The sequence below is a fragment of the Phenylobacterium sp. genome (assembly GCF_046291545.1).
Taxonomy (GTDB): Bacteria; Pseudomonadota; Alphaproteobacteria; order Caulobacterales; family Caulobacteraceae; genus Phenylobacterium.
The window spans coordinates 329,699-385,244 of sequence record NZ_JBKBSM010000001.1; the positions used below are offsets into that span (position 1 = coordinate 329,699).

Consider the following 55,546-nt stretch of genomic DNA (forward strand, 5'->3'; position numbering starts at 1 on the left):
GCGCGGCCTCCGCGTCGGCCTCCGTCCAGCCGGGGTTGCGGTTGGGATTGAGGAGGCACTGGCGGGTGGTCAGCACCGTGCCCGCGCCGTCGTGGTCCAGGGCGCCGCCCTCCAGCACGAAGTCCGCCCCGGTCAGCGGGGCGCCGGAGGCGCCGGCGATCTGCGCGGCGACCTCGTCGTCGTGGGGCAGGACGTACTTGCCCCCCCATCCGTTGAAGCGGAAGCCCTGGGCCCTCGCCGCGCCGGCGTCGGTCTGGACGAAGATCGGGCCGGTGTCGCGCAGCCAGATGTCGCCGAACAGGCCGCGCACGATGTCGACGCCCTCGACGTCCCCGAGCAGCGCCTGGGCGGCCTCATGCCCCTCGGCCGAGCCGGTCAGCAGGCGCACGCGCTCGCCGCCCGGTCCGGCCAGGGCGCGGGCCACGGCCGCGACCTCGGCCTGGGCCGGCTCCAGATCCTCCTCCCACAGGTCCGCATGGCTGGGAAAGCCCAGCCACATGGCGCGGTGGGGGGCCCATTCTGCCGGTACGATGAGGCTCATGGCGTCGTGATCCCTCTAGCGCGCGCCGCACGGCGGCGGCGGCCCGTGAACGCGCGCAGATGGGCGGCCCGGCCCCCCACGTCAAGCGCCCAAAAAGAAGAGGGCGGCCCGTCGCCGGACCGCCCTCCCGATGTCCGTTCCGGACGTGCGTCCTAGAACTTGTACTTGATGCCCAGCTTGACCTGCCAGAACGAGCTCTCCGTCCGGACATAGGGCTTCTGGACGTTCAGCGAGCCGCCGACGCCGGTGCCGGAGTATTCATAGATCGCGCCCGGCGTGGCGCAGCTCGTGGCCGAGCCGCCCGAGGTGATGCAGCGTACGTTCACCACGGGAACCGAGCGGTGGAAGTCGTACTGTTCGAGCACGCCCCACTCGTCGTTCAGCAGGTTGCCGAGGTTCTCGATGTCCATGTAGCCGATGAGCTTGGCCCCGTTGGGGAAGAACGCCGGCAGTTCCTGGCTCAGGTGGACGTCGATGGTGAAGACGTCCGGGGTCTTGAAGGCGTTACGCGGCGCGATGGAGCCCGCGTACTTGGCCAGGCCGCTGTTCTGCACGAACTCGTTGAACTGCGCGACGAAGGCGGAACCGCCGACATAGCGCACATTGGCGTCGCTGGTGGCCGTGATGGCGCCGTTGTCCATCGTCGGCACGTAGATCAGAGCGTTCGACGACGCCTGACGGCCCGAGTAGCTCGAGACGTTGTAGCCGAAGTCGTTGTCGAAGCTGCCGCTGCGGCTGTTGGCGAAGGTGTAGCTGAACGGCAGGCCCGAACGGTTCTGCATGAACACGTGCACCAGCGTCTCGTTGTCGCCGAAGAACTTGCGGGCATACGAGAAGTCGGCCGAGAACCGGTTGCGGATCTCGTAGTCCGAGGTCGCCGCTTGCGGGTTCTGCGGGTCGGAGACGCCGTAGCGCGTATAGCTCGACTGGGCGATCGAGCTGGTCATGGGGTTGGCGTCCGTGGCGCGGGTGTTCGTGTAGATCAGCCGCATGCCGAGGCCGTCCCACAGACCTTCGCGCCAGTTCTTGGCCACGGTGATCGAGTGCGAGCGGGATTCGCCCTCGTCGGTGTTGGCCAGCATGAAGTCGTAGTTGTTGCCGGTCGAGGTCACCGTGCTCTGGGCGTAGACCGGTCGGCCATCCGGCGCCGTGCCAACCTGGACGGAGCGCAGATTGTACCAGTAGAGGGCGTTCTGGTTGACGGACTTCAGGTAATCGACCTGAACCAGCCAGTCGTCCCCGAAGCGCCCGAGGTCGAAGGTGTAGCCGACCGAGATGTTGCCCTTCCAGACGGTGGGGATCTTCAGCGCCGGGTCGATCACGTTGGTGTCGCCGTTGCCGGGCGTGAAGGTGCAGCCCGCCGGCGCCCGGGTCAGGTCGACGTTGGTGTACGGCCCCGCCGGGCAGACCGCGTTGGTCTGGCTGACGCCGGTGTTGGAGTAGGCGTTGGACACCCACACGTTCAGGCCTTGCGACGAGAACTTGCCGATGCCGCCGGAGACGCGCAGCCGGTCAACCGGCTCCCAGTTGAAGGAGACGCGCGGCAGCAGGACGTGCTTGCCGTCCAGGTTCTGCTGGTTCGAGAACTTGTTCCGCTCGAAGAAGCTCGCGTTGTAGAGCGGCTTGTCGTCCATCGAATACCAGTCGAAGCGGAAGCCGGCCGAAACGTCGAGGTTCGGCAGGATCTGCAGCCGGTCTTCGGCGTACAGGCTCGACAGGCGGTAGCTGAAGGTCGCCGCGCCCAGTCGCGCCGTGCCGAGCGTCGCCGGGACGGTCCCGGCGGTGGGGTCGACGCCGCCGCTCAGGGAGAAGCTGCTGGCCCGCCGCGCCAGGAAATCGGCGTAGCTGGCGAAATTGTAGCTGCCCAGCGAGTTCGACACGAAGACGTTGAAGACGTCGTCCTTCTCGGTCCGGAAACCGGCCAGGATGTCATGCTCGCCCCAATGGTAGCGGGCGATCGCCTCGTAGGTCTCGACCTTGGTGTTGAGATAGTTGTCGTGCCGGAAGGTGTCGGCGCCGAACTGAATCTGCGGCGTCCCGGCGCCGGCCTCCACGCCCGTCAGGTCGGATACGTTGACGATCACCTGACCGACCGAGAGGCCGCTCAGCGGGTTCTGCTGGGTGTCCTGCTCCTTGGACGAATAGCGCAGCTCGGTGGAGAAGGCGTCGGTCCAGTTGGAGTTCAGCTGCGCGGAGTAGGCCGTGAGCTCTTCGATCTTGTTGTACTGGTTGGACGCGAGCCCGACGCGCGGCTGAGTAGTCGAGTTGCCGTTGGCGAAGGTCGAGGACGTCGAACCGTTGAGCGAATTGCCCAGGGTGTTCTGATAGCCGATGCTCAGACGATGCTTGTCGGAGATGTTCCAGTCGATCTTGGCCAGCCACTTCTCGTCTTCGACCGGGAAGGCGCCGCTGAGATACGAGCCGGGATCATAGCCATAGATGCTGTTGACGGCGTCGACGAAGGTGTCGATGGCCTGGGTCGTGATGCGCGGGATCACCGTGCCCGCGCCCGAACCGACCGGGCCGGTGTCGAAGCCCAGTTCCCCTTCGTACTTCTCGTAGGCGACGAAGAAGAAGAGGTTGTCCTTGATGATCGGGCCGCCGAGGGTGGCGCCCCAGACCTTCTCGGAGAACTCGTTGGTGTACTTCACGCCGTCCAGCGTGTGGCCCTGCAGGTCGTCGCCCGTCTTCTCGTAGAAGACCGTGCCGTGGAACTCGTTGGTCCCCGACTTGGTGACGGCGTTGATCTGGCCGCCCAGGAAGCCGTTGTTGATGACGCTGTAGGGCGCCGACGAGACGTTCAGCGCTTCGACCGCGTCGATCGAGATCGGCGAGCGCTGGGTCGGATAGCCGTTGTTGTTGAGGCCGAAGTCGTCGTTCTGACGGATGCCGTCGACGGTCAGCTGGTTGAACCGGGTGTTCGCGCCGGCGAAGGACAGCGCGTCCTGGTTCGTCGGATCGATGGTCGCGAACGGGTCGATCCGGGCGATGTCCTTCAGGTCGCGGCTGATCGACGGCAGCGCCTGGATCTGAGCCACGGAGAAGTTCGTGCTGGGGCCGCCCTGGCTGGGCGCCGCCTTCGCGGCCGTGACCACGAGTTCGGAGACCGCGCCGCCCGCTCCGGCGAGCACGACATTGACGTTGGCCGCGTCGCCGACGCCGATCGCCTGGATCGTGACCTGCCCGCTCTCGTGGTCCGCCGCCGAGGCGCTGACGCGGTAGGGGCCGCCGACGCGCAGGCCGCGGGCCGAGAAGTTGCCGTCAGGACCCGTCACGGACGTGGACGTGGAGCCAGTCGGCACGTGGGTGATCGTCACCGTCGCGCTGGCGACCGGAGCGCCCGCATCGTCCGTGACCTGGCCGCGAACCGAGCCGGTCGTCTCCTGGGCGTAGACCGCCGTGGACACGGCGCATGCGAGCGCCGTCAGAGCCACGCCGCCGGCGAGCCTCTTCATCAACATCATTGCAGTAGTCCCCTCTCAGCTATCGGGATCGTCAGCCGACAGCCCCGAACGTAACCGGCCGTATACTCCCGATTTCAGGGACGTAGGTGACGGTTTTATAACGGTTGCGCCGTCACGCCCGGACTGTGACCTGAAAGGCGCGCCTGCTGCTTTACAGGGCGGCAGGATCAGTCGAGCGTCGGTCCCGCAAGGAGAGTGATTTGTCCGGCGACCGCCGATCCGTACACGGTGTGGACTCCGCCTGGCGCGGCGTGCTGCTGGTGACCGCAGCCCTGACGTTCGCGCGTCTGGCGGCTCTGTTCGCCACGCCGCTGCAGCTCTATCCGGACGAGGCGCAGTACTGGCTGTGGTCGCGCACGCTCGACTGGGGATACTATTCCAAGCCGCCGATGATCGCCTGGGCGATCTGGGCCACCACCGCCCTCGGGGGCGACGGCGAGGCGTGGGTGCGGCTGGCCGCGCCCCTGTTCCACGCCGGCGCGGCCCTGGCCGTCTTTGCGATCGGCCGGCGGCTATACGGCGCCTCGGCCGGCTTCGCCGCCTTCGCCCTCTACATGCTGATGCCGGGGGTGCAGCTGTCCTCGGCCGTGATCGCCACCGACGCGCCGCTCCTCCTGTTCCTGGCGCTGGCGCTGCTCGCCTACGTCGAGCTTCCGCATGCGGACGGCAGGCGCCGGGTCTGGACGGCGGCCGCCTTCGGGGCGGCCCTCGGGCTCGCCTTCCTGTCGAAGTACGCGGCGATCTACGGCCTCATCGGCGCCGGCCTGCACGCGGCGGCGTCGCGCCAGGCAAGGGCCGTGTGGCGGCCGGCGACGATAGCCGCGGCCATCGCCGCCTTCGCCGCGGTCCTGGCGCCGAACCTGATCTGGAACGCGGCGCACGGCTTCGCCACGGTTCAGCACACGGCCTCGAATGCGGACTGGGGCGCCGAGCGCCTGTTCAACCCGGCCGAGCTCGGCGACTTCGTGGCCTCGCAGTTCGGCGTCTTCGGCCCGATTCCCTTCGCGGTCCTGATCGGCGGGGCGGCGGTGACGGCCTGGCGGCGCCGGCTCAGCGCGGCGGACGCCATGCTGCTGTGCTTCGCCCTCCCGGCCCTCGTGATCGTCGCCGGCCAGGCCTTCGTCAGCCGCGCCAACGCCAACTGGGCCGGTGCGGGCTTCGTGGCGGGCTCGATCCTGGCCGGCGCCTGGCTCGTCCGCTGGCGCGCCCGCGGCTGGCTGGTCGCCGCGATCGCCACCCAGGCGCTGATGGCCGTCCTGTTCCTGACCTGGGCGATCTCGCCCTCGACCGCCGAAGCGATGGGCGCATCCAACAGCTTCAAGCGCGCCAAGGGCTGGTCGGAAATGACCGAGCTGGTGGTGGACCGGGCCCGCCGCGAGCCGAACCTGACCGCCATCGCGGTCAACGACCGCTTCCTGTTCAACGCCATGGCCTACTACGCCCGCGACGAGATCGCCGCGGGCGAGTTGCCGCCCCTGACCATGTGGGTGCGCGCGGCCCACCCCCAGACCCAGGCGGAAATGACCGATCCCCTGACGCCGCAGGCCGGGGCACGTGTGCTGGGCGTCATTCTGGAGCAGGCCCACGGCGAGGAGATGCGGGCCGACTTCGCCCGCGTCTCGGGCCGGGAGTTCGTCAGCGTGCGCCTCGACCGCAAACGCACGCGCCGCGCCGAACTCTTCATCGGCGAGGGCTACGCTCCTCGCCCCCGCGATCCCGTCAGCGGCCTGCCCACACCGCCTTGAGCCGGGCGTCGCGGCCGCAGCCGACGCGATAGGCGTTGTAGCGGACCGGATTCTTCCGGGCGAAGTCCTGGTGGTAGCCCTCGGCGAGCCAGAACCGCGAGGCGGGCAGCACCATGGTGGCCACAGGCTTCTTCAGCTCGCGGGCGGCCTTGGCCTTGGCGGCCTCGGCGGCCTGCCGCTCCTGGGGCGAGGCGACGAACACGGCGGTGCGGTACGAGGGGCCGCGGTCGCAGATCTGGCCGCCGCCGTCGGTGGGATCGATGTGGTGCAGGAAGCCGTCCACCAGCTCGGGATAGCTGATGGCCGCCGGGTCGTAGGTGACCTTCACCGCCTCGAGGTGGCCGGCGTGGTCGCGATAGGTGGGATTGGCCCGCTTTCCGCCGGCGTACCCGACCACCACGTCCTTCACCCCCGGCAGGTGCTCCAGGTCGTGCTCGACCGACCAGAAGCAGCCGCCGGCGAACACCGCCGTGCGGTGGGCGGGCGCCGCGCCCATGAGGCCCAGGGCGCCGACGGCGGCGGCGGCGGCGGCGAGGCGGGCGGATCTGGGCGATTTCATCGGCGGTCTCCGGACTGACGCGGGGGGCACAGCAGGTAGTACGGCCGCAAGCCCCCGGCGGTTACATCCGCGCGCGCTTCAGGCCGCCAGCCGCGCCCGCACGCGATCGCGCGCGGCGGCGTCCACCCCGATCTCGTCCAGATACGGGTCGATCCCGCCACACCGTTCCTCGATGGCGGCGAAGGCGGCGTCCAGATACTCCGGCTGCACCCCCAGGAACGCGCGGACGGCGGTCTCCGAGGGGCGGCGCCCCAGGGACGCCTCGAGCGCCTCGGTCACCATCGGCAGCCGCTCCTCCAGCCGGGCGGCCTGGTTGGTCAAGAGGTAGTCGGCGCGCATGTCGTCGGGGTGCACGCCCATGACGTGGTGGGTCAGCGCGGCCAGCAGCCCCGTGCGGTCCTTGCCGGCGGTGCAGTGAATCAGCACGGCCCCCGGCGCCTGGGCTAGGGCCTCGAAATAGCGGCGGAACAGGATGCCGTGGCGCGCCTCGAAGGGGGCGTTGGCGTAGTAGTCGAGGAAGAAGCGGCGGGCGCTCTCCGGCGTCAGGTCGGTCTCCCGCAGGAAGGCGACGTGCGGCGCCTCGGCCTGGTCGCCCAGGTCGCACTCGATGACCTGGCCGGCGAAGCCGGGCGGCCGCGGGGAAGGCTCGCGGTCACGCTCGAGGGGACGACGCAGGTCGACGATCACCGCCACGTCGAGGTCCGCCAGGGTCTGCAGGTCCGCGGCGGTGGCGCGGGCATGGTGGGCGGAGCGGAACAGCTTTCGTCGCGGCAGCCGCCCATGCGCGCCGGCCAGGTAGTCGCCGTAGTCGCGGAAGTTGTCGATGGCCTCGAGCGGCAGGATGCGGTCGGTGATGCTCATGTCGAAAACCCTCTCGACCGCAGACTGTCGGTGGTCTGTGACAGTCGTGGGACAGCGCGCCCCCTCAGGCCAGCGCCGCCTCGAAGGTGGCCTCGGTCTTGGCCCTGATCTCGTCGAGGCTGACGCCGGGGGCGAGCTCGACCAGCTTGAGCGGGGTCTTGCCGCGGCCGACGTCGAAGACCCCCAGGTCGGTGACCACCAGGTCCACGACTCCCTGGCCGGTGAGCGGCAGCGAGCAGGCCTTCACCAGTTTCGGCGCGCCCGACTTCTCGGTGTGCTCCATGACCACGACCACGCGCTTGACGCCGGCCACCAGGTCCATGGCGCCGCCCATGCCCTTGACCATCTTGCCGGGCACCATCCAGTTGGCGAGGTCCCCGTTCGCCGCCACCTGCATGGCCCCCAGGATCGACAGGTCGATGTGGCCGCCGCGGATCATGGCGAAGCTGTCGGCGCTGGAGAAATAGGACGAACTGGCCAGCTCGGTGATCGTCTGCTTGCCGGCGTTGATCAGGTCCGGATCGGCCTCGCCCTCGTAGGGGAACGGCCCCATGCCGAGCATGCCGTTCTCGCTCTGCAGCGTCACCGACACCCCCTCGGGGATGTAGTTCGCCACTAGGGTCGGGATGCCGATCCCCAGGTTGACGTAGTAGCCGTCCTTCAGCTCACGGGCCGCGCGGGCGGCCATGTCGTTGCGCGTCCAGGCCATCTCAGACCTCCTCGCCGGCGGCTGCGCCCTCGGCGGACCGCGTCCGCGTGGTCAGCTGCTCGATGCGCTTCTCATAGGCCGCGCCCTTCAGGACGCGATCGACGTAGATGCCGGGGGTGTGGATGTGGTCCTTGTCCAGGGTCCCGATCTCCACCAGGTGCTCCACCTCGGCCACGCACACCTTGCCGGCGGTGGCCATCATCGGATTGAAGTTCCGGGCGGTCTTCCGATAGACGAGGTTGCCCTCGGCGTCGCCCTTGTGCGCCTTGACGATGGACAGGTCGGCGGTCAGGCCCCGCTCCATCACATAAAGCTCGCCGTCGAACTCGCGCACTTCCTTGCCCTCGGCCACCAGGGTGCCGACGCCGGTCTTGGTGAAGAAGGCCGGAATGCCCGCCCCGCCGGCGCGGATCCGCTCGGCCAGGGTGCCCTGGGGATTGAACTCCAGCTCCAGCTTTCCGGAGAGGTAGAGCTCGGCGAACAGCTTGTTCTCACCCACATAGGAGCTGATCATCTTGCGGATTTGACCGCCGGCCAGCAGTACGCCCAGGCCGAAGTCGTCGACTCCGCAATTGTTGGAGACGACCGTCAGGTCCTTGACCCCAGAGGCGCGGATCGCCGCGATGAGGTTTTCCGGAATGCCGCAGAGGCCAAAGCCTCCCGCCATGATCGTCATGCCGTCGAAGAGCAGCCCGTCCAGGGCTTCGGCGGCGTCGGTGCGCAGCTTTCTGACCATGGAGTCGTGTTACGCCGCGGTGCAGCATTTGCAAGCGCGGCGCGAAAAGAATCTCGTGTCCGACCGCCCGCGCCTCGCCCATAGTCCGCCGATGACTCGCCGACATCGCCAGCGCCGCCCGGACCGGCCGCGCTGATGGACACCCAATCCCTCCTGACCCAGGCGCTGGTCTATCTGGCGGCCGGGGTGATCTCGGTGCCGATCGCCAAGCGCCTCGGCCTCGGCTCGGTGCTGGGCTACCTCTTCGCCGGCATGGCGGTTGGGCCCTTCGCCCTCAACCTCGTCGGCGAGGCGGCCGACGTCATGCGCTTCGCCGAGTTCGGCGTCGTGATCCTGCTGTTCCTCATCGGCCTTGAGGTGCGGCCGGCGCTGCTGTGGCGCCTGCGCTCGGCCATCTTCGGCGTCGGCGGCGTGCAGATGGCGCTGACCACCGCCGTCCTGGCGGGCGCGGGGACGGCCCTCGGGCTGGACTGGCGGACGGCGGTGGCCGCCGGCCTGATGCTGGCGATGTCGTCCACCGCCATCGTCCTGCAGAGCCTGGAGGAAAAGGGCCTGCGGCGCGGCCCGGTCGGCGAGGCCTCCTTCGGCGTCCTGCTGTTCCAGGACCTTGCGGTGATCCCGCTGTTCGCGATCCTGCCCCTCCTGGCCGTCGCGGCGCCCCAGCACGCGGCCGAAGCGGCCCACGGGACCAGCCTTGTGGAGGGCCTGCCCGGCTGGCAGCGCATGCTGGCCGCCCTGGCCGCCATGGGGGCGGTGATCTTCGGCGGGCGCTATCTGACCCGGCCGCTCTTCCGCTTCATCGCGGCCGCCCGCCTGCGGGAGATCTTCACCGCCTCGGCCCTGCTGCTGGTGGTCGGCGTCGCGTTCCTGATGCAGATGGTCGGGCTCTCCCCGGCCCTGGGGGCCTTCCTGGCTGGCGTGGTGCTGGCGGAGAGCGAGTTCCGCCGCGAGCTGGAGACCGACATCGAGCCGTTCCGCGGTCTCCTGCTCGGCCTGTTCTTCATCACCGTGGGCGCGGGCCTGGACTTCGGCGTCGTGGCCGAGCGCCCCGCAGCCCTGCTCGGCGTCGTGGTCGGCCTGATGGTGCTGAAGGCGGGGGCCATGTTCGCCTCGGCCCGGCTCTTCCGGTTCGACAAGCGCGACGCCCTGCTCAGCGGCGCGGCCCTCGCCCAGGGCGGGGAGTTCGCCTTCGTGCTGATCACCTTCGCCCTCGGCTCGGGCGTCGTGGGCGCGGAGCTCGCCAAGTTCCTGACCGCGGTGGTGGCCGTCTCCATGGCCGCGGCGCCGCTGGCGATGAGCGGCATGGAGCGCCTGCTGCTGATGCGCCCGGCGAAGGCGGAGCGGGAGATGGAGGCGCCGCAGTTCGACGACGGCGAGCCGGACGTGATCGTCGCCGGGTTCGGCCGCTTCGGCCAGATCGCCGCCCGCCTGCTGATGGCCAACGGCTTCAATGCGGTGACCCTGGACTCCAGCATCGAGCAGATCGACCTGCTGCGCCGGTTCGGCCGCGAGGTGCACTACGGCGACGCCAGCCGACTGGACCTGCTGAGCGCGGCCGGCGCCGACAAGGCCCGGGTGCTGCTGGTGGCCATCGACGACCGCGACAAGGCCGTGGAGATGGTCGAGGCCGCGCGGCAGGCGTTTCCGAACCTCACCATCCTGGCCCGCGCCTGGGACCGCCGCCACGCTTATGAGCTCCTGCGCAGCGGCGCCGACGACGTCGAGCGCGAGACCTTCGAGGCGGGGCTGGCGCTTGGGCGGCGCGCGCTCGAGCGGCTGGGGCAGAGCCCGCGCCGGGCGGTGCGGGCGGCCAATCTGTTCCGGCAGCAGGACGAAAAGCTGTTCCGCAAGCTTGCGCCGATCGCCGGCGAGGAGGAGCGCTATCTGATGGCCACCCGCGATTCCCGCGAGACCATGGACCGCCTGCTCCGGGCCGAGATGGCGCGTCTGGCCGACGACGAGGAGGAGACCGCGCCCGACCTTCGGGACTCCACGGAGTTGGAGGCCCACAGCCAGTCGGTGTAGGGGAGCGGCATGACCCAGTCAGCCATCGCGCCCGTCTCCTACAAGGGCTACGCCGAGGACTTCGCGGCCTTCTCCAACGCCCTGGGCGAGTCCTTCGCCCGCTACGGATTCGCCGTGGTGGGCGACCATGACCTGCCGCAGCCGAGGATCGAGGCGGCTCTCGCCGCGGCCAAGGCCTTCTTCGCCCTGCCCGAGGCGGTGAAGAAGGCCTATGTGGTCGGCCAGGGGGGGCAGCGCGGCTACACCCCCTTCGGCATCGAGACGGCCAAGGGCGAGGCGCATTTCGACCTCAAGGAATTCTGGCACATGGGGCGCGACCTGCCCCCGGACCACCGCTACGCCGCCCTGATGCCGCCCAACGTCTGGCCGGCCGAGGTCCCTGGCTTCCGCGACGACGTCGCCTGGCTGTTCGGGGCGCTCGACGCCATGGGCATGCGGCTTCTGGAGGCGATCGCCGTCTACCTGGGCCTGGAGCGGGGCTTCTTTGCGCCGACCGTGGGCGAAGGCAATTCGGTGCTGCGCCTGCTGCACTATCCGCCAGCGCCGTTCGACGGGCCGAACATCCGCGCCGGCGCGCACGAGGACATCAACGTCATCACCCTGCTGCTCGGCGCCGAGGAGGCGGGCCTGGAGGTGCTGGACCGCGACGGCCGCTGGCTGCCGATCAATCCGCCGCCCGGCTCGCTGGTGATCAACATCGGCGACATGCTGCAGCGGCTGACCAACCACGTCCTGCCCTCGACGACCCACAGGGTCGTCAATCCCGCGCCGGAGCGGCGGGGGCTTTCGCGCTATTCCACGCCCTTCTTCCTGCACTTCAATCCCGACCACCTGATCCGCACCCTGCCCGGCTGCGTGACCCCCGAACGGCCGGACCGCTATCCCGAGCCGATTACGGCCGACGCCTTCCTTCGCGAGCGCCTGCGGGAGATCAAGCTTCTCTGACCGGCGTTTTTTGACGCCCGCGACGGAAATTTAACGAGGCGGTCCGTAGACTGGCGGTCAACGCTGGGGACTCGGGTCTGCGACGGTGACAAGGGGCAAGATCGACGAGGCGCGCCGCCTGGCGGCCCTCGATGCGCTGGATCTGGAGGCCTTGCGCCTGAACTTCGAGCGGGTGGCCAGACTGGCGCGCGCCCACTCCGGCGAGCCGGTCGCCAACGTCATCGTGGTGGGCGAACAGGGCGCCTGGCACGCCAACCCCCTGCCGAACGCCGAGGAGATCAGCCGCGGCCAGTCCTTCGCCGCCGTCGCCGTGGGCTCCAACCGCCTGCTCTGGGTGGCCGACGCCTCCGCCGACCCGCGCTTCTGCGACCACCCCTTCGTCAAGGACCACGAGCGGGTCGGCGCCTCCTTCGCCGTCCGCTTCTTCGCCTGCGCCCCGATCCGCCTGGACGACGGTCACGTGATCGGCGTGGTCTCGATCGCCGGGCCCACGCCGCGGGCGTACGACGAGAGGCTCGCCAATGCGCTCGGCGACCTCGCCGACATCGCGTCCGACGACTGCCGCCGCCAGCTCGCCCAGCGGGCGCTGGCACGGGCGGAAGCCGAGGCGCGCGCGGCCAACGAACTGCTGATCGCCTTCGTCGAGTCCGCCCCGGTCGCCATCGCGATGATGGACCTCGACATGCGGGTGATCCAGACGAGCCCGCGCTGGCGGATGGAACGCCAGCAGCCCGACATCGCCGGGCGCATCCTCTACGAGGCGTTTCCGGAAGCTGCGCACCTGGCCCACTTCCACCGCCAGTGCCTCATGGGGGAGGCGATCCGGCTCGATCCCGTGCCCCTGACGCTGCCTGGCGGGGAAGAGCGCTTTCTGCGGATCGAGATGAACCCCTGGCGCAAGCCGTGCGGCGAGATCGGCGGCATGATCCTGATGTCCATCGACGTCACGCACATGGTCCAGGCCCTGGAGGAGACCAAGCGCTCCGAGGCGCGGCTCAAGCTCGCCCTGGACATCGGCCGGCTGCGCATGTGGGAGATGGACTTCCGCCGCCGCGAGCTGAACTCCGACGGCGTGGCCGTCGCCGGCGACGAGATGTTCTCCTACGACGTGCTGGCCGAGGACATCTGGAGCACCATCCATCCGGACCAGCGCGCCGAGGCCCAGGCCGCCTGGCAGCGCTACATGACCACGGGCGAGCCGTTCCGGGGCACGGCGCGCCACCTGCAGACCAACGGCTCCTACCTTTGGATGCAGTCCGCCGTGGAGGCCATCAAGGACGACCGTGGCCGGATCGTGCGGCTCGTCGGGATCCTGCGCAACGTCGAAGCCGAGATGCGCGCCCAGCGGGAGCTCGTCCTGGCCAAGGAGGCGGCCGAGGCCGCCAGCCGCGCCAAGAGCGAGTTCCTGGCCAACATGAGCCACGAGATCCGCACCCCGCTGAACGGGGTGCTGGGGGTCGCCGGGGCGCTCGCCGCGACCCCGCTGTCGCCGGACCAGGCCGAGATGGTGGGGCTGATCGAGACCTCGGCGCAGACGCTGGAGGCCCTGCTCAGCGACATCCTGGACCTGGCGAGGATCGAGGCCGGCCGCCTGGAGCTGAAGACCGAGCCCTTCGACCTGGCCGCCTCGGTGCGGGCCTGCGCAGCCCTGTTCGAGGCGAGCGCGCGGGCCAAGGGGCTCGTCCTGTCGGTGGACATCGCGCCGGAGGCGCAGGAGGTGTTCGAAGGCGACGGGCCGCGCCTGCGCCAGATCCTGTGCAATCTCCTGGGCAACGCCGTGAAGTTCACCGCCCAAGGCGGCGTCAGCCTGTCGGTGCGGGCCGAGCCGGGGCCGGACGCCTCGCGGCTGCGCCTGTCGGTCGCCGACACCGGGATCGGCTTCGATGAGGCGACGAAGGCTCGCCTGTTCGCCCGCTTCGAGCAGGCCGACGGCTCGATCACCCGCCAGTACGGCGGGTCCGGCCTGGGCCTTGCGATCTCGCGGTCCCTGGCCGAGGCCATGGGCGGGTCCCTCGGCGCCGAGGGACGCCCCGGACGGGGCGCGACGTTCACGCTTGAACTCGAGCTGCCGCGCCGTTCGCGCGGGGCCCTGGCCCAGGGCCCCGCGCACGCCCTCGAAGCCGCCGCGCCCTCGCTGTCGCGGCTGCGCGTCCTGCTGGCCGAGGACCACCCCACCAACCGGCGCGTCGTCGAGCTGATCCTCGGCGCGGCGGGCGTGGATCTGGTCTGCGTGGAGAACGGGGCCGAAGCCCTGCGCGCCGTCGAGCTGCAGGTCTTCGATCTGATCCTGATGGATATGCAGATGCCGGTGATGGACGGCCTCACCGCCGTGGGCGAACTGCGCGCCCGCGAGCGGCGGCTCGGCCTGGCGCCTACATCGATCTACATGCTGACGGCCAACGCCATGCCCGAGCACGCCCGGGCCTCCGTGGCGGCGGGCGCGGACGGGCACGTGACCAAGCCGATCACCGCCCAGACGCTTCTGAAGGTCGCCGCCGAGTTGGCCGCCGCGCTGCCGCCCGCCGACGCCGCCCTCAGCGCCTGATCTCGGCTCGAGGCCCGGCCGGGCCTCGCCCCGGCTCAGTGCGAGAGGCGGAGCGAGTTGATGTCCTGGCCGATGGCGCGGAACGCGTCCTGCAGGGCCGTGCCCGACGAGGGCAGGTACTGGTGCTCGGCGTCCGTGGCGCAGCCGGACAAGATGCCGGCCGCGGTGGAGCCCTCGCTGATCCGGAAGCCCACCGTGTAGATGACGATGTCCTGCTGCTTCATCGCATCGCAAAGGGCGGTCGCCTGCGTGCCCGAGGTCCCGTTGGTGGCGTTGCAGTTGATGTGGTCGCTGTCGGAGCCGGAGCCGGAGCCCGAGTTCTTGGCGATCACCCCGTTGCAGTAGGCGGTGTTGAACTCGCCGTCGGTCATCAGGATCACGACCTTGAGGAGCTCGTCCGTGCCGTATGCGGCCGGGCGGCTGGAGGCGTCGGACCAGACGTAGCCGAAGTTGGGCGAGACCATGTACCAGCCCCAGGCGATCCCGAGGTGGCCCGCGGTCGAGCCGCCGTCGTCGAGGCTGTTGATCAGGGTCTTCAGCGCGTCCTTGTCGGAGCTGAGCGGCATGATCTCGGCCGAAGGGCAGGAATTGCTGCTGCCGGCGTAGACCCGCCCGACGTAGGCGGTGCTGGGCGCGGTGTCGTTGTACTTGTGGGTGCCGGTCCGCTCCGAGGCGCAGGTGCTCTGCGCGAAGGTCTTGCTGTTCCAGTCGGCGTTGGTGAAGGTGTAGTACTCGCACCCATAGATATAGCAGTGAGCGAGACCGCCGGAGGTGTACTTGCTGTAGTCCTTGCCGTTGGTTCCGCTCAGGTCGAACGTCGTCGCCGTGGAGTTCGTGATCGTATAGGTGTTGCCGTTCAGCTGCGTCATGCCCTTCACGTCGCTGAACTTCACCTTGTCGCCGTCGCTCAGGCCATGGGCGTCCGACGTGGTGATCTTGACCTTGACGTTCTTGGTGTTGGTGGCGCCGGTCACGACCGGGATGTTCACCGGCCCGCGCACGGCGTCGGCGTAGGCGCCGACGTTGACCGAGTTCGAATAGGGAACGATGGCCAGCTTCGAATAGTAGGGCGTCTGGACGTCCTGCACGACGAGGTCAACGAGGTCCTCGGCCGCCTCCTTCAGATCGTCCATGTCGTTCTTCATCGAGCCGGTGATGTCGAGGACGACCGCGACCTCCAGGTTCACCGAGTTGCGCACCGCGTTGGTGTTCACGGTCATGTTGCCGTGGTTCCACAGCTCGGAGGCGATGCTGTCGCTGGAGATCTCCGCGCTGGCCACGATGGTCGAGTCGTTCAGCACGAAGTTGGTGTGGACCAGCCTCGCCTGGTCGGAGTCCGACAGGTTCGCGTTGAGCGCGCGCAGGCCGATCGCCTGGATCTCGTCGGCGTCGACCGAGCCGGAGCGGGCCACATAGAGCGCCGCCGCGTCCAGGGCGTCCTGCAGGCGCGCGCGCTGGCTGGTCGACATGTAGATGTCCACCACGCCCAGGGCGAGCGGCGCCAGCAGCACCAGAGCCACCGCGAAGAACACGGCGACCGCGCCGCGCTCGTCGCGCGCACCGCCCCTCAGACGTTCGCCAACGCCCAGGACCCAACGCCGAATGACACCTGGAATCTCAGACACGTCGCCCACCCACGGTTCAGTTCCGCAGGAAGTCTGACCGATCAGCGTAAACAAAAGCCCCGCATGGAAGGGTAAACGCCGCCGCAACCCAGCGGCGGCGTTCAGCTCCCCGGCGTCGTCACCAGCCGCAGTGCTCGCCCTTGTTCTGGGTCGTCAGCCAGGCGTTGAGCGGCTTGAAGTAGTCGGCCACGGCCGAGGCGTCCGTGCGGCTCTCGCCGGTGAAGGCGGCGAGGGCTTCCGGCCAGGGCCTGGAGGCGCCCATCTCCAGCATGGCGTTGAACTTCTTCCCCACCGCGTCCTGTCCATAGACCGAGCAGCGGTGCAGCGGGCCCTTCCATCCCATCTGGGCGCACGCGGCCCGGTGGAACTGGAACTGGTAGATGTGGGCCAGGAAGTAGCGGGTGTACGGCGTGTTGCCCGGCACATGGTACTTCGCGCCCGGATCGAAGGCGTCGGCCGGCCGCTCGCCCGGGGGCGTCAGGCCCTGGTACTTCAGGCGCAGGGCCCACCAGGCGTCGTTGTAGTGCTCCGGCGTCACCTCGCCGGAGAACACCTCCCAGCGCCAGCGGTCGATCAGGAGGCCGAAGGGCAGGAAGGCGATCTTGTCCAGCGCCGTCTTCAGGAGGAACGGGATGTCCTCGTCGGCGCCGGGCGCGGCGTCGAGAAGACCGATCTGCTGCAGGTAGGTGGGAGTGGTGGCCGACAGGCCGGCGAAGTCGCCGATCGCCTCGTGGAATCCGTCGTTGGCGCCGTTGCGGAACAGGTAGGGCTGCTCCGAATAGGCGCGCTGGTAGTAGTTGTGCCCCAGCTCGTGGTGGACCGTGTAGAAGTTGTCCGCATCCACCTTGGTGCACATCTTGATGCGGATGTCGCTCTTGTCGTCCACGTCCCAGGCGGAGGCGTGGCAGACCACCTCGCGGTCCTGCGGCCGCGTGATCATCGAGCGCTCCCAGAAGGTCTGCGGCAGCGGCTCCAGGCCCAGGGACGAATAGAAGCCCTCGCCGGTCTTCACCAGCTTGATCGGGTCATAGCCCTTGGCCACCAGCAGCTTGTCGAGGCTGTAGCTGGACTGGACGGTCCTGGGCGCCACCACGTCGTAGATGTTGCCCCACTGCTGGGCCCACATGTTGCCCAGCAGGTCGGCGCGGATCGGCCCGGTGCGCGGCTGGACGGCGTCGCCGTACTTGTCGTTCAGGCGCGCGCGCACGTAGCAGTGCAGGTTCTTGTAGAACGGCTCCACCTGCTTCCACAGCCGGTCGGTTTCGGCCGCGAAGGCGTCGGGCTCCATGTCGTAGCCGGAACGCCACAGGGCGCCGACATCCTTGAAGCCCTGCTCGCGGGCGCCCTCGTTGGCCAGGGCGACGAGGCGCGCATAGTCCTGCGTCATCACCGGCGAGACCGTGCGCCAGCCTTCCCAGACCGCCTTCAGCTCGGCCGGATCGCGCGAGGAGGCCAGGATGTCCTCTGCGTCGTTCAGCGTCAGCGTCTTGCCGGCGTAGGTGAACTTTCCGGTCGAGTAGGTGGAGTCCAGCTTCGAGGCCAGGGTCGCCAGCTCCCCCGCCGCGCCGGGCCGGTCCGGCGCCGGGAGCACGAGGTAGAGCTTGAGCAGCTTCAGCTTGCGGGCGGTGACCGGGTCGACCGCGACGCCGTCGAAGCGCGCCGCCTCCTTGGCCAGGCGCGTGACCAGGGCGGTCTGCTCGGCGACCGCCTTGGCTTCGAGCCACTGGGTGTCCACGGTGATGTAGGTGGCCCGCACCCAGGCGGACTTGTTCACATATTCCGAGTTCGCGGCGATCTCGGCCTCGGCCTTGTCGACGAAGGCCTTGGCCTCGGCGGGCGTGGGCTTGGGCGCCTGCGCCGCGGCGGAGCCGGCGGCGAACAGGAGCACGGTCGCCGAAGCGGCGACAAACAGGGATTTCATCCGGGGCGCTTCCTTAGCGTGTGGGTTGCGGCGCGCGAGCGTCGCCATGGCCCGATGGGAGCGTCCGTCTGCGCCAGCGTCAAGGCTGGCGAGGCCTCAGGCGCTGAGGCGGCTCTGCTCGGCGACCCGGCGGATGGTGGCTTCCACGGCGGCTTGAGCGCCCGACTGGCTCACGTTCGACCCCGAGGCGACGGTTTCGCCCTCTTCATCGTAGATCCGCCAGGTCCAGCCGGATTCCACGTGAGACAGGGAGTAAGCGAACGGGGTGTCCGGCACGGTTACGCCTCCTTGAGTCTTGCTGCGCTGCAGCAAGGATGGTCATCAGGACCCCAACGGTCACGCCTGTCAAGGGTTCCCCAGAGCCCCGACTGCAACTTTCAGGCCAGCACGCCCGCACCTTGAAGACGTTCTTTCGGCGGACGAATTTGCGGCGGGCTTCGCCCCGGCGTGGCCTTGCAGCGATTGACCGGGCCTGCCATTCGCGGTCCCATCGCCGTCCGCAATCCAAATCGTCGGGGAGAGGCCAATGCCGAGCGAGGACACGCCGGGCGTCGAGGAATCGTCGTCGTCCCGTCCCGAATCGGCCCGGCGAGGCTGGGGATGGCTCGGCGCGGGACGCAGCCTGCCGGCGGCCCTGGTCGCGCTGTTGGTGGCGGCCGGCTTCGGCGGCGGCTTCCTGGCGGCCAAGGCCTTCGACGGCTTCTCTGCGGTCCGTCCCGCGGCCGAAGACTCAGCGGCCGGCGGATGGAGCCTGTTCGGCAAGCCCCGCGGCGCGGCCGCGCCCCGCCGCGGCCAGCCCAAGCCCGAGGACTTCGCCGTCTGGCGCACCCGGGTGGACACCTCAGGCCCCGCGCCCCTCGCCTGCATCCAGATGAGTCGGCCGCTCGATCCCGCCAAGGCCTACGCCGACTTCGTGCTGGTCTCGCCGGAAGCCGACGGAACGCCGGCGGTCAGCGTCAAGGGCGACGAGCTCTGCGTGGCCGGGCTCGGCTTCGTGGACCGCCGCATCACGCTTCTGAAGGGCCTCCCCGCCCGAGGCGGCGAGACCCTGGCCGCCAACGCCGACGTGGACTTCACCTTCGGCGAGAAGCCGCCCTTCGTCGGGTTCGTCGGCGACGGGGTGATCCTGCCGCGGGAGGACGCCGACGGGGTCGGCGTCGAGACCGTCAACGTCACCCGGCTGGCCATCGAGGTGTGGCGCGTGGCCGACCGCAACCTCGTGCGCAAGTCGATCAGCGCCCCCGATCCCACGGGCGAGGGCGAATGGCCGGGCGACTACGGCGACGACAGCCCCGACGACGAGGGCCAGATCGTCTGGAAGGGCGAGATTCCCGTGAAGGCCGAGGGCGGCCAGCGCGTGACCACCGTCTTCCCCCTCGGCGCCGTGCTGCGCGAGATGAAGCCGGGCGGCTACGTCATCAAGGCCCGCGACGCGTCCGGCGGACGCGGACTGACCCGCGACGAGGACGAGTACGACCCCAATCCGCCCGCTCAGGCGCGGCGCTGGATCGTGTTCACCGACATGGCCCTGTCCGCCTATGAGGGCTCCGAGGCGCTCGACGTGGTGGTCCGCTCGCTGAAGACGGCCAAGACCCTGCCTGCCGTCCGCGTCGCCCTCGTCGCCCGCAACGGCGAGGACCTGGCCGAGGCGCGCACCGACGCGGCCGGGCGCGTGCGCTTCGAGCGGCCCCTCCTGGAAGGCAAGGGGGCGATGGACGCCAAGATGGTCATGGCCTACGGCGCCCAGGGCGACCTGGCCGTGCTGGACCTCGACCGCCCGCCTGTGGATCTGTCCAAGCAAGGCATCGGCGGGCGCACCGACGCGGCCGCGATCGGCGGCCGCGAGCAGAGCGGGGCGGTCGACGCCTATCTCTATTCCGACCGGGGGGTCTACCGCCCGGGAGAGACCGTGCGGCTCTCGGCCCTGCTGCGCGACCGCCAGGCCCAGGCGGTGAACGATCGCAAGGGCGCCATCGTGGTCCGCCGGCCGTCGGGCGTGGAGTTCAAGCGCTACGCCTTCGCCTCGGCTCCTCTGGGCGCCGTCGTCGCCAATGTCGAGCTCCCGCGCGGCGCGCCTCGCGGAAGCTGGCGCGCGAGTCTGGAGATCGATGGGCTGGAGGATCCCGCAGGCGAGATGCGCTTTGCGGTCGAGGACTTCGCGCCCCAGCGGCTGGCGGTGGACGTCGCGGCCAGGGCCGACGTCCCCCTGGGCCAGGGCGAGACCCGCGACGTGCAGGTGACCGCCCGCTTCCTCTACGGGGCGGCCGGAGCGGGCCTGCAGGCCCAGGGCGAGGCGCGGCTTCGCGCCGATCCCGATCCCTTCCCCGCCTACGAAGGCTACGAGTGGGGCGACGCGCGCGAACCCTTCGAGGAGCGCTACCTCGACCTGGGGCAGACGGTCACCGACGGCGACGGCCACGCCGTCCTGTCGCTGTCCGCCGAAGAGGCGGGGAATTCGCCCCAGCCGCTGGTCGCCGCCTTCACGGCCTCGGTGTTCGAGCCGGGCGGCCGGCCCGTGCGCGAGGGCGCCTCGCTGAAGGTCCGGGCCAAGCCGGTCTATCTGGGCGCCAAGGTGGACGTGGGCGAGGCCTCGGGCCGCAACGACCCCACCGTGACCATGGACGTGATCGCCGTCGATCCGCAGGGCCGGCGCATCGCCGCTCCCGGCGCGTCCTATCAGTTGATCGCCGAGAACTGGGACTACGACTGGTTCCAGCAGGACGGCCGCTGGCAATGGCGGCGCACCAGCCGCGACGTGGTGGTCCAGCGGAGCGACCTGCCGGTCGGCGCCGACAGGCCGGCGCGGATCACCCGGCGCCTCGGCTGGGGCGACTATCGCCTGGAGCTCTTCGGCCCGGACGGCGCGAAGTCGGTGACCCGCTTCGCCTCCGGCTGGGGCGCGCCGGCCAGGGACCAGGAAGCGCCCGACTTCGTGCGCGTCACCGCGGGGACCAAGACCTACGCCCAGGGCGACACGGTGGAGATCACCCTCAAGGCGCCCTACGCCGGCGAGGCCCAGGTGGCGGTCGCCACCGACCGGCTGATCGATTTCCGCACCCTTTCGGTCGGGGAGAAGGGCGCGACGGTGCGCCTGAAGACCAGCGCGGACTGGGGCGGCGGCGCCTATGTGCTGGTCAGCGTCATCCAGCCGCGCGACCCGGTCGCCTCGCCCAGGCCGCGGCGGGCGCTGGGGCTCGTCTATGTCCCCCTCGACCCCAAGGACCGCAAGCTGCAGGTCGAGCTCGGGACGCCGCAGAAGGTGAATTCCCGCGCGCCGCTGGAGGTGCCGGTGCAGGTGCGCGGCCTCGGCCTGGGCGCCAAGGCCAACGTGACCCTGGCCGCGGTCGACGAGGGCATCCTGCGGATCACCAAGTTCGACAGTCCCGATCCGGTGAAGTGGTACTTCGGCAAGCGGGCGCTCACCCTCGACTACCGCGACGACTACGGGCGCCTGCTGGACCCCAACCTCGGCGCCCCGGCCAACGTGAACTTCGGCGGCGACGAGATCGGCGGAGAGGGGCTGACCGTCACCCCCATCAGGACCGTGGCGCTCTGGTCCGGCGTGGTGGAGACCGGGCGCGACGGCAAGGCGGTGATCCGGCTGCCGGCGCCGGAGTTCAACGGCGAGCTTCGCCTGATGGCGGTGGCCTGGACCGACACGGCCGTCGGCTCGGCCTCGAAACCGCTCACCGTGCGCGAAGCCGTGGTCGCCGATCTGGCCCTGCCCCGCTTCCTGGCGCCGGGCGACAAGGCGTTCGCCACCCTGGAACTGCACAACCTGGAGGGCCGCGCCGGGCGGTACGTGGCCGAGCTGACCGCCGGCGGCGGTCTGCTCGCCCCCTTCCGCAAGGTGTTCGAGCTGGCCCTCGGCGACCGGATCGCCGAGCGCACGCCCATCGAAGCGCCACGCAAGGCGGGGATCGGCGAGGTCGGCTTCAAGGTGACCGGGCCGGGCTTCTCGACGGCCAAGTCCTACCCGCTGCAGACCCGCCTCGGCTGGGGCCGGGTGACGCGCACCACCACCGCCCTGCAGAAGCCCGGCGAATCCTACACGCCGGCCTCCGCCTTGCTGTCGGGCTTGGCGGCGGGCGACGCCACCCTGCAGGTGAGCTATTCGCCGTTCCGCGGGTTCGACCCCGGGCCGATCGCCAGCGCGCTGTCCCGCTACCCCTACGGCTGCACGGAACAGCTGGTGTCCGGCGCCTATCCGCTGCTGTACGCCCCCTCCGTGTCGGCCGATCCGAAGGTGAAGCGGAGCTCGGCGGCCCTGAATCAGGCGGTGGGCAAGCTGCTGGACCGCCAGACCCTCGACGGCGCCTTCGGCCTGTGGCGGGTGGGCGACGGGGAAGCCGACGCCTGGCTCGGCGCCTACGCCACCGACTTCCTGGTCGAGGCCGACCGCCTGGGCGCGCCGGTGCCGGATGCGGCGCTCGAGCGGGCGCTGGCCGCCATGCGGCTGATCTCGCGGCCGGACGGCTGGGCCTCGGTGTCCTATCGCCTGGAGTACCCGCAGTGGTGGGCCGGCTCGCGCGAGGCTTCGCAAAAGGCTACCGAGGCCATGCGCCGCCGCGCCTCGGCCTATGCGCTCTATGTCCTGGCGAAGGCCGGGCGGGGCGACCTCGCGCGGCTGCGCTGGTGGCATGACGTGCAGATGAAAACCGAGACCTCGCCCCTGGCCAAGGCCCAGGTCGGGGCCGGCCTGGCCCTCATGGGCGACCGGGCCCGGGCGCGTTCGGCCTTCCGCCAGGCCGTACGCTCGCTGGGCTACCGCGAGGAGAGCGACTGGTATCAGAGCCCGCTGCGCGATCTCGCCGCCGTCATCGCCCTGGCGCACGAGGCCGGCGAGACCGAACTCGCCCGCAGCCTGCAGGGCCGGCTGGAGAACGCCGTGCGCGATCCGGACAGCCTGAACACCCAGGAGCAGGCGCGTCTGCTTCAGGCCGCCGCAGCGATGCTGAAGGCGTCCGGGCCGATGCAGGTCGCCGCCTCGGGCGCCGTGCCGATGCCCGCGACCGCCGGCGCCCCGCGCTGGGCGGTCGGTCGCCTGGCGGGATCGAAGTTCGTCAACAACGGGTCGGGCGCGCTTTGGCGGACGGTGACGGTGACCGGCGCGCCCACCACCGCGCCCCGGCCCGAGCAGAACGGCCTGACCCTCTCCAAGCGCCTGGTGGGCATGGACGGCGGCGCCGTCGATCCGTCCCGCCTGCGCCAGGGCGACCAGGTGATCGTCCTGGTGTCGGGTCGCTCGCAGCAGGCGCGGTCCACCGCCCTGGTGGTCGACGACGCCCTGCCGGCCGGCTTCGAGATCGAGACCGTGCTGGGCCCCGACGACGCCCAGTCCGGTCCGTTCCGTTTCCTTGGCAAGCTCACCGCCGCGGACGTGCAGGAGGCGCGGGACGACCGCTATGTGGCCGCCCTCGACCTTCCCGGCCGGGAGCCGTTCGCCTTCGCCTATGTGGCGCGGGCGGTGACCCCCGGAGACTTCCTGCTGCCCGGAGCCGAGGCGCGCGACATGTACCGGCCCTCGCTCAACGCGCGCACAGCCGCCGGCCGGGCCACGATCGCCCCGGGAGAGTGAAGCCGATGCGGCGGGTTCAGGTCCTCACCCGGGCGCTCTGCGCCCTGGTGGCCCTGGAGGCCGGGGTGACGGCCCTGGACCTGGCCCTGCCGCCGGACCTGTCGCGGGGCGCGCGCGCCTCGCCCGTGGCCCTGGACCATCGCGGCGCCTGGCTGCGCGCCTTGCCGGTGGAGAACGGTCGCTGGCGGATCCGCGCCGACCTGAGCCGCACCGACCGGCAGTTCGTGCAGCGGCTGATTGCGGTGGAGGACGAGCGCTTTTCCCTGCACCCGGGAGTCGATCCTGCCGCGGTGGCGCGGGCGGCGGCCTCTGCGGCGGTCCATGGCCGGATCACCTCCGGAGCCTCGACCCTGACCATGCAGACCGCCCGCCTGCTGGAGCCCCGCCCCAGGACCCTGGGCGCCAAGGCGATCGAGGCGCTGCGGGCGATGCAGATCGAGGCCCGCCTCTCCAAGCGCGAGATCCTGGCGCTCTACCTCACCCTGGCGCCCTACGGCGGCAATCTGGAAGGGGTGCGGGCGGCCAGCCTTTCCTATTTCGGCCACGAGCCGCAGAGCCTGACGCCCGGCGAGCAGGCGCTGCTGATCGCCCTGCCGCAGTCGCCCGAGGCCCGCCGGCCGGACCGCCGGCCCCAGGCCGCCCGCGCCGCTCGCCGCGCCGTGCTGGACAAGCTCGTCCGCGCCGGACGCCTGACCGAGGCCGAGGCGGCCGAAGCCGACGCCGAGCCTCTGCCCGGCCGCGCGCCCTTCCCCACTCTGGCCTGGCACGCGGCGGGCGAACTGGCCCGGCAAGCGCCGACCTATCAGGCCTCTGTCGTGACCACCCTCGATGCGGCGCTGCAGGCGCGCCTGGAGCCTCTGGCGCTCGCCGCCGCCCGGGCGCAGGGGCCGGACGCCACCGCCGCCATCCTTGTCGTGGACCTCGACGGGCGGGCGGTGCGCGCGGCCGTGGGATCGGCCGGGCTGGACCGGCCTGGCGGCTGGATCGATATGACCGCGGCTCTGCGCTCTCCCGGCTCCGCGCTGAAGCCCTTCATCTACGCCATGGCCTTCGAGGGCGGGCTGGTGGCGCCCGACACCGAGATCGAGGACGCGCCGCGCCGCTTCGCCGACTACCAGCCGGAGAACTTCGATCGGGTGTTTCACGGCAAGGTCACGGCCCGCGAGGCCCTGACGCATTCGCTCAACGTCCCGGCGGTGGCGACCCTGGAGAAGGTCGGCCCCGCCGCCTTCGAGGCCCGGCTGCGGGCGGCCGGTGTGACGCTTTCCCGCCCGAAGGCCCAGGTGCGCGAGCCGGGCCTGGCGCTGGCGCTGGGGGGCGCCGGGATCAGCCTGCGGGACCTGGCGGTGCTGTACGCCGCCCTGGCCGACGACGGCCTGGCCAAGCCCCTCGCCTGGACCGAGGAGGCGGCCGAGGCCCGGCGCCGGTCGCCCGGCGTGCGGCTGGTCCGGCCCGAGGCCGCCCGCCAGGTGGTCGACATCCTGCGCGAGACGCCCCCGCCTGCGGGCGTCAGCCCGGCGGCCCTCGCCCGGGGACGTCCGGTGATCGCCTACAAGACCGGCACCTCCTACGGGTTCCGCGACGCCGTGGCCGCCGGCGTCGTCGGCCGGCACGTGGTGGTGGTCTGGACCGGCCGGGCCGACGGCGGCGCCCGCGGCGGCCTGACCGGCCGCGATGCGGCGCTGCCGCTGCTGTTCGAGGTGGCCGACCTGATCGACGCGCCCGCCGCCGCGCCCCGCCCGATCGCCCCGCGCAATGCGCCCCAGGCCCTTGAGCGTCTGGAGCGGACACGCGAGGGGCCCCGCCTGATCTTCCCGCCGGACGGATCCACCGTCCAGGTCGCCGGCTTCGGCCCGGGCTCGCGGGGGCTCGTGCTGGCGGCGGGCGGCGAGGGGCTGAGCTGGTACGTGGCAGGCGAGCCGCTGTCGCCGGACCCTGTGAGCGGCCGGGTTGTGTGGAGGCCCTCGGGGCCCGGCTTCTACCGGCTGATCGTGGTCGACGGCGAAGGCCGCGAGGCGGCCGCCCGCGTGCGCGTCAAGGCCGGCTGACCCGCCCCCCGCTAGATCTGCAGGTCGTCGACGTCCTTGGGATTGCGCACCGTCACGTTCAGGTCGGTGATCAGGCCGTTGGAGATCGAATAGACCCAGCCGTGCACGCTGATCGCCTGGCCCCGGCCCCAGGCGTCCTGCACGAACACGTCGGACGCCACGTTCTTCACCTGGCGCACGACGTTCAGCTCGCACAGGCGGTTCAGCCGCTCGTGCTGATGGGGGATGGCGTCCAGTTCCGCACGATGGGCCGCGGCGACCTCGCGGATCGGGTGCAGCCAGTGGTCGACGAGCCCGCGGCGCTGACCGTCGACGGCGGCGGCCACGCCCCCGCAGCCGTAGTGGCCCACCACCATGATGTGCTTCACCTTCAGGACATCGACGGCGAACTGCAGCACCGACAGGTAGTTGGCGTCCTGCGGCGGGGCCAGGTTGGCGACGTTGCGGTGCACGAAGAGCTCGCCGGGGTCGAGGTCGACGATCTCATTGGCCGGCACGCGGCTGTCGGCGCAGCCGATCCAGAGGTACTCGGGGCTCTGCTGGCCCTCCAGGCGCTTGAAGAAGCCCGGATCGACGGAGAGCTTGCCTGCGGCCCAGGCGCGGTTCTTGGCTTTCAGATGATCGAGCATGGGCGCCTTAGAGCCGAGGCGGAGATCGTCCGCAAGATTACGCTGGGGAAGGCTTGGCGTCGGGCTGGCGGTCCGGATGGGCGGCCTGGAACGCCGGGAGCTCGGCGGCGCGGTCGGCGGCGGCGCGGATCGCCGGCCAGGGCGCCAGGTCCACCTGGTAGCGGCGGGCCGAATAGACCTGGGGGACCAGGAGGCAGTCGGCCAGCGAGGGCGCCACGCCGAAGGCGAAGCCGCCTCCGTGGCGCTCGACCATCGGCTCCAGGGCGTCGAATCCGTCGCGGATCCAGCCCTGGGTCCAGGCGAGGATGCCGTCCTGGTCGATCCCCATCCTGTGCAGGGCTCGGCCCACCCGGGTGTTGTTCAGCGGATGGATGTCGCAGGCGATGATCGCCGCCATCGACCTCACCACGGCGCGGTCCAGCGGGTCCCGGGGCAGGAGCGGCGGCTCCGGCCGGGTCTCTTCCAGCCACTCCAGGATCGCCAGGCTCTGGGTCAGGACGCGCCCGCCGATGTCGAGCGCCGGGGTGAGGCCCTGGGGATTGACCGCCCGGTAGGCCTCGCCGCGCTGCTCTCCGGCGAGCAGGTCCACCGGGACGTAGTCGAACGCCACGCCCTTCAAGGCCAGGCCGATGCGCACCCGGTACGGCGCGGTGGCGCGCCAGGCGCTGTAGAGGGTGTAGCTCACGCCGCCACCGTGAAGGCGAGGGCGCCGACGCCCTCCACCTCCCCTTCCACGCGGTCCCCCGCGGCCAGGGGACCCACGCCCTCCGGCGTGCCGGTGAAAATCAGGTCGCCGGCCGCAAGGCGCCAGAGCCGCGAGGCCTCGGCGATCACCTCGGCGACGTTCCAGATCATGTCGGCGACGACGGCGTCCTGGCGCACGGCGCCGTTCACCGCAAGCCGGATGCGGCCCTGCGGCGGCGGTCCGCTCCAGGGGCGGATGGCGGAGATCGGAGCGGACTGATCGAAGCCCTTGGAGGCGTCCCAGGGCTGGCCCTTGTCCTTGGCGGCGTTCTGCAGGTCACGGCGGGTCAGGTCCACGCCGACCGCATAGCCATAGACGAGGCCGAGCGCCGCGTCGGGCGCGAGGTCGGCGCCGCCGCCCTTCAGGGCGACGACCAGCTCGATCTCATGGTGCAGGTTGGCGGTCGCCGGCGGGTAGGCCGGGTTTGCGCCCGGCGCCACCAGGGCGTCGGCCGGCTTGGCGAAGAAGAACGGCGGATCGCGGTCGTCGCCGCCCATCTCGCGCCGGTGGGCGGCGTAGTTGCGGCCGACGCAGAGCACGCGGCGCACGGGGTAGAGAGCCGCCTGTCCCTCGACGGGCAGGGCGACGGGCGGAGGCGGGGCGAAGACGTAGTCGGCCATGCCGCACACCTACTCCGGCCCGCATCCGGGGGCAAAGAAAAGGCCGGGCTTTCGCCCGGCCCCAGGATCACTGCATCGCGTCCTGCATGGCCTTGGCCTTGTCGTAGTGCTGCTGCACCACGGCGCCGGTGTTGGCCGCGAACGTCTTGAGGGCCGGCTCGTCGCCGTCTTCGGCGTAGCGCTTGAGCAGGTCGAGGGTCGCCTGGTGGGCGTCGACCTGGCCGGTGACGTAGGCCCTGTTGAAGTCCTCTGCGGAGGCCTGCTGCAGGTCGTTCAGCTTGTCCTGCATGTCCTGCGGCAGGGCCGTGGGCATGGTCAGGTTCTGCCCCGACTGGGCGATCGCCGCCTGCAGATCGTTGCCGGCCTTGGTGTGGTCGTCGATCATCTGCTGGGCGAAGGCCTTGACCTGGTCGTCGTTGGACCGATTGACCGCCAGTTGCGCGGCCTGGATTTCGAACATGTTGCTGGCGGCCGCCTTCGTGACGAAGTCCGGCGCGGCGGCCTCGTCGGCCGGCGTGGGCACCGTGGCGGCCGGATTGGCGTCTGGCATCGCCGTAGCGTCGGTGGGGGTTTCGGTCTGGCGGTTACAGGCGGCCAGAGTGAGCGCCGCGGCGGCGGCCCCGACGATCAGCAGGTGGCGTGTCATTCTTGTTTCCTCGAACATTGACAACCCGGCGGCTTGGCGGCTCCAAACGCGCCATGGGGCGTCCAACTCACGGACGCGTGAAGCGTTCCCGGGAGGCGCAAATCGTGAACGAGGCCAAGCTTGGCGCCGAAGGGCCCCTGACCGGGCTGCGCGTGATCGAAATGGGCAGCCTCATCGCCGGACCGTTCTGCGGACAGATCCTGGGCGACTTCGGCGCCGAGGTGATCAAGCTGGAGGACCCCAAGACCGGCGATCCGATGCGCCAATGGGGCCGCAGCCTGCCCAAGGGGCTTTCGCCGTGGTGGCCCGTGATCGGCCGAAACAAGAAGTCCGTCACCGTCGACCTGCGCCAGGCGCAGGGCCAGGCCATCGCCCGTGATCTGATCGCCAAGGCCGACGTCGTGGTCGAGAACTTCCGACCTGGCGCCCTGGAGAAGTGGGGGCTCGATTATGAATCGCTTTCGGCCGACCACCCTCGCCTGATCATGGCCAGGGTCTCCGGCTACGGCCAGACGGGTCCCTATGCGAAGCGTCCCGGCTACGGGCTGATCGGCGAGGCCATGGGCGGCCTGCGCTACGTCACCGGAGAGCCGGACCGTCCGCCGGCCCGCGCGGGCATCTCCATCGGCGACAGCCTGACGGCGATGCATGCGGTGATGGGGATCACCATGGCCCTGCATGCGCGCGAGCGCACCGGCCGGGGCCAGATGATCGACGTCGCACTCTATGAAAGCGTGCTGGCGGTGATGGAGAACCTCGTCACCGAGTACGACCTCACCGGCTATGTGCGCGAGCGTTCAGGCTCGATCCTGCCCGGCATCGCCCCGTCCAACGCCTACCCCTGCGCCGACGGCGAGTTCATTCTGATCGGCGGCAACGGCGACACCGTGTTCGCGCGCCTGTGCGAGGCCATGGGCCAGCCCGCCCTCGCCGCCGATCCGCGCTTCGTCGACCACGCCGCCCGCGGCCGCAACCAGGCCGAACTCGACGCCCTGATCGCCCAGTGGACCGCCACCTTCGCGCTCGAGTCCCTGCTGGGGCTGCTCGAGGGGGCGGGGGTGCCGTGCGGGCGGATCTATCGCGCCCCGGACATGCTGGCCGATCCTCAGTTCGCAGCCCGGGACACGATCGTGGAGACCGACCATCCGGTGTTCGGGCGCATCAAGATGCAGAATGCGTTTCCTCGCCTGTCGCAGACCCCTGGCCGGGTTCGTTGGCCTGGCCCCGCCCTTGGCGAGCACACCGAGGAGGTCCTGGCCGAGGTGGCCGGCTACGGGGCGGACCGCATCGCCGCCCTGAAGGCGGCCGCGATCATCTAGGCCCGGCGCGCCGGCGCTGCAGGAGTTCGCTCACCGCGGCGGCGACCTGGGTGACGTCATAGGGCTTGCGGATGATCGGGGCGTCGAAGCCGGACGGCGCGCCGGCCGCGCCGCCGTAGCCGGTGGCGAAGAGGAAGGGCACGCCCCGCTGGGCCAGCACCTCGGCCACAGGCGTCACCGAACGGCCGTTGAGGTTCGCGTCGAGCACGGCCGCGTCGATCCTCTCGTCGAGGAGCGCCATCGCCTCCTCCAGCTCATAGGCCGGGCCGATCACCTCGGCGCCCGCCTCCTGGAGCCCCGTCTCCAGCTCAAGGGCCAGGAGCACCGCGTCCTCGACGATCAGGATTCGGGACCCGCCAAGGTCGGCGTCCCCCGCCACCGGCGCCGGCGCCTCCACGGTCCGCGTCGGGGGCGCCTGGGGCACGGTCTCGGGGCGCTCGACCACGGCCGTGGGCGCTGCGCGCAGGCGAACGCGCACCCCGCCCGGCAGGTATTCCAGGGTGGTGGACCCGTTCAGTTCCCGGCCCGTGACCTGGTCGAGCAGCGTCGAGCCGAAGCCGCGATGATCGGGCGGCTGCACCGTGGGGCCGCCGGATTCGACCCACAGGAGCTCGAACCCCCCGTTGTCGAGCCGCCCCCAGCGCACGTCGACCCGGCCCTGGTCGGTGGAAAGAGCGCCGTACTTCAGCGCGTTGGTCGCCAGTTCGTGCAGCGCCAGGGACACCGCGTTTGCGGCCCGCGGCGTCAGGAAGATCTCCGGCCCGTCCCAGCGGGTCTGGCTGGGCGCCAGGCCGCCAAGTTCGGCGGCCGCAAGGTGGCCCACGGCCGCGCCGCGCCAGCGGGCGGCGGTCAGCAGTTCGTTGGCCGACCCCATCGACTTCAACCGGCCCGCGAAGGTCTGCAGGAAGCCGTCCAGCGAAGTGGTGCGCTTGGCGGTCTGGAACGCGAGGGCCTGAACGGCGGCCAGCACGTTCTTCACCCGGTGGTCCAGTTCGGCCATCAAGGTCTGCCGCTGGCTCTCCTCGAGCTTGCGGCCGCTGACGTCCTCGACGATGGCCAGGACCGCCGCGCACTCGCCCGACTTGTCCACGATCGGCGTCCCGGCCACGCGCACCCACACGACGCGGTCGTCCGTGGGACGCGTGACGCGGAATTCGGTGTCGAAAGTCACTCCATGCTCGATCACCTCCGCGCCGGCCTGGCGAAGGCGGTCGCGGTCTTCGGCGTGCACGGCGGCGAAGAACGCCCCCTCGGGCGCCGTCGAGGTCCGCGCGTCGGCCAGGCCCAGAATCTCCTGGGCGCGCGGGTTGAAGGTCAGCACCCTGTCCTCGCGACGCCATTCGACCTCGCCCAGCCCCGCAGCCTTCAGGGCGAGGTCCAGGGCGTGCCGATCCAGGCGCGGTGACGCGGAATCGCGGGTCATGCCCGAACATAGGCGCGGGCGGGCGGCGAGGCGACAGGAACGAAAGGCCAATTCGAAGGCGTGACGCCGGATTCGCCCGGTCGGGACGTTGCACCTGGACCGGAACCGCCTAACATAAGGGGCGTTCAGGCCATGTCCGTCGCGCGCCTCGCGGCGGTCGGACTTCGGGAGAACTTTAAATGTCCGCCAACGCCGTCGACCAAGCCGCCGAAGACGCCAAGATCGCGGGCTCCGCCGCAGCCAGCAGCGCTTCGACGCTGAGCGCGGAAGCCCAGCGCAGCTTCCAGGAAGCCGCCAAGCGGTTCGAGAAGGTCGTGCATGAGGGCGTCGAGCAGATCCGCGCCCAGACGCGCGCCTATGCGGACACCGCTGGTCAGCAGCTCGAGGATGCTCAGCGCTATATGACCGAGCGGGTGCGCGAACGTCCCCTGACCGCCGCAGCCGCCGCGCTTGGCGTGGGCGTGCTGATCGGTCTGGTGATGGCCGGCGGCCGCCGGCGTTGATCGAGAAGATCTACCTGGGCTTCATCGGCGTCGTCATCGTCGCCGTGGCCGCGGCGGCTGGAGTCGTCGCGGCCTGCTATGCGTTGTTCGAAGCCCTGCGCGAGCCCGTGGGCCCGGCCGGCGCGGCCGGCCTGGTCGCCCTGGCCATCTTCCTGCTCATCGGACTGGGCGCGCTGCTGCTGGGCATGCGCAATCGTCCGGCCAAGCACGCCGACGACAGCCGCGGCCTGTCCGGCAAGGTGCTGCAGTTGGCCCGCGACAAGCCGCTCATCGCGGTCGGCGCGCTGGTGGCCGCCGGCATCGTGGTGGCGCGAAACCCCCGGCTGGCCACGGCGGTGGTCAGCGCCTTCATGGCGGGGCAGAGCAGCCGCAAATCCTGACTCGCCCCGAACCGATCAACGCCCCGGGAGTTCCCTGGGCGTCTGCACAGAGCTGTCCTCCCCCAAGCCCAGGAAGAGCTGATGTTTATCCTGCCTGAACTGCCCTACGCCTATGACGCCCTGAGCCCGGTGATCTCCGATCGCACGATGCATCACCATCACGACAAGCACCACGCCAAGTACGTCGAGGTGCTGAACCAGCTCGTGAAGGAGCAGGGAATTGCGGCCGACAACCTCGAGGACGTCGTGCGCAAGGCCGCGGCCGAGAAGAAGGCCAAGCTGTTCAACAACGCCGCCCAGGCCTGGAACCACGCCTTCTTCTGGCTGTGCATGACGCCGGGCGCCAACCCGGCGGCCGGGGATCTGGCCGAAGCGATCAAGCGGGACTTCGGCGGGCCGGACGCCCTGAAGGAGGCCTTCGTCAACGAGGGCGTGGGCCACTTCGCCTCCGGCTGGGTCTGGCTGGCCGCCCAGGGCGAGACCCTGAAGGTCCTTTCGACCCACGACGGCGAGAACCTGCTGACCCACGAGGGGCTGACGCCGCTCCTCGTCTGCGACCTTTGGGAACACGCCTACTACCTGGATCACCAGCAGGACCGTAAGGGCTTCCTGGAGGGCTGGTTCGACAAGCTCGTCAACTGGTCGTTCGCCGCCAAGCAGTACGACGCGGCCCGCGGGAAGGCCGAGCCCTACCGCTATCCCGTTCCCGTCGCCGCCTAGACCGAGCCGCCGGTCGGAGACGGCCGGCGGCCCCCGCCGGCCGTAATCCGAGGGGAACGGCCGCGCCGACCGAGCGTTGAACTTTCGGCGATTCGTCAAGCACGACCCGCCGAAAGAATTCACGGCGCGTGATCTTGCGCGCAAAGGAGAGGTCGAATGCTCGGTTGGGCTCTTACATTCCTGGTGGTCGCTTTGATTGCGGCCGTTCTTGGCTTCACTTCGATCGCCGGCGCCGCGATGGGCGTCGCCAAGGTCCTGTTCTTCGTCTTCCTGGTGCTCTTCGCCGTGTCGATCGTGATGCATCTCGTCAGGGGCCGTTCGCCGCTATAGCGGCGTCGGAACGGGGTCTGGGCCGGCGACGATCCAGGCTCCAGGTGCGCCAGGGATCGAACGACGATCCATTCCAGGCCAGGGCGGCGATCTCGATCGCCGCCCGTTCCACGTTCAGCATGTTGAAGCCCGCCGGAACGCCGCGCTCACGGACCGACAGCGTGCCGGCGCCGACCGCGTAGGTGCGCCCGTCGGCGAACGGATAGGCCAGGGCGAACGGCGCATGAAGGTGGCCGGTGAGAACCAGGTCCACCCCGGCCTCGGCGAAGGCCTGGGCCGCGGCGCGGCCGCCGCGCACGCGCCCGGTCATGGGCCCGTGGGGCAGCTCGATCAGCGGATGGTGGCAGACCAGCACCTTCAGGCCCTCGGCTTGCCGCAGGCGGGCGCAGGCGTCCTGCGCCTGCGCCGCGCGGATCGCGCCCTTGGACCAGTTGAGCCGCCACTGCGCCCCGCGGGCGGTGTTCACGCCCTCCACGGCCAGTCCCTCCGCCCTGTGCGACTGGCGCCACACAGGGCCGATCGCCCTCTGGTATCGAGCGAACGGGCGGAAGATGCGCTCGGCCCAGGCGATATAGGGCGCGTCGTGGTTGCCGGGCGTGACCAGCAGCGGGTCGGGCAGGCTCTCGAGCCAGGCCGCGGCTGCGACGAACTCGTCCTTCTCGGCGAAGCGCGTCAGGTCGCCGCTGATGATCGTCAGGTCGGGCGGGTCGGCGCGAAGCTGCGCCGCCGCGGCGGCCACCGCCTCGACGTTCTCGTCGCCGAAGTGGATGTCCGACAGATGAGCGATGCGAAGGCCGGTCATGCCTGCGGCTCCGGCGGCGCCAGCACGCGGACCACCTCGGACCGGTATTCGATCAACGCCGCACGCTCCAGGCGCACGGATTCTCCGTCGAGCAGCGCCGGGATCCGCCCCGCGGCCCACGTGCGGACCGCCGTGCAGCGCTCCACCCGCACCGCCGGATCCTTGCGCCAGTCGCCCAGCATGGCGTGCAGGCCGATGCGGAACGCTTCCGCGGCGCCCGTGGGATCGAGGGCGGCGACCTCCAGGGCGTCGGCGTCGTTCTCCATGGCGCGGGAGACCAGGGGGCACATCAGGGCGAGGGCTTCGGCCTTGCCGCGCGGCCCGCAGTCGAGCGCGTAGCGCAATCGCCCGGTGAAGGCCCGGCTGAGGGCCCGTTGCGCCCGCATGATCGCCAGCCTGGGCCGGCCCGCGCGCATCGCCTCTCGGGCCGGCGCCCATAGGGCCGGCGCGCCGATGATCGCCGCCACCAGGAAGACGCGGCCGTCCACCTGGCCGCCGCCGATCATCCGCGGCGAGCCCTGCGCCAGGGCCTCGGCGGCCGCCTCGGCCCAGGGCCGATCGCCATAGACCGCATGGGGAAGCAGGTTCATCGTGCCGCCGGGCAGCGGCGCCAGCACCGGGCCGCGCGGGCCGCAGAGCTCCGCCGCCGCCCTCGCCGTGCCGTCGCCGGCCAGCACCATCAGCACGTCGGGGCCGGCGTCGACGGCCCGCTGCAGGGCGTCGCCCAGGCCGGCGGGGTCCGGCGCCTGCACGCGTCCGGTCAGGCCCAGCTCGGCCAACAGGGTCTTGGCCCGCTCCGCGGCGTCCGGAGAGACCCCGCCGGAAGCGAGGTTCACCAGCACTTCGACATGGCGCAACGTCATGGCCGGCGAAGCCGGCGTGTCCTTCGTCGTCATCGCGCCGCCCGGCCCGCGGGCGGCGGCTCGCGCCGCGCGTCTGGCGAACTCATCCACCGCTCCTGTCCGGGGGTCATACGCCCCGCAACCCACGCCGGGCAAACGGCGCGCACGCGCGGCGGTTCCGAGGAACCGACCCGGGCCGGCCGCGTTGCACTCGCTGGGCTTGAGCGTGGGGGCGCCGGAGGAGAGCTACCAATGTGGAAACCTATGATCGCGGTCGCGGGCGCGGGCCTGCTGGCCGCCGCGTGCACAAGCACTGGTAACGTGGAACGCAACGCCGCCGGCGGCGCGGCCCTGGGCGCCCTCGCCGGCGCCGTGATCGGCAACAACGTCGGCAGCGGCGACGCCGGCGCCGGGGCCGGGGCCGCCATCGGCGCGGCCGTGGGCGGCACGGCGGGCGCCGTCAAGGGCTGCCGCGAAGACGGCGGCTGCGGAGCGGCGGCGCCCAATCGGCGCCAGTACTACGACGAGCGCGCGGGCCGCTATTACTACTACGACTCCGGCTCGGGCCGTTACTATTGGGAAGACGGCAGCCCGCGCTACTGACCCATCGGGGCCAATCGATCAGGGGACGGTCCGGCCACGCCGGGCCGTCTCTTTTTCTGGCCCGCCGGGGCGCCGCCGCGCCTGCGCGCACAAAGAAAGGCGGGCTCTGCGCCCGCCTTGAAGTCAGCATCATCGAGAAAAGGGGGTGCGGAGACGGCAGGCCGGCATGATCACCGGCCTCAAGTCGGGGGGGGCGTCGCCGCCTCCGCAACCCATAAACGAACCGCCGATGCGATCTGTTCCCGGCTCCGTGGTTTTTTTTACAGGCCGCCTTCCGGCGCCCCGAGGGGAACGCCGGGTCGTGCGCCGAGTTATACCCGGGCGGGGACATGGCTCCGCTGTCGCGCGGAGGCGCGCAGATGTTCCAGGATCGCCCGTTCGGCCCCCGGGCCCTGGTCTCGCTCCAGGCCCTTTCCCCTCGCCAGCGCGCCGCGCGGCGACGCATGGCGGCCCTGATCGCGGCCGCCGCCTTCGCCGCCGCCGGCTGGACGGCCGGCGCCTGGCTCACCCCCCAGGGCGGCGCCGGCGGCTCGGCGCTGGGGCCCTTCAGCTACTTCCCATCCTAGTGCAGGGAGAATTTCCATGGCGCAGACGCGCAGCGAACCCGAACAACGCGTAAACGCCACGACCGCTCGTCAGGGCCGGCTCGGACGGGACGTGTTCTGGGTGCTTCTGATCTCGACGGTCCTGGCGCTGGTGGCGCTGATGGCGAGCTGGGCGTGGAACGCCAACCGCCTGGGCTCGACCGAAGTGCACAATGCGCGCGAGGCGGCGGACGCCCGCGCCTTCGATTCCTCTGACGCCAAGCCGGCGTCCTAGACCTCCGCCCACATCCGCAGGAGGTTGTGGTAGGTCCCGGTGAGGGCCACGACGGACGCCTCGCCCTGGCCAAGCTGCATCGCCAGCCGCTGGATCGAGACGTCCATGTCGAACAGAAGGGCGCGCCTGGCGTCGTCGCGCACCATGCTCTGGATCCACATGAAGCTCGCCACCCGGGTCCCGCGGGTCACGGGTTCGACCGAGTGCAGGCTCGTGGAGGGATAGAGGATCAGGTCTCCAGCCGGCAACTTCACCTGGTGCGCCCCGTAGGTGTCCTCCACCGTCAGCTCGCCGCCGTCGTAGTCGTCCGGTTCGCTGAGGAACAGGGTCGCCGACAGGTCCGTGCGGATGCGGATGTCGCCGTGGCGGGACTGCCGGATCGCGTTGTCCACGTGCAGGCCGAAGGTCTGGCCTCCGGCGTAGCGGTTGAACAGCGGCGGATAGACCTTCTGCGGCAGGGCGGCCGAGACGAACAGCCGGCTCCGCGCCAGCGCGTCCTGCACCGCTTCTGCGCCGCGGCGGGCGGCCTCCCCGTCCTCGGGCAACTGTTCGTTGCGCTTGGCCAGAGCGCTCTGGGCGCCGGAGGTGACGTTCCCGTCGACCCACGGGGCGGCGTCGATCAGGGCCCGCAGTTCGGACACCTGCGCCTTGGTCAGAACCTCCGGAACATGCAGCATCATGGCGAGATCTCCTCTGGCGCAGACGGACTGAACACAGGCCCCTTCGCTTGCGGAAGGGCCTTCGCGGTTCGCTCGCCTCCGCAGGCGTCCCCTAGAAGCGCACGTTCAGCGTCAGGATGGCCTGGCGCCCCGCGCCATAGTCGGCGTGGTGCACGCCGTTGGTCCGCAGGATGTACTCCTCGTCCGCAACGTTCTGCACGTTCAGCTGCAGGTCCACGTCCTCGTTGATCTGGTAGGAAGCAAAAAGGTCGAAGCGCCAGTAGGCCGGGGCGAACACCGCATTGTTGCCGCCGCCGGCGCCGCCCTGGTTCCCGCCGAAGCTGTCGGAGACGTAGTAGGCGCCGCCGCCCAGGCTGAGCGCCTGGGTGACGTCATAGGTGGTGAACAGGCTGAAGGTGTGCTCGGGCGTGTTGGCCAGGGGATCGCCGACGCGCACGTTGTTGTAGGCGCCGCGGACCAGCTCGCTGTCCATGTAGGTGTAGCCGCCGAACACCTGCCAGGCGGGAGTGACGGCGCCGGACAGGCCCAGTTCCAGGCCCTGCACCCGAGCTTCGCCGGCCTGGGCGTAGACGCCGGACTCGATCTGGATCTGGGCGTTCTTCCGCTCGGTGCGGAACACGGCCGCGGAGGCGGACAGCCGCTCGTTCAGCAGCAGCCACTTCACGCCCGCTTCCAGGCTGGTGGTCTCCTCCGGATCGAGAAGGGTGTTGGCGAGGTTGCCCGACCCGGTGCTCGAGCCGGTGTTCTGGTCGCCGCCGGCGATGGTCGGCGGCGTCGAGGCCGTGCCGTAGGAGATGTAGACGCTGCTGTTGACGGTCGGCTTGTAGACCAGGCCCACCTGGTAGTTGACGAAATCCCAGTCGCCCGAGCGCGGCGTGATCGTGGAGCCGGTGACCACCCCCTGCGAACTGGTGTTGGAGACGTCGTACCCGTCGACCGAGAAGGTGTCGTAGCGCACGCCCAGGTTCAGCAGCCAGCGCTCGCCGAACTCGATGGAGTCGAAGGCGTAGAAGCCGACGGTCTTGCTCGTGTTCACGCTGGCCGGCGGCCGCGTGATCACGCCGCTCCAGGGATCGGCCGGGTTCGGCGCATAGACGAGGGTGCAGTCGCCCACGCCTGCGGAGGTGACGTTGTTGGTGAAGCCGGCGGGGCAGCTCGCCCCGGCGGTCGTGTAGACGATGTAGCTGGCGTTCTCGTTGCGCTCGCGGGCCAGCTCCAGGCCGACGTCGAAATTGTGCTTCAGGGAGCCGGTGGTGAACTCGCCGTAGACGTCGGTGACGTTGGCCACCGTGCGGGTGGGATTCCAGCGGGACTTGGTCCCGCGCTTCATCCACCACTGACCCGCGATGAGCTGCGCCGCGCCGCCGTCGCCGGGGTTCGTCAGCACGTAGTCGTTGAGCGTCTTCGAATAGCGGAAGACGTTGCGCACGGTGATCGCCTCGGTCACGTCGTGCTCGGCGATCAGGGTGGCGATGTCCGCACGGGTCGTCTGGTAGTCCCGGGCGGTCAGGCCGTAGAAGCTGGAGCGGTCCACGGCCAGCACGCCGCTCTCCGTCCGCGCCGCGCCTGGCGTCTTGGTGAACAGCGGCACGCCGTAGTCGGGCATGTTGTCCGCATCCAGGTGATAGTAGCTGAGGGTGACGCGCGTCTCGGTGCCGATGCCGGCGCCGACCGCCACCGCCGCGCCCCAGCGGTCGAAGTCGACCACCTCGCGGCCGGGCGTGTCGCCCTGCGTAGCCATCAGGTTCAGGCGCACGGCCGAGGTCGCGCCGAGCCGGTAGTTGGCGTCCACGGTCCCGCGGAGGTAGGAGTCGGTGCCGGCGCCCGCGGAAGCGTGGACGAAGCTGTCGAGCTGCGGGCGCTTGCTGGTCAGATTGATGCTGCCGCCGCCCGATCCGCGGCCGTTGTAGGCCGAATCCGGCCCCTTGATCACCTCGACCTGCTCGATGTTGAAGATCTCGCGGATCTGGCCGCCGGTGTCGCGCACGCCGTCGACGAACACGTTGTTGCCGCTGGCCTGGCCGCGGATGAACGGACGGTCCGCCAGCGGCTGGCCGCCCTCGCCGGCGCCGAGGGTGATCCCCGGCGAGTTGCGCAGGATGTCCTGCAGGGAGGTGGCGGCGGTCTGCTCGATCACCTGGCGGGGAATGATGGTGACCGACCGGGGCGTGTCGACCAGCGGCGCGGTGAACTTCGGCGAGTCGGGCTGCTTGGCGAGCTGGGCCTCGACGTCCACTCCGGAGACCTCGGTGGGGGCGTCAGCCGCGGCGTCGGCGGCCATCGCCGCCTGGGGGCTGAGGGCCAGACCGGCCAGGCCCGCCACCGCCGTGGGGGCCAGAGCACGGCGGGCGAACGCCCGCACACCCGAAGTTTTCCGATTCATGATGCGCGCCCCCAGGAACGTTACATTTCTAAGAATGAGACGCGCTATTAAAGCAGGTGCAAAGCATTTGCAATGCGAATGGATCGCAACTTATCAGGCTTCAGCCAGGCGCCTCGCCATCGCCTGTCGCTGGGCCCGTCGCTGCAGCCACATGATGAGCCCGGTGACCCCCAGAAGGGCCGGCGCGACTCCGCCGAGGAAGATGACGGTCTGCCAGATGAGGCCCATGTCGACCCCGTCGTGAATGCGCCGCATCCAGCGCGACAGGGGATCCGGACCGCCGCCCGCGCGCTCCGGCGACACCTTGGCCGCCCCCGTGGCGTCGGAGACTTCCACGGTCACCGGCCGCTCCTCGCCCGGTGCGGAAAGCTGGACGCGCCATGCCGGCTCGCGTCCGCGCGTGGGCAGGCTGATGGTTGAGATCTCTGCGCCGGGGGCCTTGGCCAATGCGGCCTGCGCGGCCTCGGCGAGGGTCAGTTCCGTGCGCTCCAGCGGCGGGGCGAAGCGCCCGCCCCCCGGACCGCCGGGACCCCGGGCGCCGGCCGGGCCGCCGGGCCGCGGCGCCTCGGCCACGCCGAACACGGCCCGGCTCGTCTGCGGGAACGAGATGTAGACGCCGGTCAGCGACAGCACCGCGAGCGGGATGCAGATCCAGAAGCCGACCATGTGGTGCAGGTTGAAGACCGTGGAGGGCCCGCGCCGCCAGCGTAGCGCCTTGATCACCGCGTTGTTGCGCGGCCACCAGAGCCAAAGGCCGGTCGCGCAGCTGACGAACATGGCCCAGCCCAGCCATCCGACGACCTTGCGCCCGATCTCGGGGATCAGCAGCGAGCCATGCATCCGGTGCATCAGCTGCACGAAGCTGCGGCTGGTGTCGGCCATCGCCAGCACCTTGCCGGTCGGCGGGTCGATCCAGACGTTGAGGTTGCGCGGCCGCCCCCCGGGACCGGAAACCCCCTTAAGCCGTCCCACGGCGACGACGGGATCGCCCGGTTCGGCGGGCATCCTCAGCTGGCTCAGCGTCGCGTTCTCGCCGAACGCCGTGCGCGCCGCCTCGGCGTAGGCGGCCGGCGTCAGCGCCGCGTCCGGTCCGCTCACCGCGTAGCGCTCGGCGTGCAGCGCACGATCCAGTCCGTCGTGCCACACGAGCACCGAACCGGTCAGGCCGAGCGGGATGAAGGCGACGAGCAGCCCCACGCCGATCCAGAGATGAACGTCCAGCCAAAGGCGGCGAAGACGGCCCGCGCGCGAAACGGTCATGAAGGTCCCCAAAGAAGCTCGACCCGGCAATGGTCTCGCCAGCTAGCGCGAACGATCGCCGTCCGCAAGGCAAGTGCGACGCACTCGCACCAATGTCGCACGAATGTTGCACCGGCGCTCATCCGGCGGCCGAACGGCGCCGATCCTGCAACCCAAGCCGAGGATCGCAGGTTTGACCTTCACAAGGAGGACCCATGACATCGCCTGACGTGCACGACCCCCTCCGTCAGCTGGTCTGGCTCGCCGTCCTCGCCTTCTGCCTGGGCTTCGCCGGCTTTCTGGCGCTCGGCGGCGGTCTCGGCGCCCCTTCGCAGGGATCGGTCGCGAGCTTCGCCGATTCTGGTCTGGCCGACGACGCCTGACACCGGCTCAGCGGCCCCGAGCGACGAACCAGCCGTTGCGAAACCCATCCTGGGCCTTGCCGTAGACGAACGGCCCGCCCTCCGGAGTGGTCAGCCGGCCGCCGGCCGCCAGCAGCACCGCGTGGCCCGCGGCGATGTCCCATTCCATCGTCGGTCCGTGGCGCGGATAGATGTCCGCCGCCCCTTCGGCGATGCGGCACAGCTTGATCGACGAGTCCATCGCCTGGGTCTGGTGAAAGCCGTAGCGGTCGAACAGCTCTCGCAGGTGATCTTCCTTCATGGTGTGGCTGATCAGGGCCAGGGCCTCGCCGTCCGGCCAGGACCGCGCCGCCACCACCGCGGCTTCCCCGCCGTCGACCCGCTTCAGCGCGCCGGCCTCGCCGGTGAACCAGGTCTCCCCCGTCGCCGGGGCGCACACCGCCCCCGCCACCGGGCGGCCGTCCTCCACCAGCCCGATGTTGACGGTGAAGTTCGGATCGCCGCGCACGAACGCCTTGGTGCCGTCCAGGGGATCGACCAGGAAGAACCGGGGCCCGATCCGTTCGGGCGCGCCGAACTCGCTGGCGTCCTCCTCCGAGACCACCGGCACGCCGGGGAAGGCCTGGGCCAGACGCTCCAGGATCAGCTTCTCGCCCTTCTGGTCGGCCTCGGTGACCGGACTTTCGTCGGCCTTCTTCGTGACCGCCAGACCGGAGCGCCACAGCGGCAGGATCAGCCGCGCCGCCTCTTCGCAGATGTCGGCCAGCCTGGCCCCCGCGCCGCTCAACGCACCGCCCTCGGGTCGTCAGAGACGAAGATCAGGCGCACGACCTCGCCGTCGATCACCTGCTTGCCCGCATGCTCGAAATTCACCGTCACCCGACGCCCCGCCACCGACTGCACCTGACCAAGGCCCCACTCCGGCTCGGTGGGATGGCGCACCAGCACGCCCGGCTCGAGGAAGGGATCCATGGGGGGCCTGTCTAGACGGGCGATCCCGTTTTCCCAAGGCGCAAATCAGGCCAAGGTCCGCGGCGATGACGGACGAAGCCACTCCCGCCGCCGCCCCGCGCACCGCCGAAGTCGCCGCCTTTCTGGCCGCCCGGATGTGCCACGACTTCATCAGCCCCGCGAGCGCGATCGTGTCCGGCCTCGACCTGCTGGAGGACCCGAGCGCCCAGGACATGCGCGAGGACGCCATGGGCCTGATCGCCTCCAGCGCGCGCAAGCTGGCCGATCTGCTGGCCTTCACCCGGGTGGCCTTCGGGGCCTCGGCGTCGGCCGAGACCTTCGACGCCCGCGACCTGGAGAAGCTCGCCCAGGGGGTCTTCGCCCACATGCGCGCCGAACTCGACTGGTCGCTCGGCGTCGAGGCCGTCCACAAGCCCGCCGCCCGCGCCCTGCTCAACCTGGCCCAGATGGCCGGCGCGGCCCTGCCGATGGGAGGCCTGGCCGAGGTTCGCGCGGTGCGACACGACGACGCCGTCCAGATCGCCGTCGAGGCCAAGGGCGCCCGCGCCCGAATCCGGCCGGAGGTGCTCTCCGGGCTCGCCGGCGGCCCGCAGGGCGAAGGCCTGCACGGCCATTGGGTGCAGGCCTACTACGTGCACCTGTTCGTCACCGACGCTGGCGGCCGCGTGGGCGCCGAGGTCGGCGATGAAAAGGTCGTCTTCGCCGCCTCGATTCCGGCCTGAAGCTGCGGGCGTCCACACAAATCGAGCCCGCTCAAACCGCTCCTTAACCAACCCGCGCGACAACGGAGCAGGTTGGGAGGGAGCGCCCGTTGAAGACCTGCCTTGTCGTCGACGACAGCCGCGTGATCCGCAAGGTCGCCCGCCGCATCCTTGAGGACATCGGTTTCGAGATCGCCGAGGCCTCCGACGGGATGGAGGCGCTGGCGTGGTGCCGCGCGGCCATGCCCGACGCCATCCTGCTCGACTGGAACATGCCGGTGATGAACGGCATCGAGTTCCTGCGCCACCTGCGCCAGGAGCCGGGCGGGGACAAGCCGACGGTCGTCTTCTGCACCGTCGAGGCCGACGTGGCTCACATCCACGAGGCGCTGGACGCGGGCGCCGACGAGTACATCATGAAGCCCTTCGACGGCGACATCATCGCCTCCAAGCTGGCCGAAGTGGGGCTGGCGTGAAGATCGAACACCGCATCCTGGTGGCCGACCTGTGCGCGGCCCGCGCGGGCCTGAAGGTGGACCCGGACAAGACCTACCTGCTGGAGAGCCGGCTTGCGCCCGTGGCGCGCCGGGAGGGTTTCGTCTCCATCGCCGACATGGTCGAGGGCCTCAACGTTCGGCGCGAGGAGCGGCTGGTGTGGGCCGTGGTGGAGGCCATGGCGGCGGGCGAGACCAGTTTCTTCCGCGACCGCAAGCCGTTCCGCCTGTTCCGCGACGAGGTGCTGCCCTCCCTCGCCCGGCGGCGCGAAGGCCGCCCGATCCGCGTGTGGAGCGCCGGCTGCGGCTCCGGCCAGGAGGTCTACTCCCTGGCCATGGCCGTGGAGGAGCAGCGCGCCGCCCTTGGCGGGGCCAAGGTCGAGCTCTTCGCCTCCGACATTTCCGAGCGGGCGCTGGAGAAGGCGCAGAGCGGGCTCTACACCCAGTTCGAGATCCAGCGCGGCCTGCCGATCCGCCAGCTCGTGCGGCACTTCGAGAAGGTCGACGAGATGTGGGCGATCGCGCCGCACATCCGCCAGATGGTCCGCTGGCGGCGGGTCAACCTGGCCGGCGAGTTCTCGGGCGGGGCGCAGTTCGACGTGATCTTCTGCCGCCACGTCCTTGGCATGCTGGTCGAGCCGATGCGGGCCAGGGTGCTGGAGAACCTCGCCAGGGCGCTGGCGCCCGACGGATTCCTGTTCCTGGGCGAGGGCGAGACCCCCGCCGGCCTGACCACCGCCCTCGAGCCGGTCGCCGGGCGCGACGGCCTGTTCATCCGCAACCCGGCCCACCGGGCGGCGGCCTGAGGCTCAGGCGGCCGTCACCGCGGCGCGGTAGGCGGTCGGCGACATCCCCATCTGCTTGCGGAAGGCGCTGGTCATGTGCGCATGGCTGGAGAAGCCCGCGCGGAAGGCCACGGTCGCCAGGTCCAGGTCGGTCTCGTGCAGGAACTCGCGGACCTTTTCGATCCGGCGCGACAGGATGTAGTGGTGCGGCGCCTCCCCGGTGGTCTGGCGAAAGGCCCGCGCGAAGTGTGACGGGCTGAGGTCGGCCACCTGCGCAAGGTCCTGGACCGACAGCCGCTCCGGCAGATTGGCGTCGATGTGCTCCAGCACCCGGCGCATCTTGAAGGGCGCAATCAGCCCCCGCCCGCGCTGAGGCGCGCTCCCGTCCGCCACCTGCACCGCCCGGGCGAGCATGGCGCGGCCCAGGGCCTCCAGATAGTCGCTGTCCGGCCGGGCTTCCTCCAGCAGCACCCGCCGCGCCTCGTGCGCGAGGTTGCGCATCCCGGCGTCTGCGAGTTCGCCCGCCGGCTCGCCGGGAGGGGCGACGCCCGCGGGGGCGTCGGGATCGTAGGCGACCGCCAGCACCTCCAGGGGCTCGGGATGGCTGAAGCTGGACCGCACGCCGGGCCGCAGGAGCGCGAAGGTGCCGGCTCTGGACGCCACCGGCCGCGCCCGTCCCCCTTCGATCACCGCCGTGCCCTGGACCGCGCCGAAGGCGTAGATCAGCAGGGGGCGGTCGCCCTCGTAGCGCAGCTCGAAAGCCGAGGGCGGCTGCAGCCGCATCAGCACCGAGTTCGCCTTGAGGGAGAGGACCTGACCTGGCTCGGACGCCGCGCCGGGTACGGCGGCGTCGATCGGCGCGAGCTCGGCCCGCGCAGTGGAACGCAACATCTACTCGAACTCCGCGGCTCCCCAGCCGGCCCCTGAGGTATGGCCCGCCCTGCGGATCACAACTGCGCAGTTTGATGAAAATCGGACCTGTTGCGTGAAAGCGACGCCGGAGCGGCGGGCGCATCTGCCTGCTGTTCAAGTCACCCGGGAAACGCCGGGCAGGAGAAAGACAATGAAGCGTACCACTCTCATGGCCGCAGTGGCGGCCGCCGCACTCGCCGCCGGCGCCGCCGGCTCCGCCGCCGCGCAGGACGCCGGCTGGTATGTCCGGGGCGATCTGGGCGGCGCCTTCCAGGGCGAGGTCGACGGAACCCCGGGCGCCGAGGCTGACGACGGCTTGGCGGTGGCCGGCGGCGCGGGCTACGCCCTGGGCAACGGCTTCCGCGCCGAGGGCGAGGTCGTCTACCTGGATTCCGATCTGGAAGGGGCCGGCGGCGGAGACCTCACCACGCTCGGCGCCTTCGCCAACGGCTACTATGACTTCAATCCGGCCGGGAAGGTGCAGCCCTTCGTCGGCGCCGGCCTGGGCTTCGCCAAGGTCGAGGTCGACAGTCCGCTGGTCGACGACGACGACACCGGCTTCGCCTATCAGCTCAAGGCGGGCGTCGGCTACAAGTTCAACGAACGCCTGACCGGCGAGGCCGCCTACCGCTACCTTGGGGTGACGGATGTCTCCCTCGGGTCCGGCCCGAACGCCCTCGACGGCGACTTCACCAGCCACGCGGTCACCGTGGGCGTCCGCTACAAGCTGGGGTCCTGATCCCCGCTGACCGGAGCGCCCCTCCAGCCCCCCCAGAGCGCTCACGGTCGGGCCCGGCGCCATCCCTCCATCGCTGGAGGGGGCCGCCGGGCCCTTTGCGTTCGAACTGCCTGGACTAGTGCTGAGCGTCCTTGGCGGTGTCGGTGACAGCCTCCCCGGCGGCCTGCACATCTTGGCCGGCGCCGGCGACAGTGTTGCACGCCGCAACCATCAGGCTGGCGACGACGGCGATGAGGATCGCCTTGGGCATGGCTTGGTTCTCCTTGCGGACTGTTGAGCGGGAGGCGAACGCCTAGGCCGCAGCCTGGTTCCCCAGCGAAACCGGCGTCGCCGCGGCGGACGCGGGATTGGGGAAGATCAGGCGCGCGGTCACCCCCCCGGCCGCATTGCGGGTCAGGTCCACCCGTCCCCGCAGCTGGCGGGCGAAGGCGGTCATCAGGGTGCGGCCCACCCCCGAGGCGGTGAACGCCGCGTCGCCCGCCGGGCCGTCGTCGCAGATCTCCAGCACCGCCTCGTCCCCGGAGACGTGGAAGTTCACGGTGAGCACCCCGCCGCGCTTGGCGAAGGCGTGCTTCTGGGCGTTGGTGATCGCCTCCACGGCGAACAGCGCCAGCGGCGCCAGGCGGTCCGGGTCGACCACCAGGGCTTCGACGTTGAGCACCGTGCGCACGGGCGGGCCCTGGGTCATCTCGCCGACGATCAGCTGGGCGGTCAGCTCCTCGAGGAACGGCCGCAGGTCGACCCTCTTCAGGTCCGGGCCCTGGTATAGCGCGCGATAGATGAGGGCCAGGGCGGTGATGCGCTGGCGGGTGTCGGACATGGCCGCCCGCGCCGCCGGATCGGCCAGGGCGCGCTGCTGCATGTTCAGAAGGCTGGAGATGACCTGCAGGTTGTTCTTCACCCGATGGTGGATCTCGCGCATCAGCGCGTCCTTCTGCGCCAGCGACTCGCGCAAGGAGGCGTCGCGGCCGACGATCGCATCGGCCATGTCCTCGAGGGTTTCGGCGAGCTCGCGGATCTCCGGCGGCATCTGCTCGGCCTGCAGCGGCCGGACGCTCAGGCGGCCCCGCGCGTAGAGGGCGGCGATCCTTTGCAGGTAGGCGATCCATCGCACCACCACCCGGTCGGCGACGACCCAGACGGCGGCGAAGGCGAGCGCGAAGGTGAGGAGCGGAAAGATCAAGCCGGTCAGCGGGTTCAGCCGCGCCCAGGAGAACAGGCCCGGCGACTGGGCCGACACGATCACGAACACGTCGTCGCCCAGCAGCGGGGCGCCGGAATAGATGCGCCGGTTCCCGGCCGGGTCGTCGGCGTACCAGACGCCCGAGCCCTTGGCGGCGATGTCCGCGCGCCAGTTGGCCGGCAACCGTGGAAAGGCGCCGGGGTCGGTGGCGCCCAGGAACGCGCCCTTCGCATCGACCAGGGCGAACTGCGCATCCGCGGGCAGCGAGGGATCGGCCGTGCGGGGCTTCAGGCTGGCCAGGGAGATCACCGCGGCGACCGCGCCGTCGAAGCGGCCCTCGGCGTCCTCGGTCCGGACCGCCGCCAGCAGCGCCGGTTCGGACGCATAGCGCGCCCCGGGGGCGCTGGTGAACACCCGCTCGTCGCCCGCCCGCAGCCGCTGGAACCAGGCCTGCTGGGCGCGCCGCGGGTCGGCCGGCACCGTGCTGGCCGCGCACGCCACCCTGCCGGCGCGATCGAAGCGGATCAGGTTGGAATACTCGGGAATCCGGTCGCTCGCCTGGGCCAGGCGCAGGGCGCAGGCCAGCCCTACCGAATCCGGCGCGAGGGTCTGCAGCAGGATGTCGGCGGCCTCCAGCCGCGCCCGGGCGCTGGCGGCGCTGCGGGCGGCCGCGAACTCCAGGTTCTGGCGCAAGGCCGCGCCTTCGCGGCTGAAGGCGATCGCCGCCTGGACCGCGCCCAGCAGCAGCACCGGCAGCAGCGCGAGCGCCAGCGCCGCCGAAAGGCGGACCCGGATCGTGCTCAGTGAAGTCCAGAACGGTGCGGTCATGGTCCTTTAGCGGACCGTGCCCAGGCGCTCCGCATCGGCGAGGATGGCTCCCATGGCGTCGCCGGCGGCGGCGCCGTCGCGATCATACGCGCCCTCGCTAAGGATGGAATGCAGGGCGCGACGGGCGCGGCTGACCCTGCTCTTCACCGTACCCACCGCGCACCCGCAGATTTCGGCGGCCTCCTCGTAGGCGAAGCCGCCGGCGCCGACCAGCACCAGGGCCTCGCGCTGTTCGGCCGGCAGCATCGCCAGCCCCAGGCGCAATTCGTCCAGGGCGACAGGCGCTTCGGGATTGTCCACGGCGACCAGGGTCCGCTCGGCCGCTTCCTGGTCCAGCTGGCTCTGGCGCCAGGACCGGCGCTTCTCTGAATAGAACTGGTTGCGCAGGATCATGAAGGTCCAGGCCTTCATGTTGGTGCCCATCTGGTAGGAGCTGCGGGCGTCCCAGGCCTTCATCATCGCGTCCTGCGCCAGATCGTCGGCGGTGGCCGCGTCCCCGCACAAGGTCCGCGCGAACGCCCGCAGGTGCGGGATGAGCTCTACGAGTTCGGCCTTGAACGCCTCTTCGTCCGCCGAATCCGCGGGAAGCGGCCTCGGACCATGCCGCGGCATCACTTGCTCCCTGAGGAGCGCTTGTCGGCGTCACGCAGGATGGCCAGAAATTCGTCGGGAACTGGCTCGTTCACCACTTCGTCGAACATCTGTCTCAAGCGCACGCCGATGGCCTGCTGCCGCAGGCGCGCTTCATCGAGCGCAGCCGAGGTCTTGCGCCGGTCGTCGGCGGATCTTTGTTCGATCATCTCATCGGCGCTCCGCCCTGGCGGCGGCCGTCCCCTCGAAATGTTGTCGTCGCCCGTCAACGCCCCGCCCCGTCTGAGGTTCCCGATGCGCCCGTCCCTAGGATGCAGAAAACGAGCCCCGCCGGGAACCGGTTCCCAAAATACTCGTTCTCGCACGTATGATAGAGAACTCGGGGGGCACACCCCCCGAAGTCGCTGCATGCGAGTTGCATGTTTGCATCAAGCGATCGGGAGAAGGTCTTTGAGTCTGCTAGCCCGCTTGGCCCCCCACCTGCCGTATGTTCGCCGCTACGCCCGGGCCCTCACCGGCGACCAGACCACCGGCGACCATTACGTCCGCGTCGCCCTTGAAGCGCTGGCGGCGGGGGAGCGCGTGCTCGAAGCCAATCTGACCCCGCGCGTGGCGCTCTATCATGTGTTCCACGCCATCTGGTGCAGCTCCGGCGCCCAGCTCGAGACCTACGAGCCGGACGAGGGCGGCGCCAACGACGCCGACGGCCGCCTGATGCGCATCGCCCCGCGCTCGCGCCAGGCCTTCCTGCTCACGGCCCTCGAGGGGTTCACGCCCAGCGAGGCCGCCCAGATCCTCGACACCGATTTTTCCACGATCGAGCAACTGATCGCCGAAGCCCAGGCCGAGATCGACGCCGAACTGGCGACCGACGTGCTCATCATCGAGGACGAGCCGGTGATCGCCGCCGACATCGAGGCCCTTGTCACCGAGCTGGGCCACAAGGTGGTCGACATCGCCGCCACCCGCTCCGAGGCGGTGGACGCCGTGGCCCGCAAGACGCCGGGCCTGGTCCTCGCCGACATCCAGCTCGCCGACGGCTCCTCGGGCATAGACGCGGTGAAGGACATCCTCGGCAAGTTCGAGGTTCCCGTGATCTTCATCACCGCCTTCCCCGAGCGCCTCCTGACCGGCGAGCGTCCCGAGCCGACCTTCCTGATCACCAAGCCGTTCCAGCCTGAGACCGTGAAGGCCGCCATCGGCCAGGCGCTGTTCTTCCATCCGGGCGGCGTCAAGCGCGAAGCCGCCTGACGCGCAAAAACGCGCGGGCGCATCTACACTTGGGCGGAGAAAGGGGCCATAAGCCCCGCCACATTCCGCTTGGGACGCAGGAGATCGCGCCATGGCCCTGGACACCGGCTCGCCCGCCAAGACCTTCGATTGGGAAGATCCGCTGGACCTGGCCTCGCGCCTGTCCGAGGACGAGCGCATGGTCTGGGAGAGCGCCCGCGCCTATGCGCGCGAGAAGCTGCTGCCCCGTGTCGTCTCCGCCTTCGCCGAGGAGCGCTTCGACCGCGAGATCATGAACGAGATGGGCGCGCTCGGCTTCCTGGGCCCGACGCTGCCCGAGGAATACGGCTGCGCCGGCGTCAACCACGTCGCCTACGGCCTGATCGCCCGCGAGATCGAGGCGATCGATTCCGGCTACCGCTCGGCGATGAGCGTGCAGTCCTCGCTGGTGATGTATCCCATCTACGCCTTCGGCTCCGAAGCTCAGAAGCGCCGCTACCTGCCGGGCATGGCGACCGGCGAGATCGTCGGCTGCTTCGGCCTCACCGAGGCCGACGGCGGCTCCGATCCGGCCTCGATGCGCACGGTGGCCAGGAAGGTCGACGGGGGCTTCGTGCTGAACGGCGCGAAGATGTGGATCACCAACGCGCCGATCGCCGACGTGGCGCTGGTTTGGGCCAAGCTCGACGGCGTGATCCGCGGCTTCCTGGTGGACCGCAGCTCCGAGGGGTTCTCCACCCCGAAGATCCAGAACAAGCTGTCCCTGCGCGCCTCGATCACCGGCGAGATCGCCCTGGCCGACGTCTTCGTTCCGGAAGACCAGATGCTGCCGGGCGTCAGCGGCCTGCGCGGGCCGTTCTCATGCCTGAACAAGGCGCGCTACGGGATCGCCTGGGGCGCGATGGGCGCCGCAGACTTCTGCCTCCATGCGAGCCGCGAGTACGTGGCCACCCGCAAGGTGTTCGGAAAGCCCCTCGCCGCGCGCCAGCTCGTCCAGAAGAAGCTGGCCGACATGCAGACCGAGATCGCCCTGGGCTTCGAAGGGGCGCTGGCGCTGGGCCGCCTGATCGACCAGGGCGCCTGGGTTCCCGAGGCGATCAGCCTGATGAAGCGCAACAACTGCGGCAAGGCCCTGGCCATTGCGCGCGAGGCCCGCGACATCCACGGCGGCAACGGCATCTCCGGCGAGTACCACGTGATGCGCCACGCCGCGAACCTGGAGACGGTCAACACCTACGAAGGCGCCCACGACGTCCACGCCCTGATCCTGGGCCGGGCGATCACCGGCGAGAACGCCTTCTAGGGTGGAGTCGCGGGGAAATTGCAACGCTCGGTGAACATCGAACCATAAGTTTACGCTTCTCGGCTAACTCAGCGCATTGAAGCGGGGGAGCCGATGGCGAAGAAGCGTGACGACACGCCGGCCGACAAGCGCACGATGATCGACCAGCTGTTCCAGCACAGCCGGGAGATGCTGTTCGTCGTCGGGCCGGACGGCCGTTTTGCCTGCGTCAATCCTGCCTGGCGCGACGTCACCGGCTGGGCCGAGGACGAGCTGGTCGGCGCCTATGTGAGCCAGCTCACCCATCCTGACGATCTCGCCGAACTCGGCGCGGCGGTTGAGCGTCTGGCGGCGCACGGGTCCAGCGAGAACGTGGCGCGCATGCGGATGAAGGACGGCGCCTGGCGCTGGTTCGAGGCCCGCGCCCAGGTCACCGAGGACGGGCTCATCGTCGGCTCCATGCGCGACGCCACGGCCGAGCGTGCGCGGGCCGAGGAGCTGGACGAAGCCCGGCGCACCCGCCTGCTCCTGTCCGAGGCGGCGGGCGTCGGAACCTGGACCTTCGACCCGCTGGCCGAGGTGGTGTCCTGGTCGCCGGAAATCCTGGCCCTGACGGGCTATGACGAGGCGCGGGTCAGTCGCGCGGAGTTCATCGGCCGCCTGCATCCCGACGAGCGGGACACGGTGCGAGCCGCGTTCGGCGAGTCGGTGACGACGGGCCGGCCCAATTCCCTGGAGCACCGGCTGCTGCGCAAGGACGGCCGGTGGATCACCCTGCGCTCCACCTTCCGCACGCGGCCGAGCCGGCGAGGGTTTCATACGCTCGAGGGCATTTCCCAGGACGTCACCGAGCTCGCCGCCGCCCGCGACGGGGCGCGCCAGGGCGAGCAGCAGATCCGCCAGCTGGTCGAAAGCGCCCCCTTCGCCGTGGCCATGATGGACCGACAGCTCCGCTGTCTGGTGGTCAGCCCCCGCTGGGCCGACACCTTCGGCGCCGCCGGCGGCGACCCCATCGGGCGCACGCTGTCCGACGCGTTCCCCAGCGTTCCGCCGACCCTGCGCCAGGCCTGCCGCGAGGCCGCCAACGGCGAGGTGAGCGCGCGCGCGGAGGACACCGTCGCCGGGGAGCACGGGGGCGAAGGCGAACGGATCGTGCGCTGGGAAACGCGTCCCTGGCGCGACGCGCGCGGGCGCATCGCCGGCGTCCTGGCCTATGTCGACGACGTCTCCGAAATCTCCCTGGCGCGCCTCGAAGCCCAGACCAACTCCCGCCGGCTGAAGATGGCCCTGGCTGCGGCCGACGCCGGTGTCTACGAGGTCGACCACGTCGAGGGCGCCTTCTGGGCCTCGCCCGAGCTGCAGCGGATGATCGGGGCCGCCGACGGCTACGAGGCGGTGCGCGCCCTCGCCTTCCCGCACTTTCATCCCGACGACGTCGAGCATGTGCGCGCCGCCTTCCTGGCGATCCATCGCGGCCTCAACGCCTCGGGCGAGGGCTTCGAGGCCCGGGTGATCGGGCCGGACGGCGCCGAGCGCTGGGTGCGGATCTACCATCACCTGACCAAGGACGCCTCGGGGCGCTGGCTGAAGGCGGTGGGCCTTGTGCAGGACGTCGACGCCGCCAAGCGCCAGGAGCTGGCGCTGATCGAGGCCGAGCGCGCCGCCCAGGCCGCGGCGGAGGCCAAGGCCGCCTTCCTGGCCAACATGAGCCATGAGATCCGTACGCCCATGAACGGCGTGCTGGGGGTGCTGCACCTGCTGAAGTCCGAAGCCCTCTCCGACGAGGGCCGCAAGCTTCTGGACGAGGCGCTCTCCTGCGGCCAGATGCTGGCCGAACTGCTCAACGACGTGATCGACTTCTCCAAGATCGAGGCCGGCCATCTGGAGCTGGCCTTCGAGGCGGGCGATCCCAAGGCCCTCGTCGACGGCGTGGTCAGCCTCCTGCGCCCCCAGGCGGCGGCCAAGGGGCTCGAGGTCCTGGTCGACATCGACGAGCAGGTGGGCTGGATCTGGTCGGACCCGGTGCGCCTGCGCCAGGCGCTCTTCAACCTGATCGGCAATGCGGTGAAGTTCACCCTGCAGGGCCACGTGCGGATCTCCTGCAGCGCGCGCCAGGGGCTGGAGGGGCCGCGCCTGCGCTTCGAGATCGCCGACACCGGCGTCGGCGTGCCTCAGGCCGCCCAGTCGCGGCTGTTCCAGCGCTTCGACCAGGGGGACGCCTCCACCACCCGCAAGTTCGGCGGCTCGGGCCTGGGCCTGGCCATCACCAAGCGCCTGGCCGAGATCATGGGCGGCGAGGTGGGCTTCACCTCCACCGAAGGCGTCGGCTCCACCTTCTGGATCGAAGTCGCCGCCGAGCCGGCGGAAGCCGTTGAAGCGAAGGTCGAGACGCCGGAGGCGGTGCTCGAGGGGCTGCACATCCTGGTGGTGGAGGACAATCCCACCAACCGCCTCATCGCCACCAAGCTCCTGGAGGGGCTGGGCGCCTCGGTCGAGACCGCCGAGGACGGGGCCAGCGGGGTCGAAGCCGCCGAGTGGGGGATGTTCGACCTGATCCTCATGGACGTGCAGATGCCCGGGATGGACGGCCTGGAAGCCACCCGGCGCATCCGCGCTCTGCCCGACAGCGCAGCCCGCACGCCGATCATCGCCCTGACCGCCAACGTCCTGGCGCACCAGCAGCGCGAGTACCGGGCCGCGGGCATGGACGGGGTGGTCGGCAAGCCGATCTCGCCGGAAGCCCTGCTGGCGGAGATCGCGCGTCTGAGCCGTGACGCCGAGCCGCTGGACGCCTCCAACGCCGCCTGAGCCTGTCCCTTTCAAGTTCTTGGGGGGCGGTGCTAGACCTGTCCGGTTGTTCCGGGGAGGCAGAACGCATGGCGGAGATCGCCGCAGACCAGACCGCTGCGCCGAAGAGCGCATCCTTGCGCACCGTAGTGGCGGCCTCGTCCGCCGGCACCGCCTTCGAGTGGTACGACTTCTTCGTCTTCGGCAGCCTGACGCAGGTCATCTCCCGCACCTTCTTCACCGGCCTCAGCGAGACCGCCGGCTATGTGGCGGCCCTGGCTCTGTTCGGCGCCGGCTTCGCCTTCCGGCCCCTCGGCGCCCTGGTCTTCGGCCGCATCGGCGACCGGGCGGGGCGCAAGGGCGCCTTTCTGATCACCGTGATCCTCATGGGCGGGGCGACCTTCGCCATCGGCCTTCTGCCCTCCTACGCCCAGGCCGGCCTGCTCGCGCCGGCGCTCCTGGTCCTCATGCGCATCGTCCAGGGCTTCGCCCTGGGCGGCGAGTACGGCGGGGCGGCGATCTACGTGGCCGAGCACGCGCCCGAGAACGCACGGGGCCGCTCGACCGGCTGGGTCCAGACCTCCGCCGCCTTCGGGCTGCTCGGGGCGCTCGGCGTGATCCTGGTGACGCGGGTGACGCTGAACGCCGCCTTCGGTCCCGAGGCGTTCGACGCCTGGGGCTGGCGCATTCCCTTCCTGTTCTCGGCGGGCCTGCTCGGCATCTCCATCTGGATGCGGCTCAAGCTTTCGGAGAGCCCCGCCTTCGCCAAGATGAAGGCCTCCGGCGAAAGCTCCAAGGCGCCCTTCGCGGAGGCCTTCGGCCAGTGGAAGAACCTGAAGGTGGTCCTGCTCGCCCTGGTCGCCGTCATGTTCGCCCAAGGGGCGGTCTGGTACACCGCCTTCTTCTACACGCAGACCTTCCTGGACAAGTTCCTCAAGGTGGCGCCGGAGACCATCAACCTGGTGATGATGGTCGCCACCCTGGTCAGCGCCGTCCTCTATGTGGTGTTCGGCTGGCTGTCCGACGTGATCGGCCGCAAGCCTGTCCTGCTGTTCGGCATGGCCCTGATGACCGCCGCCTATTTCCCCGGCTTCCATCTCCTGGCCAAGGCCGCCAACCCGGCCCTGGCCGAGGCCGAGGCGCGCATGCCGGTGACGGTGGTGGCGGACCCCGACGACTGCTCGCTGCAGTTCGATCCCGTCGGCAAGGCCTCCTTCGTGTCCTCCTGCGACATCGCCAAGACCGTGCTCGCCAACGCCGGCGTCTCCTACAGGAACTCGGCGGCCGCGCCGGGCGAGGCGGCGCAGGTGCGGATCGGCGACGTCATCGTCGCCTCGCAGAGCGCCGAGGGCCTGCCCAAGGCCGAGGCCCAGGCGGTGAAGGCCGAGGTGGAAGGCGCCATCAAGTCCGCCCTCCTGGCCGCCGGCTATCCGGAGAAGGCCGACCCGGCGCGGATGAACCTGGCCGGGGTGATCGGCGTGCTGCTGCTCTTCGTGGTCGCCGCCACCGCCCTCTACGGACCGATCGCGGCGACGCTGGTGGAACTGTTCCCCACCCGCATCCGGTATACGGCCATGTCGCTGCCCTACCACATCGGCACCGGCTGGGTCGGCGGCTTCGTGCCCTTCACCGCCTTCGCCATCGTCGCGGCGACCGGGGACATCTACTCGGGCCTGTGGTTCCCGCTCGCCTTCACCGCGATCAGCGTCGTCACCTGCCTGTTCCTCCTGCCGGAGACCCGCGGCCGGCCGCTGGACGCCTAGAGCGCGGCCGGCGCCGAAAGCAGCAGCAGGTCCGGGTGGATGATCGGACCTCCCCGCCGCCGCGACCCGGGCGCAGCGGGGGCTGGACGACCCTTGCGTCAGCTTCGGCAAACCTGCGCCACATCGAAGGAGATCGCCGAATGAAGTTGGGTCCCGACATTTCCGCCGTCATCACCGGCGGCGCTTCCGGCCTGGGCGCGGCCACCGCCCGGCGGCTGGCTTCGCACGGCGTGCGCGTGGCGCTGTTCGACCTGAACGAGGAGCTGGGCGAGGCGCTGGCCGCCGAGCTCGGCGGGGTCTTCTGCAAGGTCAACGTCACCTCGTCGGACGAGGTCGACGCCGCCTTCGCCAAGGCGCGGGCGGCCATCGGCCAGGAGCGGATCCTGGTGAACTGCGCCGGCGTCGGCGGCTCGGTGAAGACCGTCTCGCGCGACAAGCAGACCGGCGAGATCAAGGAGTATCCCCTCGAGAACTTCGAGCGGATCATCCAGGTCAACCTGATCGGCACGTTCCGCTGCATCACCAAGAGCGCCGCCGGCATGCTGACCCTGCCGGCGCTTGAGGACGGCGACCGCGGCGCCATCGTCAACACCGCCTCGGTCGCGGCCGAGGACGGCCAGATCGGCCAGGCCGCCTACACCGCTTCGAAGGCCGGCATCGTCGGCATGACGCTGACGGTGGCGCGCGACCTCTCCAGCGAGGCGATCCGCGTGAACACCATCCTGCCCGGCATCTTCGACACGCCGTTGCTGGGCCGCGCTCCGGAAGCGGTGAAGGCCGCCCTCGCCGCCCAGGTGCCCTTCCCCAAGCGGCTCGGCCGGCCCGAGGAGTACGCCGCGCTCGCCGAGACCCTGATCACCTGCGGCTACATGAACGGCGAGGACATCCGCCTGGACGGGGCCCGCCGGGTGGCGCCCCGCGCGGGCCGTGCG

The 55,546-nt window shown here is 70.6% G+C and carries 50 protein-coding genes (1 of these 50 only partly in view); 24 read left to right on the forward strand and 26 right to left on the reverse strand.

The window, feature by feature from the left end; translation table 11 throughout:
- Together ACK4YQ_RS01620 and ACK4YQ_RS01625 are read right to left on the reverse strand one after the other, a co-directional pair.
- Positions 1-541: the 5' portion of an agmatine deiminase family protein gene (locus tag ACK4YQ_RS01620; protein WP_409607604.1), read on the reverse strand. The gene continues 467 nt to the left of window position 1, outside the view; only the first 541 of its 1,008 coding nucleotides appear in the window; it begins with the start codon at positions 539-541; its stop codon lies beyond the left edge, outside the window.
- A 152-nt stretch (positions 542-693) separates the two neighbouring features.
- A complete protein-coding gene (locus tag ACK4YQ_RS01625; protein WP_409607606.1) occupies positions 694-3,996 on the reverse strand; it encodes a TonB-dependent receptor domain-containing protein in 3,303 nt (1,100 codons plus the stop codon).
- Between the two features lie 209 nt (positions 3,997-4,205).
- Between ACK4YQ_RS01625 and ACK4YQ_RS01630 the strand changes: the two genes are divergently transcribed.
- Positions 4,206-5,750 (forward strand): ArnT family glycosyltransferase, encoded by a 1,545-nt coding sequence (locus ACK4YQ_RS01630; RefSeq protein ID WP_409607608.1) that lies wholly within the window; start codon positions 4,206-4,208, stop codon positions 5,748-5,750.
- Here ACK4YQ_RS01630 and msrA read toward each other — a convergent pair.
- The 4 genes from msrA to ACK4YQ_RS01650 all read right to left on the reverse strand — a co-directional run bounded on the left by msrA (position 5,725) and on the right by ACK4YQ_RS01650 (position 8,615).
- The gene (gene msrA, locus ACK4YQ_RS01635) at positions 5,725-6,309 is read right to left on the reverse strand and encodes a peptide-methionine (S)-S-oxide reductase MsrA (RefSeq protein WP_409607610.1); all 585 of its coding nucleotides are present in this window, start codon (positions 6,307-6,309) and stop codon (positions 5,725-5,727) included. The genes ACK4YQ_RS01630 and msrA overlap by 26 nt on opposite strands.
- Before the next feature lie 78 nt (positions 6,310-6,387).
- Positions 6,388-7,170, reverse strand: coding sequence for a tyrosine-protein phosphatase (locus ACK4YQ_RS01640; protein WP_409607612.1), 783 nt, complete (start codon positions 7,168-7,170; stop codon positions 6,388-6,390).
- Between the two features lie 64 nt (positions 7,171-7,234).
- Entirely contained in the window at positions 7,235-7,879 is a 645-nt protein-coding gene (locus ACK4YQ_RS01645; RefSeq protein ID WP_409607614.1) for a 3-oxoacid CoA-transferase subunit B, read from the reverse strand.
- A 1-nt stretch (position 7,880) separates the two neighbouring features.
- Positions 7,881-8,615, reverse strand: coding sequence for a CoA transferase subunit A (locus ACK4YQ_RS01650; RefSeq protein ID WP_409607616.1), 735 nt, complete (start codon positions 8,613-8,615; stop codon positions 7,881-7,883).
- 135 nt (positions 8,616-8,750) lie between these two features.
- Between ACK4YQ_RS01650 and ACK4YQ_RS01655 the strand changes: the two genes are divergently transcribed.
- From ACK4YQ_RS01655 to ACK4YQ_RS01665, 3 genes are all read left to right on the forward strand, one after another.
- Positions 8,751-10,640, forward strand: a complete 1,890-nt coding sequence (locus ACK4YQ_RS01655) for a monovalent cation:proton antiporter-2 (CPA2) family protein (RefSeq protein ID WP_409607618.1) — start codon at positions 8,751-8,753, stop codon at positions 10,638-10,640.
- Positions 10,641-10,649: 9 nt separating this feature from the next.
- Positions 10,650-11,585, forward strand: a complete 936-nt coding sequence (locus tag ACK4YQ_RS01660) for an isopenicillin N synthase family dioxygenase (protein WP_409607620.1) — start codon at positions 10,650-10,652, stop codon at positions 11,583-11,585.
- 85 nt (positions 11,586-11,670) lie between these two features.
- Positions 11,671-14,130 carry an ATP-binding protein gene (locus tag ACK4YQ_RS01665; RefSeq protein WP_409607622.1) on the forward strand — a complete coding sequence of 820 codons (2,460 nt, stop codon included), beginning with the start codon at positions 11,671-11,673 and terminating at the stop codon, positions 14,128-14,130.
- A 35-nt stretch (positions 14,131-14,165) separates the two neighbouring features.
- On the opposite strand, the gene ACK4YQ_RS01670 is transcribed toward ACK4YQ_RS01665, so the two are convergent.
- The 3 genes from ACK4YQ_RS01670 to ACK4YQ_RS01680 form a co-directional block, all read right to left on the reverse strand.
- Complete coding sequence (locus ACK4YQ_RS01670; RefSeq protein ID WP_409607624.1) at positions 14,166-15,662, reverse strand: ubiquitin-activating E1 FCCH domain-containing protein; 1,497 nt, start codon at positions 15,660-15,662, stop codon at positions 14,166-14,168.
- A gap of 211 nt (positions 15,663-15,873) precedes the next feature.
- Entirely contained in the window at positions 15,874-17,676 is a 1,803-nt protein-coding gene (locus ACK4YQ_RS01675) for a M2 family metallopeptidase (RefSeq protein WP_409607626.1), read from the reverse strand.
- Positions 17,677-17,772: 96 nt separating this feature from the next.
- Complete coding sequence (locus tag ACK4YQ_RS01680) at positions 17,773-17,952, reverse strand: hypothetical protein (protein WP_409607628.1); 180 nt, start codon at positions 17,950-17,952, stop codon at positions 17,773-17,775.
- A gap of 250 nt (positions 17,953-18,202) precedes the next feature.
- On the opposite strand from ACK4YQ_RS01680, the gene ACK4YQ_RS01685 reads away from it, so the two are divergent.
- Entirely contained in the window at positions 18,203-23,254 is a 5,052-nt protein-coding gene (locus ACK4YQ_RS01685) for an alpha-2-macroglobulin family protein (RefSeq protein ID WP_409607630.1), read from the forward strand.
- Positions 23,255-23,259: 5 nt separating this feature from the next.
- The gene (gene pbpC, locus ACK4YQ_RS01690) at positions 23,260-25,302 is read left to right on the forward strand and encodes a penicillin-binding protein 1C (RefSeq protein ID WP_409607632.1); all 2,043 of its coding nucleotides are present in this window, start codon (positions 23,260-23,262) and stop codon (positions 25,300-25,302) included.
- Between the two features lie 11 nt (positions 25,303-25,313).
- Here pbpC and ACK4YQ_RS01695 read toward each other — a convergent pair whose 3' ends face one another.
- From ACK4YQ_RS01695 to ACK4YQ_RS01710, 4 genes are all read right to left on the reverse strand, one after another.
- Positions 25,314-25,931 (reverse strand): carbonic anhydrase, encoded by a 618-nt coding sequence (locus tag ACK4YQ_RS01695; RefSeq protein WP_409607634.1) that lies wholly within the window; start codon positions 25,929-25,931, stop codon positions 25,314-25,316.
- A gap of 37 nt (positions 25,932-25,968) precedes the next feature.
- Complete coding sequence (gene maiA, locus ACK4YQ_RS01700; protein WP_409607636.1) at positions 25,969-26,616, reverse strand: maleylacetoacetate isomerase; 648 nt, start codon at positions 26,614-26,616, stop codon at positions 25,969-25,971.
- On the reverse strand, positions 26,613-27,296 hold the full coding sequence (locus tag ACK4YQ_RS01705; protein WP_409607638.1) for a fumarylacetoacetate hydrolase family protein: 684 nt from the start codon (positions 27,294-27,296) through the stop codon (positions 26,613-26,615). The genes maiA and ACK4YQ_RS01705 overlap by 4 nt, the downstream gene beginning before the upstream one ends.
- A gap of 67 nt (positions 27,297-27,363) precedes the next feature.
- Entirely contained in the window at positions 27,364-27,942 is a 579-nt protein-coding gene (locus ACK4YQ_RS01710; RefSeq protein ID WP_409607640.1) for a DUF4142 domain-containing protein, read from the reverse strand.
- 104 nt (positions 27,943-28,046) lie between these two features.
- Here ACK4YQ_RS01710 and ACK4YQ_RS01715 point away from each other — a divergent pair, with 104 nt between their 5' ends.
- Complete coding sequence (locus tag ACK4YQ_RS01715) at positions 28,047-29,261, forward strand: CaiB/BaiF CoA transferase family protein (RefSeq protein ID WP_409607642.1); 1,215 nt, start codon at positions 28,047-28,049, stop codon at positions 29,259-29,261.
- Here ACK4YQ_RS01715 and ACK4YQ_RS01720 read toward each other — a convergent pair.
- Entirely contained in the window at positions 29,254-30,684 is a 1,431-nt protein-coding gene (locus ACK4YQ_RS01720) for an HWE histidine kinase domain-containing protein (protein ID WP_409607644.1), read from the reverse strand. The two genes, ACK4YQ_RS01715 and ACK4YQ_RS01720, sit on opposite strands and share 8 nt — an antisense overlap.
- A 179-nt stretch (positions 30,685-30,863) precedes the next feature.
- On the opposite strand from ACK4YQ_RS01720, the gene ACK4YQ_RS01725 reads away from it, so the two are divergent.
- The 4 genes from ACK4YQ_RS01725 to ACK4YQ_RS01740 all read left to right on the forward strand — a co-directional run bounded on the left by ACK4YQ_RS01725 (position 30,864) and on the right by ACK4YQ_RS01740 (position 32,617).
- Positions 30,864-31,187, forward strand: a complete 324-nt coding sequence (locus tag ACK4YQ_RS01725; RefSeq protein ID WP_409607646.1) for a glycine zipper domain-containing protein — start codon at positions 30,864-30,866, stop codon at positions 31,185-31,187.
- Complete coding sequence (locus ACK4YQ_RS01730; RefSeq protein WP_409607648.1) at positions 31,184-31,567, forward strand: hypothetical protein; 384 nt, start codon at positions 31,184-31,186, stop codon at positions 31,565-31,567. Before ACK4YQ_RS01725 ends, ACK4YQ_RS01730 begins: the two co-directional genes overlap by 4 nt.
- A gap of 81 nt (positions 31,568-31,648) precedes the next feature.
- On the forward strand, positions 31,649-32,287 hold the full coding sequence (locus tag ACK4YQ_RS01735; protein ID WP_409607650.1) for a superoxide dismutase: 639 nt from the start codon (positions 31,649-31,651) through the stop codon (positions 32,285-32,287).
- 156 nt (positions 32,288-32,443) lie between these two features.
- Positions 32,444-32,617, forward strand: coding sequence for a DUF1328 domain-containing protein (locus ACK4YQ_RS01740; RefSeq protein ID WP_409607652.1), 174 nt, complete (start codon positions 32,444-32,446; stop codon positions 32,615-32,617).
- Here ACK4YQ_RS01740 and ACK4YQ_RS01745 read toward each other — a convergent pair.
- Together ACK4YQ_RS01745 and ACK4YQ_RS01750 are read right to left on the reverse strand one after the other, a co-directional pair.
- Positions 32,595-33,419 (reverse strand): metallophosphoesterase family protein, encoded by an 825-nt coding sequence (locus ACK4YQ_RS01745; RefSeq protein WP_409607654.1) that lies wholly within the window; start codon positions 33,417-33,419, stop codon positions 32,595-32,597. The two genes, ACK4YQ_RS01740 and ACK4YQ_RS01745, sit on opposite strands and share 23 nt — an antisense overlap.
- Complete coding sequence (locus tag ACK4YQ_RS01750) at positions 33,416-34,315, reverse strand: diacylglycerol/lipid kinase family protein (protein WP_409607656.1); 900 nt, start codon at positions 34,313-34,315, stop codon at positions 33,416-33,418. Before ACK4YQ_RS01750 ends, ACK4YQ_RS01745 begins: the two co-directional genes overlap by 4 nt.
- A 198-nt stretch (positions 34,316-34,513) precedes the next feature.
- Between ACK4YQ_RS01750 and ACK4YQ_RS01755 the strand changes: the two genes are divergently transcribed.
- The 3 genes from ACK4YQ_RS01755 (at position 34,514) to ACK4YQ_RS01765 (ending at position 35,683) form a co-directional block, all read left to right on the forward strand.
- Complete coding sequence (locus tag ACK4YQ_RS01755; protein ID WP_409607658.1) at positions 34,514-34,864, forward strand: YMGG-like glycine zipper-containing protein; 351 nt, start codon at positions 34,514-34,516, stop codon at positions 34,862-34,864.
- 359 nt (positions 34,865-35,223) lie between these two features.
- On the forward strand, positions 35,224-35,430 hold the full coding sequence (locus ACK4YQ_RS01760) for a hypothetical protein (RefSeq protein WP_409607660.1): 207 nt from the start codon (positions 35,224-35,226) through the stop codon (positions 35,428-35,430).
- A gap of 16 nt (positions 35,431-35,446) precedes the next feature.
- On the forward strand, positions 35,447-35,683 hold the full coding sequence (locus ACK4YQ_RS01765) for a hypothetical protein (RefSeq protein ID WP_409607662.1): 237 nt from the start codon (positions 35,447-35,449) through the stop codon (positions 35,681-35,683).
- On the opposite strand, the gene ACK4YQ_RS01770 is transcribed toward ACK4YQ_RS01765, so the two are convergent.
- The 3 genes from ACK4YQ_RS01770 to ACK4YQ_RS01780 all read right to left on the reverse strand — a co-directional run bounded on the left by ACK4YQ_RS01770 (position 35,680) and on the right by ACK4YQ_RS01780 (position 40,006).
- Positions 35,680-36,363 carry a Fe2+-dependent dioxygenase gene (locus ACK4YQ_RS01770; RefSeq protein ID WP_409607664.1) on the reverse strand — a complete coding sequence of 228 codons (684 nt, stop codon included), beginning with the start codon at positions 36,361-36,363 and terminating at the stop codon, positions 35,680-35,682. The two genes, ACK4YQ_RS01765 and ACK4YQ_RS01770, sit on opposite strands and share 4 nt — an antisense overlap.
- A 91-nt stretch (positions 36,364-36,454) precedes the next feature.
- Positions 36,455-38,746 carry a TonB-dependent receptor gene (locus tag ACK4YQ_RS01775; RefSeq protein WP_409607666.1) on the reverse strand — a complete coding sequence of 764 codons (2,292 nt, stop codon included), beginning with the start codon at positions 38,744-38,746 and terminating at the stop codon, positions 36,455-36,457.
- Positions 38,747-38,839: 93 nt separating this feature from the next.
- Positions 38,840-40,006 carry a PepSY-associated TM helix domain-containing protein gene (locus tag ACK4YQ_RS01780; protein WP_409607668.1) on the reverse strand — a complete coding sequence of 389 codons (1,167 nt, stop codon included), beginning with the start codon at positions 40,004-40,006 and terminating at the stop codon, positions 38,840-38,842.
- Positions 40,007-40,200: 194 nt separating this feature from the next.
- On the opposite strand from ACK4YQ_RS01780, the gene ACK4YQ_RS01785 reads away from it, so the two are divergent.
- A complete protein-coding gene (locus ACK4YQ_RS01785; RefSeq protein ID WP_409607670.1) occupies positions 40,201-40,368 on the forward strand; it encodes a hypothetical protein in 168 nt (55 codons plus the stop codon).
- Between the two features lie 7 nt (positions 40,369-40,375).
- On the opposite strand, the gene cysQ is transcribed toward ACK4YQ_RS01785, so the two are convergent.
- On the reverse strand, positions 40,376-41,134 hold the full coding sequence (cysQ, locus tag ACK4YQ_RS01790) for a 3'(2'),5'-bisphosphate nucleotidase CysQ (RefSeq protein WP_409607672.1): 759 nt from the start codon (positions 41,132-41,134) through the stop codon (positions 40,376-40,378).
- Positions 41,131-41,319: a DUF3553 domain-containing protein gene (locus tag ACK4YQ_RS01795; protein ID WP_409607674.1), complete on the reverse strand. Its 189-nt coding sequence runs from the start codon at positions 41,317-41,319 to the stop codon at positions 41,131-41,133. The genes cysQ and ACK4YQ_RS01795 overlap by 4 nt, the downstream gene beginning before the upstream one ends.
- Before the next feature lie 65 nt (positions 41,320-41,384).
- Between ACK4YQ_RS01795 and chpT the strand changes: the two genes are divergently transcribed.
- The 3 genes from chpT (at position 41,385) to ACK4YQ_RS01810 (ending at position 43,320) form a co-directional block, all read left to right on the forward strand.
- Positions 41,385-42,041 carry a histidine phosphotransferase ChpT gene (chpT, locus tag ACK4YQ_RS01800; protein ID WP_409607676.1) on the forward strand — a complete coding sequence of 219 codons (657 nt, stop codon included), beginning with the start codon at positions 41,385-41,387 and terminating at the stop codon, positions 42,039-42,041.
- Positions 42,042-42,130: 89 nt separating this feature from the next.
- A complete protein-coding gene (locus ACK4YQ_RS01805; protein WP_409607678.1) occupies positions 42,131-42,496 on the forward strand; it encodes a response regulator in 366 nt (121 codons plus the stop codon).
- Complete coding sequence (locus tag ACK4YQ_RS01810; protein ID WP_409607680.1) at positions 42,493-43,320, forward strand: CheR family methyltransferase; 828 nt, start codon at positions 42,493-42,495, stop codon at positions 43,318-43,320. The genes ACK4YQ_RS01805 and ACK4YQ_RS01810 overlap by 4 nt, the downstream gene beginning before the upstream one ends.
- Positions 43,321-43,323: 3 nt before the next feature.
- On the opposite strand, the gene ACK4YQ_RS01815 is transcribed toward ACK4YQ_RS01810, so the two are convergent.
- Positions 43,324-44,190: a helix-turn-helix domain-containing protein gene (locus ACK4YQ_RS01815; protein ID WP_409607682.1), complete on the reverse strand. Its 867-nt coding sequence runs from the start codon at positions 44,188-44,190 to the stop codon at positions 43,324-43,326.
- Between the two features lie 172 nt (positions 44,191-44,362).
- Between ACK4YQ_RS01815 and ACK4YQ_RS01820 the strand changes: the two genes are divergently transcribed.
- Positions 44,363-44,950 carry an outer membrane protein gene (locus tag ACK4YQ_RS01820; RefSeq protein WP_409607683.1) on the forward strand — a complete coding sequence of 196 codons (588 nt, stop codon included), beginning with the start codon at positions 44,363-44,365 and terminating at the stop codon, positions 44,948-44,950.
- Positions 44,951-45,065: 115 nt separating this feature from the next.
- Here ACK4YQ_RS01820 and ACK4YQ_RS01825 read toward each other — a convergent pair whose 3' ends face one another.
- From ACK4YQ_RS01825 to ACK4YQ_RS01840, 4 genes are read right to left on the reverse strand one after another with little or no spacing between them, the layout of a single operon-like run.
- Positions 45,066-45,200, reverse strand: a complete 135-nt coding sequence (locus ACK4YQ_RS01825) for an entericidin A/B family lipoprotein (RefSeq protein ID WP_409607685.1) — start codon at positions 45,198-45,200, stop codon at positions 45,066-45,068.
- 42 nt (positions 45,201-45,242) lie between these two features.
- Entirely contained in the window at positions 45,243-46,961 is a 1,719-nt protein-coding gene (locus ACK4YQ_RS01830) for a sensor histidine kinase (RefSeq protein ID WP_409607686.1), read from the reverse strand.
- Between the two features lie 6 nt (positions 46,962-46,967).
- Positions 46,968-47,573, reverse strand: a complete 606-nt coding sequence (locus ACK4YQ_RS01835; RefSeq protein WP_409607687.1) for a sigma-70 family RNA polymerase sigma factor — start codon at positions 47,571-47,573, stop codon at positions 46,968-46,970.
- Entirely contained in the window at positions 47,573-47,761 is a 189-nt protein-coding gene (locus ACK4YQ_RS01840) for a NepR family anti-sigma factor (RefSeq protein WP_409607688.1), read from the reverse strand. The genes ACK4YQ_RS01835 and ACK4YQ_RS01840 overlap by 1 nt, the downstream gene beginning before the upstream one ends.
- A 241-nt stretch (positions 47,762-48,002) precedes the next feature.
- Between ACK4YQ_RS01840 and ACK4YQ_RS01845 the strand changes: the two genes are divergently transcribed.
- The 5 genes from ACK4YQ_RS01845 to ACK4YQ_RS01865 all read left to right on the forward strand — a co-directional run.
- Positions 48,003-48,803: a response regulator gene (locus tag ACK4YQ_RS01845; RefSeq protein WP_409607689.1), complete on the forward strand. Its 801-nt coding sequence runs from the start codon at positions 48,003-48,005 to the stop codon at positions 48,801-48,803.
- Positions 48,804-48,894: 91 nt separating this feature from the next.
- Positions 48,895-50,085 carry an acyl-CoA dehydrogenase gene (locus ACK4YQ_RS01850; protein ID WP_409607691.1) on the forward strand — a complete coding sequence of 397 codons (1,191 nt, stop codon included), beginning with the start codon at positions 48,895-48,897 and terminating at the stop codon, positions 50,083-50,085.
- A 93-nt stretch (positions 50,086-50,178) separates the two neighbouring features.
- Positions 50,179-52,872, forward strand: a complete 2,694-nt coding sequence (locus ACK4YQ_RS01855) for a PAS domain S-box protein (protein ID WP_409607693.1) — start codon at positions 50,179-50,181, stop codon at positions 52,870-52,872.
- 68 nt (positions 52,873-52,940) lie between these two features.
- Complete coding sequence (locus ACK4YQ_RS01860) at positions 52,941-54,614, forward strand: MFS transporter (RefSeq protein WP_409607695.1); 1,674 nt, start codon at positions 52,941-52,943, stop codon at positions 54,612-54,614.
- Positions 54,615-54,754: 140 nt separating this feature from the next.
- A partial coding sequence (locus ACK4YQ_RS01865; RefSeq protein WP_409607697.1) for an SDR family NAD(P)-dependent oxidoreductase occupies positions 54,755-55,546 on the forward strand: 792 nt, incomplete at its 3' end.

Coding starts and splice junctions, on each gene's coding strand:
- ACK4YQ_RS01625 (WP_409607606.1), bottom strand. CDS start 3,996: ATGAAGAGGCTCGCCGGCGGCGTGGCTCTGACGGCGCTCGCATGCGCC.
- msrA (WP_409607610.1), bottom strand. CDS start 6,309: ATGAAATCGCCCAGATCCGCCCGCCTCGCCGCCGCCGCCGCCGCCGTC.
- ACK4YQ_RS01640 (WP_409607612.1), bottom strand. CDS start 7,170: ATGAGCATCACCGACCGCATCCTGCCGCTCGAGGCCATCGACAACTTC.
- ACK4YQ_RS01645 (WP_409607614.1), bottom strand. CDS start 7,879: ATGGCCTGGACGCGCAACGACATGGCCGCCCGCGCGGCCCGTGAGCTG.
- ACK4YQ_RS01650 (WP_409607616.1), bottom strand. CDS start 8,615: ATGGTCAGAAAGCTGCGCACCGACGCCGCCGAAGCCCTGGACGGGCTG.
- ACK4YQ_RS01655 (WP_409607618.1), top strand. CDS start 8,751: ATGGACACCCAATCCCTCCTGACCCAGGCGCTGGTCTATCTGGCGGCC.
- ACK4YQ_RS01660 (WP_409607620.1), top strand. CDS start 10,650: ATGACCCAGTCAGCCATCGCGCCCGTCTCCTACAAGGGCTACGCCGAG.
- ACK4YQ_RS01675 (WP_409607626.1), bottom strand. CDS start 17,676: ATGAAATCCCTGTTTGTCGCCGCTTCGGCGACCGTGCTCCTGTTCGCC.
- ACK4YQ_RS01685 (WP_409607630.1), top strand. CDS start 18,203: ATGCCGAGCGAGGACACGCCGGGCGTCGAGGAATCGTCGTCGTCCCGT.
- pbpC (WP_409607632.1), top strand. CDS start 23,260: ATGCGGCGGGTTCAGGTCCTCACCCGGGCGCTCTGCGCCCTGGTGGCC.
- ACK4YQ_RS01695 (WP_409607634.1), bottom strand. CDS start 25,931: ATGCTCGATCATCTGAAAGCCAAGAACCGCGCCTGGGCCGCAGGCAAG.
- ACK4YQ_RS01705 (WP_409607638.1), bottom strand. CDS start 27,296: ATGGCCGACTACGTCTTCGCCCCGCCTCCGCCCGTCGCCCTGCCCGTC.
- ACK4YQ_RS01710 (WP_409607640.1), bottom strand. CDS start 27,942: ATGACACGCCACCTGCTGATCGTCGGGGCCGCCGCCGCGGCGCTCACT.
- ACK4YQ_RS01720 (WP_409607644.1), bottom strand. CDS start 30,684: ATGACCCGCGATTCCGCGTCACCGCGCCTGGATCGGCACGCCCTGGAC.
- ACK4YQ_RS01725 (WP_409607646.1), top strand. CDS start 30,864: ATGTCCGCCAACGCCGTCGACCAAGCCGCCGAAGACGCCAAGATCGCG.
- ACK4YQ_RS01735 (WP_409607650.1), top strand. CDS start 31,649: ATGTTTATCCTGCCTGAACTGCCCTACGCCTATGACGCCCTGAGCCCG.
- ACK4YQ_RS01740 (WP_409607652.1), top strand. CDS start 32,444: ATGCTCGGTTGGGCTCTTACATTCCTGGTGGTCGCTTTGATTGCGGCC.
- ACK4YQ_RS01745 (WP_409607654.1), bottom strand. CDS start 33,419: ATGACCGGCCTTCGCATCGCTCATCTGTCGGACATCCACTTCGGCGAC.
- ACK4YQ_RS01750 (WP_409607656.1), bottom strand. CDS start 34,315: ATGACGACGAAGGACACGCCGGCTTCGCCGGCCATGACGTTGCGCCAT.
- ACK4YQ_RS01755 (WP_409607658.1), top strand. CDS start 34,514: ATGTGGAAACCTATGATCGCGGTCGCGGGCGCGGGCCTGCTGGCCGCC.
- ACK4YQ_RS01760 (WP_409607660.1), top strand. CDS start 35,224: ATGTTCCAGGATCGCCCGTTCGGCCCCCGGGCCCTGGTCTCGCTCCAG.
- ACK4YQ_RS01765 (WP_409607662.1), top strand. CDS start 35,447: ATGGCGCAGACGCGCAGCGAACCCGAACAACGCGTAAACGCCACGACC.
- ACK4YQ_RS01770 (WP_409607664.1), bottom strand. CDS start 36,363: ATGATGCTGCATGTTCCGGAGGTTCTGACCAAGGCGCAGGTGTCCGAA.
- ACK4YQ_RS01775 (WP_409607666.1), bottom strand. CDS start 38,746: ATGAATCGGAAAACTTCGGGTGTGCGGGCGTTCGCCCGCCGTGCTCTG.
- ACK4YQ_RS01780 (WP_409607668.1), bottom strand. CDS start 40,006: ATGACCGTTTCGCGCGCGGGCCGTCTTCGCCGCCTTTGGCTGGACGTT.
- ACK4YQ_RS01785 (WP_409607670.1), top strand. CDS start 40,201: ATGACATCGCCTGACGTGCACGACCCCCTCCGTCAGCTGGTCTGGCTC.
- ACK4YQ_RS01795 (WP_409607674.1), bottom strand. CDS start 41,319: ATGGATCCCTTCCTCGAGCCGGGCGTGCTGGTGCGCCATCCCACCGAG.
- chpT (WP_409607676.1), top strand. CDS start 41,385: ATGACGGACGAAGCCACTCCCGCCGCCGCCCCGCGCACCGCCGAAGTC.
- ACK4YQ_RS01815 (WP_409607682.1), bottom strand. CDS start 44,190: ATGTTGCGTTCCACTGCGCGGGCCGAGCTCGCGCCGATCGACGCCGCC.
- ACK4YQ_RS01820 (WP_409607683.1), top strand. CDS start 44,363: ATGAAGCGTACCACTCTCATGGCCGCAGTGGCGGCCGCCGCACTCGCC.
- ACK4YQ_RS01825 (WP_409607685.1), bottom strand. CDS start 45,200: ATGCCCAAGGCGATCCTCATCGCCGTCGTCGCCAGCCTGATGGTTGCG.
- ACK4YQ_RS01830 (WP_409607686.1), bottom strand. CDS start 46,961: ATGACCGCACCGTTCTGGACTTCACTGAGCACGATCCGGGTCCGCCTT.
- ACK4YQ_RS01835 (WP_409607687.1), bottom strand. CDS start 47,573: ATGCCGCGGCATGGTCCGAGGCCGCTTCCCGCGGATTCGGCGGACGAA.
- ACK4YQ_RS01840 (WP_409607688.1), bottom strand. CDS start 47,761: ATGATCGAACAAAGATCCGCCGACGACCGGCGCAAGACCTCGGCTGCG.
- ACK4YQ_RS01850 (WP_409607691.1), top strand. CDS start 48,895: ATGGCCCTGGACACCGGCTCGCCCGCCAAGACCTTCGATTGGGAAGAT.
- ACK4YQ_RS01855 (WP_409607693.1), top strand. CDS start 50,179: ATGGCGAAGAAGCGTGACGACACGCCGGCCGACAAGCGCACGATGATC.
- ACK4YQ_RS01860 (WP_409607695.1), top strand. CDS start 52,941: ATGGCGGAGATCGCCGCAGACCAGACCGCTGCGCCGAAGAGCGCATCC.